The following is a 42,635-nucleotide window of genomic DNA, read 5'->3' on the forward strand; positions in this document are numbered from 1 at the left end:
AAATGAATTTATAATCACAATCAAACTAATATATTTTAATCCTTCGCCCAAAAATAACATATTTTGGGCTATTTTTATCAGACTTTTCTTAACATTCAACATTTCTGCCAAAAACAGTATGCAATTTATTCCAAGATGCATCTGAATTAGCAAATAAATTGAGATATTGATTAATACCAAGTTCAGAGTATAAATCTATCCACTGAAGCTGATTAAAATTATCAGTTGTATGAGATTGATTATTGAGATTATTGAACATTTTTTACTCCGTAATTATGACTTGATAACAATTCTTCAAAAGTTGACTCAAAACCTCTGTGCAAACTTCTCTGTTGCTTTTTCAGAGGCTTTGAAACCCTTATCCCAGCTAAAAAAAGTCACCCTCATCTACACAGCAGCCTCAAGAACGTAAGAACGGCTTCTACTTTGCAATATGCGGACTATGAAAAATTAGCCTTTTTAGCCGGGAGCATCCCAAATGTGCAAAAACGCCCTCACCCTATAAGGGTGGGGCTAGAAATACGAAGCCTGCCTTCGCAGGCTAAAAGTTTGATAGACTGCGAAGGCAGGCTTTGTTGGTATAGCAATACCCTTCTAGGGTATTGCGTCAAAATTGGGATGCTCCCTTTTAGCCTACCTTTTTGGACTGAAACCGGGGTTTTCTGTAGATGTCGAGTTATTGGCGGATGGAGACAACTACGCATAGATGGAGTGTAAATATGCTGAGGATTATTTATATATATCTTTTATAATTGGCAGGTTATGGTAAATTTATGTAAATTTAGTCATAAAACCCCTAATTTTAGTCTTTCCAGCGTTTTGTTCGCTGGTGCTGCTGCTTGCTAGCTAAATGTATGTTTTTAGTTGTGTAAAAGGCGATCGCAATCCTGTCTTCTTCCTCGTCAGTCTGAATTTAGCTTGAACAAAAAGAAGCTTCTCACCGTCCCCCTTCCCTTGTCCTTTTTGTTCGTATATCAAATAGGAATGCTATAGATGTAGGCTTTCACAAATGGCAGATTATTTAACTTGTAGGGGCACGGCACTAGTAAGATTACTCTATACAATAAAAAATTTGGATGCCGTACCCCTAATTTATTGCTCAATATTCAGAGCTAGATTTGCTTACCACAGTACAAATTAAGCAACTGGATAACCAGCAGCAGCCAACGCTTCCCTGATAGCAGTTTCCGAGACTTGAGTATCAACGCTTACCAGCTTAGTTTTAGGATCTGCTTGAATATTAGCATTGGCATCGATGGCTTTAAGTGCATTGGTAATATTGTTTGCACAAGTCGAACAAGCCATATTAGGAACAGTAAGTTTCAGTGTCATAAGTTTAAGATGATTGAAGGGAAATAAAACCAGACCAAGCTTGATACCATTGCTGCATTTGCTGAATTTCAGCAGTTTGCGATTCGATGATAGCTTGAGTCAGATGCATAATTTGTGAGTGAATAGCTGATTTTCAGCCATCCTCGACATCATTACAGCCATTTGGTGATGCTGCTAAGGCTGATCCGTCAAAAATTTTTGACTGATATTCACCTGAGATTCATCCTAAATTCTCCATTTGACTGGAGAGTCCAGTAGGTTTACAAGTTTTTTTGCCAAAATTAATATTTGTTTACAAACTTATTGAGCTTGAGGAAGCACCAGCTGCTTATAAACCAATTCAAGCTGTCATTGATGTACAGGTTGAGGCGGAAATGGTGGGTGTAGTGGCGCGGTTGAGTGCGATCGCTTTTTTTGGTTCACTGGACAAGGAGCGCGATCGCAATCGATCGCTTCTGTAGTAATGTAGCGCTTTGCAACCTAAAAACAAAAAGCCCCCGGTTATTACCAGGGGCGTTCATCTTTATTCCCACTAATGAGGATCGCATCTATCTGGTTTTGATTCAAACCTAGATATGCGATTAATGCATTAAACTCATGCATTAATTGCAATAAGTTAACAAATTAGTTGAATGCAATACAGATTTTGCCAGCACAATTCCTACATATTTTTCTGCGATCGCCATTTTTGGGGAAATAAGCTGGTAAATCTACTCATTCTACGTCATAGATACAGCAGGTTGCACCTAGATGCTGTATGATTTCCCGCAAATGAGAATGAAGATCCCATGAGCGCGATTAGATGTTTGACTTTTTTACTGGTGCTGATGCTTTCGTTGACAGTAGCGCTGCCAGCTACTGCTGCTGTATGCCAAAACTATCATGGACATCGTGTTTGCATTCTCAGTATTGAACGTAGCGCTAAAAACTACTGGGAATACAAAGCCTCTGTGAGCGTAGATGATGTCAAAGAGCCGACGAAAGTTTATAACTGCCGCTCTCAAGTTAAAATTCTTAAAGATGGGACTTTTGTACCATTTGGCGACAAAGACCCAGGTGAACTGATATGTCGTTTCTTTAAGCGGTAATTTTCATCGCTTCTGGGCGTTAAATACACCCCAGATGACCAAAACTGTCAAACTTAAATATGCAGATACAGTTATCCATTCTTGCCAGTCAGTCAATAAACTCAGTTTTGGGTTATCAAAGAGAAATACATTCATGGTGAGCGATCGCAATTTGATGGTCGTTACTCATAATATTTGACATTTTTGATCCTACCTTCATCCTTTAAAGCAGTAATTCTGACTTTGACGAACATTCTCGACTTAATAACAACTTACCATTACCCAGGCGATAAAAACCTTCCGCTTCAATAATCGGATCGCCTTTTTTCCAAGCACGAGAACTAGTTTCTACACCCCTAACCTCACCAGTATTGTAGGTAGAAACTAAACCTTCACCAGGACGATGCGCGGGTAAAGCACCAGCACCTGTAATCATAAACGAATTTTCTTGTCGTTGATTCGCGCGAGAAATGCAACTATTGGCGATGAGTGCATTAGTATCAATTACAGGAAATAACGGAGTAAAGCTATTAGGAATAGAACTGGTATCGGGTGCGTTAATTTTAACTACACCAGAAACGCCTAATTCAGAACTGGCTGTAATATCACTTTGTTGGGTTGGTTTTGGGCGGGCTTCAATACCAAAGTTACCTTGGGAATTGATTTCTACATTTCCACCATTTCCTGTAAAAGAGTCGCTGCTAATATTGCTGTTTTCTTGAGCAGGAGCGACGATGAATTTAGCGTTAATATTAATGTTACCTCCATTGCCACCTAATTTGCTTAATCCCGCAGTTGTGCTGATATTGCTATTACGGCGCAAGAGTAATAAATCTGTAGCATTTAAGTTAATATTGCCACCATTACCAGAGTTTGTTTGCGCAGCAATAATTCCTTCATTGTCTAAATTTACGGTAGCAGTATTAATGTTAATATCTCCCGCATTTCCTTCTCCCGTACTACTAGCGCTCAACCCCCCAGAATTAGTAATCGATAAAGTCCGAGCATTAACATTAATATTACCCCCCTCGCCTTTGCCAGTAAATCCTTCTTCCGTGGTTACTTGTGTGGCAATTCCACTTCTACTACCCTGAGAATTCTTACCATCAAATAATATTGTATCGCCAGCATTTAATCTAATATTACCTGCATTTCCCTGTCCGAGAGTATCAGTCCGAATTTGCGCACCATTTGTCAAAGAAATATCGCCAGTAGAATTAATGGAAACATTCCCTGCATTGCCTTTACCAATAGTAGCGGAAACGAGAGCAGCACCATCAGCTAAATAAACATTATGTCCTTGAATTTCAATATCTCCACCTTCACCTACTGCATTTAGGTAAACAATGGAGTATAAAAAGCTTGTTCCCGAAATATAGATATCACCACCTGATTGAATTGTAATTTTACCAGCATTTCCTTGTTGACCAATAAATGTTGCTATATTACTACTATCTTGAATTTTTATATCACCCAATGTACTTATAAAAACGTTACCAGCATTGCCTTTACCATTAGATAATGTAATTAAATCAGCATCATCAGATAGCTTAAAACTACTGGCTACAATTTCAATATCTCCACTGTTACCTACACCATTTTCTATAACTCCGCTAGATATTGCGCTAACAAATCTTTCACTGCGTCCAGAAACTGTTACAGTACCACCTGCTTGAATTTTAATATTCCCGGCATTACCTATACCCGATGTACCATTACTCAGAAAAGAACCACCTGTCAAGGAAACATTTTCTTTTGTATTTATTGAAATATTACCAGCATTACCTTTACCACCAAGATTGCTGTTAACAAGTAAAGATTCTCCGCTTACAGAAAATGATTTTGCGAAGATTTGAATATTTCCAGCATTACCTTCAGCCGTGTCAGAAACAACACTGAAAATACTGCTTTTATTTGCAATAGAAATATTGTCTGCTGCTTTAACAATAATATTGCCACCATTCCCCTGCCCATTGGTGCTAGCAGCAAAATAGGAGTCATTATCTAAAAGTAATTTGCCAGTCTCTATCTGAATATTGCCACCATTACCTATCTTTCCTGCAGCCGTACTATTGGCAAATGCACTACCATTATTGAGAGATAAATTATCTTGAACTTTAATAGAAATAATTCCAGCATTTCCCTGCCCAAAAGTAAAACCATTAATTGATGCATTATCTAATAATAAGTTTCTAGCTTGAATGTTAATAGTTCCACCATTACCCCTAGCTTTATCAGAAACAGTTGTACTAATTTGAGTGAAATCAATATTATTCGTATTGCTAAGAGAAATTGTTTCAGTTGCTTGAATGAAGATATTACCTCCATTACCTTGCCCAAAGGTATCAGCACTTATTATCCCTTTGTTATCTAAGAATAATTCTCTGGTATTAATGCGGATATCTCCACCTTTACCTACACCATCAAAACTTACATCACTACCAATATTACTAGGTAATTTTACATCTCCCAATTGTTCGGTAAAAATATTACCAAAACCTTCTATATTAATAGTTTCACTGGCGTTAATGGTAATATTACCTGCATTACCTATGCCATCTGTCCCATTATCAATACTTGCACCATTGGTTAAAGATAGTGAGCCAGTTGTGATTTCTATATTCCCGGCATTACCCACACCACCCTTTAATAGATCGCTTTGAATACCAGCAATAGAAGAGCCTACTATCCCATCTAGTTTAATTGAGTCGCGAGCATTAACAGATATATTACCTGCATTACCTTTACCAGAAACTCTAGTAGATATTTGTGAACCACCGAGTAATGAAAGGTTGTTAGTATTTATCCAAATATTTCCACCTTCACCTACACCCTGATTAAATACCCTGCTATCAATCGAACTTTCACTAGCAAAAGTAATATTATTAGCATCAATAATAATATTACCTGCACTACCTTGACCAAGAGTGCTACTGCTAATAAATGCCCCATTACTTGATTGTAAAGAATCTGTTTGTATTTGAATATCTCCGGCTTTACCTGTGCCTTCTGGATTGACAACAGTAGTAATTCGGCTATAAATTCGCCCTGGTTGATCGTTGTTTAAGGTAGTTTCTGTAAAACCATCTAAACTGATAGTATCGCTAGCTTTGATATTAATAGTACCAGCATGGCCTTGCCCTAAGGTTTTGGTGTTGAGTTCGGAACCTTGGGTGAGAACAAGAGAGCCTGTTTGAATGTTAATACTACCACCATTGCCCACACTTCCCTCTTCGGCGGAACTATAAATTTCGCTACTACTTGTAAGGGAAATATTATCTCTGGCTATTATAGAAACTTTACCTGAATTACCTTGCCCAAAGGTACTAGCATCGATAAAAGAATCTTGACTTAAATTTAAGGAACCTGTAGCGATATTAATATCACCTGCTGTTCCCACAGAGCCTTGTCGCACTACATTAGAAATAAAGCTACCATCAGTTAAATTTATGGTGCCTGTGGCGTTAATTTCTATATTGCCACTTTGACTATCTACTGTTCCTAAAGTTTTTTCTATCCCTGCTCTGATTTTACTATCTCCAGCTAAATTTAAATCACGGGTATGAATTTTGATATTCCCACCATTAACGCCGAGAACATGAACTTCTGCGGCTTGATTTAAGGAAACATTTGCCCGTTCTATAGCATCAGCTACAGTCAAACTGATATTATTATCGCCAGTAATATTTAAGCCGATATTTCCCGGTGCGGCTAAACTTGCTAACTCAATATTTCCGCCATAAGCACGAAGATTTCCCCCATCAAGATTGATATTACCACCAACTAACAGCAAACTTTTACTATCCGCTACTCTTAAACCAGTAACATCTTCTGCAATGAGGTTTTTACCAGCCGCAGCTTGGGATCGATTGGTAATTCCTGCATTGGCTTGGATTTGATTAAAGAACAAAGCCGTAGGATTTACCGTCAACAATGGTACAGCTTGGGGATTTGTAGCACTAAAAATTCCCTGATTAGCAAACTGTATTCCGTTTGCAGTTGTTCCCACAAATGAACCTTGCAGATCTAAACTGGCATTATTTCCAAACACAATCCCATTGGGATTAATCAAATATAAATTTGGCTGAGAATTACCAAATATACCCAGCCTTCCCATGATTTCTGAAGGGTTATTACCTGTCACTCGTGCAAATATATTCTGGATATCTGCATTAGGACTAAAGAAATACGCCGCCCTTCCTTCCCTAATATTAAATTCGCTAAAGCTGTGAAACTGATGAATTTGGCGAATAGCACCACCTGTAATCACTTCCTTGGCTTCTCCCTCAAAGTTGGTAATTACTTGCGATGACTCAGCACCAAGGGTGTTATCTGGGATGATATTGCTAGGCTGGGCTAAGGTTTTCCCGGTGAAGATACTGATAGTTAGCCAGCCCAGAAATCCTACCAATCCGAACTGCAAACAATTGTGTAAACCGTATTTTTTCGTCATCGGTGGTGCTTTCATTGATTGTATATGAGTATCTAATGAAACCGCGTAATTAAGCAATATTTACAGTAAATATGCAATAATCTGGTTAGGGCAATACAGTTTTCTGCAATTAATTTTGAATTTCGTTTTGCGGTAGGCAATTTTGCACAAGCACAATACAATAAACAATCATTTGGTCTGGTGTAATGTGGACAAAGCTTAGACAGCAGCTTTGGCAATGGCGTAGCTTGTTGATTATCACTCCTAGCGTTGCGGGATTGGTGATTTTACTACGCTTTACTGGTATAATTCAGTTTTTAGAATGGGCGGCTTTCGATCAATATGTGCGTTTACGCCCCCAGGAACCACCGGAAGATAGAATTGCGATCGTGGGGATTAATGAAGCAGATTTACACGAACTGATTGGACAGGATTATATTCCAGATAAATTTTTAGCTCAGTTATTGTTAAAATTACAAGCGAAAAAGCCTAGAGCTATTGGTCTTGATATTTATCGCGATTTACCTGTAGAACCAGGACATGCAGATTTAGTTAAAGTTTATCAAAATACTACCAATCTGATAGGCATTCACCAAATCATTGGCGCAGGAATTCCACCTTCCCCCATACTCCAAGCTAAGGGACAAATAGGTGCGAATGGTCTACTGATTGATCCAGATGCTAAAGTTAGGCGAGGATTTTTATCAATTCGCGATCGCGAAGGTAAACAAATGTGGAGTTTTGCCATGCTTTTGGCTTTACATTATTTACAGCCAGAAGGAATCAAACCTCCTGATATTAACGCGCCAATTTACCGCATCGGAAAAAGCACATTCCCGGCTTTTACAGGAAATGATGGGGGTTATGTGCGGGCGAATGACAGCAAATATCAAATTTTATTAAATTACCGGGGGCCGCAAAAGTACTTTCACTCGGTTTCCATGAAAGATGTTTTGCAAGATAATTTACCACCAGATTGGGGACGCGATCGCATTATTTTAGTTGGTAACGTCGGTGAAATTTTTGAAGATTTCGTCTTTTCTCCTTTTAATAGCGGTTTTCCCTTGGGTATCGAACGCACAGCCAGAGTCGAAATCCATGCGAATCAAATTAGCCAAATTCTTAGCACTATCCTTAACCAGCGTCCCTTAATTAAAACTTGGTCAGATCCATTAGAATGTTTGTGGATTTTGTTATGGTCAGGAGTTGGTGCTTGCTTAATTTGGCAATTACGCACCGACAGCATGAGCAAAATTTCCTTGCATCAAATTATAGAGCCGTTTTTAGCAGCGATCGCTTTATTTGGCATCACGTTTCTGGCTTTTTTAACTGGTTGGTGGATACCAGTTATCCCCCCATTGTTAGCTTTAAGCGGAAGTGCGATCGCTATTACAGCTTACCTCGCCCACAGCGCTGGTATGATTCGCAAAACTTTTGGGCGTTACTTAACTGATGAAGTCGTCGCGAATTTATTAGAACAGCCCGATGGGTTGAAGCTGGGAGGCGAACGGCGGAATATTACAATTTTAACATCCGACCTCCGAGGATTTACTGCCATATCCGAACGCTTACCCGCCGAAGAAGTAATCAAAATTATCAATCTTTACCTGGGATACATGGCTGATGTCATTACCCAGTACCAAGGAACCATTGATGAATTCATGGGGGATGGTATCTTAGTGTTATTTGGCGCTCCCACCAGTAGAGAAGATGATGCCATAAGAGCGATCGCTTGTGCTGTATCTATGCAATTAGCAATGGAACCAGTGAATCAAACCATGCAAGAACTAGGATTACCACATTTAGAAATGGGAATTGGGATTAATACTGGTGAAGTTGTTGTAGGTAACATTGGCTCAGAAAAACGCAGTAAATACGGCATAGTTGGCGACCAAGTAAACCTAACTTATCGCATTGAATCTTATAGTATTGGTGGGCAAATTTTAATTTCTGAATCTACCTTAAAACAGGTAGAGTCATTAGTCAGAATTGCTGGACAAAAATCAGTCCAACCCAAAGGTGTGAAACAACCCATAACTATTTATGAAATAGGCGGAATTGCGGGGAAATATAATCTTTATTTACATAAAGCAACAGAAATATATTTAACTTTATCTGCACCTTTATTTTTGCAATATACAGTTTTAGACGGCAAACATATTGATAGTAATATTAGTACAGGTAAGTTAATAAAACTTTCTGATAAAGGAGCCGAAATTTACCTTGAGGAAAATTCTGTAATATTAGCACCATTGACTAATATTAAACTTAACTTACTCCTGCCTAATAGCGAACTATTCAGCGCTGATATGTATGCTAAAGTCTTAGCGCAAACCACAGCGAATAATTATTACATTCACTTTACAAATCAGCCGCCAGAGGTTGAGCAACAATTGCAGAGAATTTACCAATCCCTGAAATCGCAATAAATATTCCTGTAGGGGTTTAGCACTGCTAAACCCGCCATAGTGCGGATCTATTGACACAACAAAATCAAACCTAATTGAGAAAACAATGGTAACTCTTGAAACAGAACGATTGCTGCTGCGCATGTTCCGCGAAGAAGACTTTGAAGATTATGCAGCGATATTTAGCGATCGCCAAGTAACCCGTTATCTTGGTGATGGTGAACCATTATCACGGGCTACAGCTTGGCGTAGCATGGCATTTATCGTCGGACATTGGCAACTGCGCGGCTATGGAATGTGGGCAGTTGAAGAACGTCACAGTGGGGTTTTAATTGGTAGAATCGGCTTTTTCAACCCTGAAGGCTGGCCGGGATTTGAAATTGGCTGGACGCTAAAGCCTGCTTATTGGGGAAAAGGTTACGCCACTGAAGGAGCAAAAGCCGCACTGAATTATGGTTTTAGCAACTTAGATAAAGACCATATTATCAGCCTGATTTACCCTGAGAACATCCGATCGATTAAAGTTGCGCAACGCTTAGGTGAAAAACTGGAAGACAAAACCACACTTTTCGATAAAGAAGTTTTAATTTATGGCATCAGCAGAGAAACATGGCAAGCCAAAATAATTTCTAATTGATTAAATTCTGAATCAACACAGGTGTAATACCATTTCGATATGAAGATGCATATTATTAGCCTGCGGAGGCAGGCTTTGTTTATTTAGCCCCACCCTTGAAGGGTGAGGGCGTTAATGTGCAACCTCACATAGAATTTGTATGACGGAATACTATATGTATGAATATATCCGTCACCTAGTGTAATTATTGTTTTTTTAATTCATCTCATTTGGGCAAAAATGAGATTGTTCAAACTTCACTCCAGGATTAAGTTTTGCATGAAAATTAATTCCAGATTTACCTTTATTATTTACTGAATAAGCTGCAACTAAATTTGCCATTTTCCCATCTGTGAAATGCACTGTACTATTTGAGGAATCAAATACATAATTTCCACTGCCAAAATTATTAGAAGAATACCTACCTCTACCATCAAGCTGGATTTTACCCAAGGGGCTAGGGTTAGGCTGAGGAAGAACTATACCTCCCGGGCCAGTGAAAACAGTTAAATAATAGCAGCTGTAAGTTCCTGCTAGTGCTGGTTGAGTAATTTCTGAATTGGCTGTAACAGAACCATTATTTGTTAATTGTTGAATTATTCTCGTGACTTTTTGAAAATTTTTTTCATCACCTTGACTTTTAAACAATCGAGATGCTGCTTTTAAATCTGCAATACCCCTTTGTTTATCTCCTTGTTTAATATAAGTGAGACCTCGACCAAAGTAAGCAGTAGATACATATTTACTAGATAAATTTTTATCTATTACCTGGTTAAAATAACATAGCGCTCTAGCATAATCTTTATTTTCTAATCTTTGCCAACCATTTTTTATAAGAAATTCTTGTAATTCGTGAACATTAGAAGGACTAGGTTCTGCAATGTCTCTGCTTACTGCATATACATCTTCTAATGTTGAAGATTCTGATGCTTGTAGCGAACATTTCATTGATTCACCAAGATTATGAAAGACATCTTTAAAGGTACGTTGTCCGTAAGCCGGAATAGACGCAAAAGTTAAAGCAGTTAAGGTTATACAGCTTCCGAAAGTTTTCCAGATTAAACGCTTCATATTGTTAACTCTTTCTTATTTATCGATAAAGTCCATAGGTAGTATCAACTTCACACAAAACCTTTGTCCCGCAAGGAACTGAAGTTCCTTGCTCATAGCAAAAGTCATCTTTAGATGACTAGATATGTAGCAAAATCTTGAGTCTACTTTAGTAGGGGCGGGTTCACAGATCATTGGTGTCAACTTAACGTGAAACCCTCATCCTAACTGGCTCCCATGCTCTGCGTGGGAGCGATGATCCTGAGGCTCCGCCTCAATTCATCAGCTTTCGAGGCGGAGCCTCGCAATACGCATTTCCAGCCGGAGGCTAGAAACGAGATAGAGAAAGGTTTTGAGCTTAAGTTGACACCAATGGTTCACAGATATGCTCCAATAATTCACGACTATCTCGCTTAACCCGCCCCTGCTTTGGCTATTAGCCTGAGAATTCATTCTCAGGCGGGTGACAAAGCTAAGAGAGAGGCTATTTTTAGATTAAGTTGACACAGATGAACAATGTTGTGCCCTTACGATAATCTGTACTTTTTTAAGTATTAACTTTTGGGCAATAATGGGACTGGTCAAAATTAATTCCCGGATTAAGTTTTGGCTCAAACCTAATTTTCGGATTACCATTCTCATCTATAGAATAAGCCGCAACTGCATCTGCCATTTTTCCATCTGTGAAACGCACTATTCCCTTGGAGGAATCAAAGATATAATTGCCAGTGCCAAAATTTTTAGAAGAATACCTACCTCTACCATCAAGCTGGATTTTTCCCAGTGGGCTAGGTGTAGAAAGAGGTAAGGTTCCAGGTCCCATTAATCGCATTAAGTAATGGCAACTGTAAGTTCCTGCTATTGATGATTGAGTACTTTGGGTATCGGCTGTAACAGAAGTATTATTTGTTAATTGTTGAATTATACCAGTAACTTTTTGGAAATTTTTGGCATCACCTTGACTTTGAAAAAGTTCTGCTGATTTTCTTAAATCAGTAAGAGCTTCTTGTTTCTTTCCTTGGTTTTTGAGAGCTATTCCACTACCAAAATAAGCATAGGGAAGCAAGCGAAATTTATTTGGAGATTTATCCACCATTAGTAGCATTTTTGCCATAAAAAATGTGATTCTGCTTCTTTATGTTTTTGATCTTTCAATGCTTGAGAACCCATTTTTAAAAGTTGTTCTGGAGTATATAATCCTTGTTTTGGAGGTGGTAGCTTTTCTGCTACTTCTTGAATAGTTTCACTATTTTTTTCAATTACATTGCGGACAAATTCTTCTATTGAAGAACCATCAGCATAAAGTTTTCCATCATTAGTTTGTGCATTCACAGGAATAGAAACAGTAGTCAGTGCAGTTAATGCTATACAAACACCGAAATATTTCTTGCTTGAACGTTTCATATTTTTAACTCCTTGTGGTTTCTTGCTAGTTGCATGTATCTCCCTGTATGGGGAGAATATATAAAAAATTAAGGAAAAATTGACTGTGAATTTAATGTGAGTTCGATTTACCTCTCACCAAACCATCTTTGACAGAGAAATTGGCTTCAATTTCCTGACTTTTATAGGTGGCTTTATCACCTTCTCCCGAAGTGGGGAGAGGTGATTTAGAAGCTAGTGAAGAAATGATTGTTTGAGATTTACGTCGATTCTCCAATCAAAGTAAACGCCGCCCAATCTTTAGGGTCAGAATATTTTTTCATCGTAATTAACATAGCTTGACGTAGTGCTTGAGCTTTATCAGGTGTCTGCTGCATTTGTCGATAAAACTCCGTCATTAATAACTTGGTAGATTCATCAGGTACACTCCATAAAGACACAATTACACTAGGAACACCTGCTGCAATTAAAGAGCGAGAAAGCCCAATTACTCCATCACCTTTAATATCACCTTGTCCTGTTTGACAAGCACTCAATACTACTAGTTCGGCTTTTAATTTCATGTCAAAAATTTCACTAGCAGTCAACAGACCATTTATCTTTTCGTTTTTAGAGGCGGAAGACTTATCAGGAGCAAGAACTATAGCGCCCGGTATACCAAAGCCAAAATCATTAAGCAATCCATGAGTTGCCAAATGAATAAATCTGGCATTTTCCATCTGTTGCTTGACTACAATTTTGGTAGCGTCTTTACCAGTTAAAGCTTTAGTTTTGAGCATCTGAGCTATTTCACTAGCTTCTTTTTCTGCATTCGGTAAATTTCCTAATTGTTGTTGAAATACATCAGGTATTGTGGGATTACCAACAACTAACGCCCCAGTTCCTGTGACTTGTTGGCGTTGTTTATGCGTAAGTTCTAATACCTGAATTGCTGGCGCAGTCAGAATAGTATGTTTTTCAATTAGGTATTTATTTTGCTCGTCTTTAAGTGCAGGGAAGGGAACTAAAAACAATTCGTTTTGGGGAATGAAAATTACCTTTTCATTGGGATTTGTAGGTAAATATTGAGCAATGGGTTGAATTAACAGTTGATATAGCTTTTCGTTAACGTTATATTCTGATTTAAAAAGGCCACGAGAATCATCTACTACTCCAATAGATAGACGACTGGTTGCAACTAAATTTTTTAAAGGAATATTGATTTCTTGAGATGTAAATTCTATCTCACCAGTTGGTTTAACTACCCAAATATAAATTTTCTGCCCATCCCATGTTCGTTTTTGATCATCATTTTTGGGAAGTTTAGGAACTGTATATTCAACAATAGTTGCATTTTGTTTCTTGGCAATTCTTTGAATGTTTTGAAGTTTTATGGTGGGTGGGATTTCAGTTATTACAGGACTTAATTTGTCATCCCCTTTACCTGATTGCCGACTGTATAGCAATTGAATAAAAGCTCTAGCTCTACCACCTTCAGCTACTTCTAATGCTTCTTCAGGTTTATTAGTGGCAATTAAAACCTTCTGTAACAAATCATAAGCGTGAGTCTGATTATCAAAAATAGTGATTTGAGAATCGTCTGGTAAAACTTCTCGTATTGAATTAAAAACACTGATTGCTCTATATAAAGCAGTAGTAGCTTCAGGTAGCTTTTTCGCAACAATGGCAGTGATACCACTTGCATAAAATACTAGTGATTCTAGCAATTGATCGTCACTTTGCTTGGCAAATTCTCCAGATTGGTTGTAATAATCAATTGCTTTATCATATTTTTCTTGTTGCTCATAAAATTGACCGACATAAAAATACACATGAGGCTTAAATTGTAACCCTTCAAAAGTATCAGTAAGTTTTAGGGCTTTTTGAAAACTTTCCCAAGCACGCTCATTGTCTCCTAATTGCGCGTAAGCTGTACCAATTCTAGAAAGAGTGATTGCTTCTAAATTTGGGTTACCTTTTGTAGGGAATGTTTCTAATTCCTCCTGTGCTTCTTTTAACTCTTTTCTTACGTTCTCTAATTCTGCGGCAGATTTAGCAGATTTGTTATAGATAGTGGGTTGATATTTGAGAGATAAGTTTTTGACTGCGGGAGATGTTTTCGGACAATCCTCTTTTGCCTTATCAGGTTGATTAAGGTGTATATAAGTCAACTGAATCAGTCCACAAATGCCCGTAATTCCTGACTTGACAATTTTTTTGTCCGCCTCAAATATCTGTTGTTCATAACTGTTTACTTTGATTTTATTAGCCAAATTATCAGCTTCTATTAATGTTGCTAATCCTTGTTTATAAAATGTTAATGCTTGCTGAAAATTTTTAGCTTTCAGCATATATATATTGCCCATATTCATTAACATAAATCCTTTGGTTTTTCCTTGATTAAATCTTTTTAAAAGGGAATTATGAACTTCGGAATTCATAATTTTTAGGGCTTTTTCATAATTTGATATTGCCTGTTTTGTGTTATTCAAATTTCCATAGATACTGGCTAAATCTGAATAGGTTTCTCGAAGTTTTGACCGATAATGATTCCCTGTTTGGAAAATGAGCAAAGCTTGTTGAACGGTTTTTAAAGCAGTGGAATATTGACCCTGAGAATTGTATATTGATCCCAATGATAAGAATATGCTTCCTTGTTGAGTGCGATCGCCTATTTCTTTCGCAATAGTTAAAGCTTCTTGATAAACTTCCAGGGAATGATTTATCAATTCATTACCATTTGGATCTTTCTTAAGAAGAAGAAATGTACCCAGTGTATTGTAAAGTCCAGCAAGAGCAGATAGAAGACTGCTTTCTTGTTTGCGAAGACGTAATTTATCTTCAGAAGAACCGTTAGCTTTTCGTAAAGCAACCAAAGCTTTCTCTAAAAAATCAATTGCTTTTACTAAGCCATCCGTGTTTGCAGAAATTGCACCTAAACTTCTCAATGCAAGTGCTTCTGTTTCATAGTTTTTGCTTTGTTGAGCCACTGCTAAAGCTTTTTTACTGTACTGCTTTGCCAGATCAGGATTTCCCAACTTTAAGTAAGCAAGTCCCCAATTGCTCAACACTCTTGATGTTAAATCAGTATCATTAATAGCTTCAGCAATGTCTAAAGCTTTTTGATAGTAAGTAATCGCTTTTTTGTGATCCTCAAAATCACTGTAAACATCACCAATTCTTCTGAGTGCTTTACCTTCTCCCTGACGGTTTTTAATTTGACGATAAATTCCCAAAGCTTTTTCAAAAAGCTTTAACGCCGCTTGATTTTGATAGCTATCGAATAGTTCATAGCCTTCTTTGAGTAGTCTATCCGCTTCGGTTTTGCGATTATTGGTGCTTTGTGCTGATGCTGGCGCAGTTCTCAAGGGTACTAGTTCTAAAGCGCCCAAGGGAAATGTGAGGTATAGCACCAAAGATGCAAGGGTGAGGCTTTGAAAGGGTTGAACTATAGAAAGATAAGGACTACGACGCATAGATGAATTGTCAAGACACTGAAATTACCTACATATATCTTTGGCGGTTGGGGGGTTATGTAAAAGTTTTGTAAATCATCAAATCCATTTTTCGCCAATGAACTCTTAATATCAATCAAAGTGCTGTATCTGAAGCGGAAATGGTTCATCCAAAAAATACATAACTTCAAATTCTCCAAAGATATAGCTAAGTAGAGAATACGGGAGTCCATTAACAGGTAATGTATATTCAGAAATTTGGCAAAATACTGCCGTTTAGACGAGCTAGGTGCGATTTTATCAAACCTAACTCAATCTCACTAGTGAAAACACGAATAAACTATCATTTATGGTAGCCAAAAAGCATCTGAATCGAGCAGGGATAGATAGAGCATCTAAATATTGGCTCTTAATTAGTATCAATAGTTTTGCTCGTAGTTGTTGTCATGAACTGATGCAGAATAAAGCGTTTTTCTTGCAACAGTTTTCCGGGGTACTTGAGCAAGAAAATATACCAGACAGGGATATTCAGCGCCAACTGATACAGTTATATCGTCATGATGGAAATCTTCAGGAATTGGCGCTGGGTTGTCTGCGCTGCTTTATTTCTCACGAATTTAAGGCGATTTGTGAGGGTTTAACTAGTCAATTTGGCAAAACTCATGATTTTACTCTTGAGGAGATGTTACCACTGGTGCTGGATGGCGATCGCAGAAACGCTAATCATGCTCAATCCCTGACTATGAAGATTTTAGAGACTTTTGACCCAGAAAAAAGTAATTTATCAACTTGGACAAACAGGATACTCAAGAGCGATCGCACTGTCAAACAGTTTTTACTAGAACATGGTATCGAACAAGTCACAGATTGGATGATTCTCAACTACACCACACCAGGAAACCTCGCTCGGATTTTATCAAATTACCAGCGCACACAAATTGAAATTGACCGAGCCATCCAACTTCTCAATAGTTATCACCAAATTTATCGCACCCATCTATTACAAATTAGAAAAAATGGTGCTAAAACTAGATATCCAGAGCCGACTTGGAAACAATTGCAACAAATTGCAAATTTATATCAAGAAATCACTGCTCCTGAAGAAATCCGCGAATGTCTGCAAAATCTTGCTCAGTTAATTCGCGCAGAACGCATCCGTGCTAAACAAGGGTTACCTCGTTTAACTCCTTTAGTAGATGATAACCAAATTTTCATTCCCGAAATCTCTGAGGAACCATTAGCATTTTTAGCCAAATATCACCAAAATTTCGAGCAATGTCTGATTAGTGCTGCTTTTTTAGTCATTCGAGCTAGATTTGATTATTTACAAGGTAAAAAGACCCCTAAATCTTTACAAAAGGCAGAAAAATATATTCAAGCTCTGCATTTATTTCATTGTTGCGGAGTTTCAATGACAGAAATTGCTCAACAATTAGATTTAACGGATCAACCAGAAGTGAGTCGATTATTAGCATTGAAAAATTTACGCATTGATATTGGTCGCAATACTTTATCCTGTTTACTTGAATGTGTTAATGATATAGCACAAACTTATGTTCATCCCAGCCAAATACTAGAACTAGACTCAAAAATAAAAGCTATCCTGGATGAAGAAATTCAAGCTGTAATGGAAAAAGCGAGAATAGATGCAAGTACGGGAGCAAAGCAACTCATCCACAACCAGTTGGCTAAAGCTATTTGCGAATATCTCTGCACGCGCATAGAAATTAGAAAAAGGACTTAGTATTATGTATGTACATCATGATGAAACGGATTATTTTTTAGAATTCAGTCAAATTTCTGAATCTATTACTTTAACAGCAGAATATTTTACTGAAGCTAGTAAGCGTAGTTTAAACTATCATAATCAATCGAAACAATGGCAGATTTATTTACAGTTTTTAACTTATTTCGCTTGTAGGGAATGGTTAGCAGAACGGGAACCAACACTGAAAATTAATCAAGATGAATTGATAACTTGGCAAGCTCAATATGCAGATGTAATTAATACTGCATTTAATCTATCTATTGGTAAATTTAAAGTTTGTTTAATTCCCAATCTTGATTTTAGCGATTTAGAGGTTACTATACCCAGAGCATTATTAGATTTACCAGAATTTAATGCTCATTTTTATATAGTTATTAATATTGAGGAAGAAATAGAGTTAGCTATTATCAGGGGATTTTTACGCTATGACGAAATCAGCCAATATCAACCACAACTAAAACCAGATTTAGATTGGAATTATCGCTTACCGCTAGATTGGTTTAACAGCGATGCTAACGACTTATTGCTGTATTTGCAATGTCTATCACCTTCGGCAATTACTTTACCAGAAATTCCGCGCGATCGCCAAAATTTTCTCGCCACAATTTCATCAGAATTATTAACACTATTACTGCAATTACGTAACTCTCCTCTGTGCAAAGTTTTGACTTGGAAACAGGGAATAGAAGTACTAACAACGCCAGATTTATTACAAATTGTCACCCAGCCAGCCGTTAATGTTAGGTCATGGTTAAATCATCAATTACATCAAGCAATCCCAGAATTATCTTGGCAAGTATTAGCACCATTTACACCATTCCTCAGCGCCAATCAAACCCCTGAACAAGAATTAGACAATATTCTCACTCACATTCAAACTACACATAATATAGATATTCCCCCAACAGCAGGGCGAGCTTATCAAGAAATAGAATTAGAATGTTTACTACGCTTATATGCTGTCACTTGGTTATTACCAGATGATAACTCTGGCTGGAATTTACTATTAATTTTGAAGACTATTACAGATAATAACTCTTCTACCTCTGGATTTACATTGCGAGTCATTGATAAAACCGAGATTTTGGTAGAAGAAGAATTACAACCTCAGCAGCAGGATTATATCTTTACTCTCGTTGAGGGAAGTTACGACGATCAATTTTTAGTGAATATTACATCTGCTAACGGACAAACGCAAACATTACCGCCATTAGAGTTTAATGGTCAATAGTCAGTGGTCAATGGTCAATGGTCAATAGTCAATGGTCATTTGTCATTGGTTGGTAGCTTGATAGTTGCTGCTTAATAGTTGGTATCGCTGGCATGTTTGTTAAGTAATATTAAGATATTGCATCTCAAATGATTATTTCTCCGTAAATTTCTACATATCCTCCCCCTCATGAGAGATATGTGAGTTTGAGTAGATAATCTATCTACCAACTTTGTTTAACCTAACGGTAACACGTAGTGTAGGGTGTGTTGTCGCGCAGCGCAACGCACCAAAGTCGAGAATACTACACATACTGACTTTGATGGATTGTATTTATCAAATGACAAATGACAAATGACAAATGACAACTAAAAAATCATGACGACAACGCGAACATTTTTTAACCTAACAGTGACTCGCATTCAATCAGTATGTCAATTTGAATTACAAGGAGAAGGACAAAAAATTACCGAACAAGTTGATTATCCTTTATCATTAACTCAACGTTATGAAGATTGGCAAAGAGCTTATTTAGATTATTATCGACATTTACGGGGACGTAAAACTATCCAAGATTTGCAAAAAAAAGAATTACCTAATATTCATCTGCGTGGCTGGAATGTAATTAATAAAAATTTTCGCGGCAGAAAAGTAATTAGCGGTGTTGGTAAAATTACAGTAGACCGTAGCAAACAACTGAAAGATGCAGAAGCTCAATTTTTAGATGAATTTTATCGCTGGCTGTTGAGTCCTGATTTAATTAATATTCGCCGTGAGATTGCGAATGCGGCGCGAAAATTAGCAGATAAATATCAATCTGTTGAAGTATTCTTAACTTGTAACCCCATAGAAATAGCTAGATTACCTTGGGAAACTTGGGAAATTGGCACAGATTTAGGTATTCCTGAAAAAATTAAAATTTACCGGACTCCGGCGACTATTCGCAATCAACCTATCCGTCCGTTAAAACGTAAAGCGAGAATTTTAGCTATTATTGGCTATGATACGCATTTAAATTTCCAAGCCGATAAACAAGAATTAGAATCGCTGGATTCAATTGCATACATTGAATTTGTTGGTTGGAATACGAAAAAATCTAAAGTACTTAATGCCGATAATGAAACAGAATTAAAAACAGAAATATTTAATGCAATTAATGATAATAAAGGCTGGGATATTTTATTTTTTGCTGGACATAGTAACGAAAATATTTTAACTGGGGGAGAGTTATATGTAGCGCCCAATGTTTCTCTAGGAATTCAAGATATTGCAGAAGTATTGAAAAAGGCGCAAGCTAGAGGACTACAGTTTGCAATTTTTAACTCTTGTAGTGGATTAAATATTGCTGAATCATTAATTAACTTGGGTTTAAGCCAAGTAATTGTGATGCGAGAACCAATACACAATCACGTAGCACGTAAATTTTTAGTGCAATTTGTCAAGAGTTTAGCAGAATTTAAAGATGTTCATCAGGCTTTGTTAGATGCTTGTCAATATCTCAAACAACAAGTTACGCGATTTTCTTACCCTTCTGCTTATCTTGTTCCTTCACTCTATCGTCATCCAGATGCAGAACTATTTCGCCTGAAATCCTTTGGTTTTTGGAATGCGGTTAAAAAATGGTTACCAAAACCAAAATATGAAAGTTGGCTATTATTGCTTTTATTAATTAGTTTACTGCCTAATGTCCAAGATTTTTTCTTAGATAAGCGGATCTGGCTGCAAGCATTTTATCGCCAGTTTACCCATCAATTCTATAAACAAGAGTCTCCTTTAGTTTTAGTAAAAATTGATAATAAATCACTAAATGAAGATAAAATTAAACAAGTTTATCCTTTAGATTATAGTTATTTAGCAAAGATAATTCAAAAACTATCTCAATCGAATTCGCAATTAATCGGTATCGATTATATTTTAGACCAAGGTGGACAGCAACCACAGCAAACTAAACTACTCAATCAAGCAATTCGTGGTGCTGTATCTCAAGAAAATTGGTTTGTATTTGGGGCGTTGTCTACTGAAGATGAAAATATAAAAGAAACTGTCACTGCTGATATCGCCAGTTTGAATTGGAGTATGGCGGGTGATGTTTATATTGCTAGATGGTATGTTGAGTTACCAACAAAGATAAATAATGATAAAAATTACCCTTTTAGCTATCTTTTAGCCTTAGCTTATGCTGTACAACATCAAAAGTCACAAAATTCATTATTTGCTGATTTACCTAAACCTCAATTATCTAGCCAACATGATTTTCGCAATACTATTACTCAACCAATAAAATCGTCAGATGCAAGATATAATTTTTTGCAAAACTTGCGCTTACATCCCTTATCTAATTTGCAACAATCTTTTCAACCAATTCTTGACTTTTCTATTCCTCCTAGCCAAGTTTACAAAAGTATCTCGGCTTGTGAGTTACTTGGTTCTTGCGAATCAACAACCCAAATACATCATGACTTAAAGAATAAGGTAGTAATTATTGTTCCATCTGGATATAAACAAGCGGGAATTAGAGGTAAGGGTGAAGACAATGAAACTGTACCTCCAGCAATTTCTTTTTGGAATGGGTGGGGAGATGGTATATTTTCTCGAAGCGCAGCCCATGCTTACATGGTTCACCATTTACTCACCCAAAGATTAGTTGTACCTGTACCGGATTTTTTGATGATTTTAGTAGGTGCTTTGTTAGGTAAAGCAGTTACTTTAATTATCATTGAAAAACCTCGCAATCAGGTAAAAATATTTAAGATATTCTGGGGTGGATTAGTCATTTATCTTTTGAGTTCATTACAAATTTATACCTCAGCAGCGATTTTACTCCCCTGGTTTTTTCCTTCATTGACTTTCGGTATTTACATCCTAATTGCTACAAGGAGAAACATTCGTGAATAAATTGAAATTATTACAGGCTATTTTGTTAACTAATGTATTGATTGCTAATTTTGGCTTGACAATATCTAGCGCAGCTACTATTAAAAAACAACTACCGCAAAATTCAATTAGTAATCCAAATAATAATTTTATATCCTTGGGACTGAGGGATTTATGGACATTGTTAAGGCGTCCAAAAGTTCCTGCTGGCGGAAGAGAGCCAAAACTTTGCGTCATTTCACCGCAAACTTTAGTAGATTCTACTGTACCAACAAATATAAATGCAAATACGCCTATAGAGATTTGGAGTTTAAAACCCTTATTTCTTTGGAATATAAAACAAGGAGATGTCAAGCTCATTGAGTTATTTAAAGCAGGTGTTAAAGAACGTATTTGGCATAAAGAAATTTCTCCAGGTCAAACCAGCATTATATATGATGGTGAACCACTACAACCAGGTCAGGTATATAATTGGCGGTTACATATTCCTTTCCCTGTAAAACAGCCATCTTTTCAAATTATGGGAGAAGAAAAGCGGAATCAAATTGCTAGTGAATTGCAACAAATCGAAGCTAAATCTAAACAGCAAGGAACTATGACAGAGACGATAGCTTTAGAAAAAGTAGATTTGTTTGTGAATAAGCAAATGTGGGCGGATGCATTAAGGGAAATTTATGCTGTACCAAATCCATCGCCAGAACTAAAGGAGATTCAGCAACAAATTCCCTCTTTTGATTATTGTTCATCAAATAAATAAGTAGGGCGGTGCAATTAAACATAACTGGTGTTCGCGTAGCGTCTCCGACAGGAGAGGGCTGTCATTTGTCATTTGTCATTTGTCATTGGTAAGGGTTTTAAGCCAGTTTACGTAAAATACATAGTTTGGTTTTCTTCCACCGACTTACTTACACCTACTGCTATGAGAGATGATTTAGCAAGTAAGCCTTAAGTTCTAGTCAGTTTAGCACCGAGAAAGATGGTGCGTTACGGCTAATTCTCACTCTCTTAAGTTCCGAAATTTTTTCACAGCCTTAACACACCCTACTTATACCAATTGTCTGTAAAACAAATTGCATTGCAAGAAAGAACATAGTTATTATGAAACGTCGTCATTTTTTACAATTCTCTACCTCAACTTTAGCTACTTTAGGTTTGAGCCAGTTTGATATTTGGCAAAAAGGAAATCGCTATGGACAAGTTTTAGCCCAGGATACAGGACGGAAGCTGGCGTTATTAGTGGGGGTTAATAATTATCCTAAGCTGGAAAGGAGTAATCTTTATGGCTGTATTACCGATGTAGATTTACAGCAAGAATTATTAATTCATCGCTTTGGTTTTAATCCTAATGATATTATGAGATTAACCAGCGATCCAGAAGATGAACCACCTACTCGTAAGAATATTTTAGAAAAATTTGAAAACCATTTAATTAAACAAGCTAAACCAGGGGATGTGGTAGTTTTCCACTTTTCTGGACATGGTTCTCGTCTGGCTGAATTTGACGGGAGTACGGTAAATGATGATGATTATAATAGTACTTTAGTGACAGCAGATGTTGGCAATGAGCCTCTAGCTAGAGATATTACGGGGCGGACTTTATTTTTGCTAGTTTCGGCTTTAAATACAGAGAATGTAACGGTAGTATTAGATAGTTGTTATTCTGGTGGTGGAACAAGGGGAAATTTAGTTATCCGTTCGACTCTGAATAATGATAGAAAAGTATCGGAGGAAGAAATTGCTTATCAAAAAGATTTGATGAAACGGCTGAATATTAATGCCGAAGAATTAGCGAGAAGGCGTAGAGATAATCAGCGTAAGGGTGTAGTTTTAGCCTCAGCGCAAGGAGATCAAGTGGCGGCTGATGCTAGTTTTGGTGATTTTCATGCTGGTGCATTTACTTACTTATTAACGCAATATTTATGGCAACAACCTGGTAATGTAGGTAGTGCGATCGCGCAAGTTACTCCGGTGCTAAACTCAGTCTACAGGCAGACTCCGCGAGTTGATGGGCAAGCAAATCAGCCAGTATATTTTATTAATAACAGAATTCCCCCAACTGATGCCGTAATTATTCAAGGTAATGGCGATAAAGCGACTTTGTGGTTAGGGGGAGTAGATCAGGAAAGTTTAGACACCTTTAGAGAAAAGGCTACTTTTGCAATTGTGAATCAACAGGGTGAAGTCTCTGGAGAAGTAGAGTTAGTTTCTCCGCGTCGCGGTTTAAAAGCGGAAGCAAAACTGATCAAAAAAGATAATGTTACTGCTTTAAAATCGGGAATGTTGCTACAAGAATTAACACGCATAGTCCCCAAAAATTTAAAGTTAAATATTGGTTTAGATCTATCTTTGGGTAAAGATATTAATAAAGCGAAGCAAGCACTAGAATCTATCAATCGAATTCAAGCGATCGCACCCCAAAAGCAAAACCCACCTTATCCCAATGGCGTGCAATATATTTTCAGTCGCATCACACCTGCTTATCGCCAAAAATTGCAGGAGCAATCCCTCACTAAGTTACCAGATGTAAATAGTTTGTGTTTATTTACTGAAGGTGGGGAACTAGTATTAGAATCTTTTGGGAATGCTAGCGAAACAGTAGAAGATGCGGTAAAAAGATTAAATCCAAAATTGAAGTCAATGCTAGCAGCGAGTATTATCAAAAAAACCCTCAATAGCAACTCTTCAGCCTTGGATGTAGAAGCGGGAATATATTTACTTGATGAACCTGGGAAAATGGTAGCCAGAACTGCAACGAAACGCCACCTTAATAATCGGGGAAATGCAGAGGAAATCTATTCTCGCAAGGTGATTTTAAAAAAACAGTTTCAGTTCAGCGTCACAAATAACGAATCAACTCCCGTTCATTTTGCGATTTTGCTATTTGATTCTACTGGTGATTTATTAGTTGTATTTCCTTATGAATGGGCTGTAGCTGAGGAGTCAATGGTATTACCCGCAAATAAAACTGTCAATGTTGGTAATCCCATCCAAGCGATTGATAAAGGTACAGGAGAAGCGTTAATTATCATCAGTAAAAAACCCTTAAAGAATGCAGTCAAGACATTATCAGCTTTAGCCAGAGAACAAAAGCGCGATCGCGGCACATTAATATTAAGAGGTGAAACCAGAGGTGCAGATGAGATAATGGGCGATTTATTGAGCGATTTAACAGATGTGCGCGGTGGGATTGTTGTTCAGCAAGCTACGCCGATAAGTAATTCTGATACCGCTACCTTGTCAATTAGCTTCGATGTTGGTTGATTATAGGTCATTTGTCATTTGTCATTTGTCATTTGTCATTTGTCATTTGTCATTTGTCATTTGTCATTTGTCATTTGTCATTTGTCATTTGTCATTTGTCATTTGTCATTGGTAGGGGGTTCAAATTTATAGGCGTTTTGTAATATATATCAAATCGCAACTCATTCTCCGCGTACCTTTGTGCTTACCTTAGCGATACTTTGCGTTTAAATTTCCATCTCAATCAGCCACGCTTTTAAGAATTTTCGGGGCCGTTGGCTTTGACTTTGCTCAACCAACGCCCCTGAGCATATTAAACTAAAGACATCAATTCAGCTTTAACTGTGCTGTAAGCCCAGTCTAACCAAGGAAGCAATGCTTCGATGTCTGCGGTTTCAACTGTTGCGCCTCCCCAAATGCGCAAACCTGGAGGTGCGGCGCGATAGGGGGCGATATCGTAAGCCACTTTTTCCTTCTCCAGCAACTTAGCTAATTCAGATGCACATTTAGCTTGTGCTTCTGGTGTTTGGCTGGTAAACCAAGAATCGACAATTTTCAAGCAAATTGAGGTACAAGAGCGAGTTTCTGGAGTTTCTGCTAAAAAATCTGCCCAATCGCTACTTTCTACCCATTGCGCGATCGCTTTTAAATTAGCTTCGCTACGATTAATTAAACCGGGAAGTCCGCCAATACTTTCCGCCCAAATTAAACTATCTAAAGCATCTTCCACACACAACATCGATGGGGTGTTGATGGTATCTCCTTTGAAAATACCTTCAATCAGCTTACCTTTTTGGGTCATTCTAAATAACTTAGGTAAAGGCCAAGCTGGTTTATAACTTTCCAAACGTTCCACAGCGCGGGGAGAAAGGACAATTACGCCATGCTGTGCTTCGCCACCTAATACTTTTTGCCAAGAGTAAGTGACAACATCTAATTTACTCCAGGGTATATCCATCGCAAATACTGCGGATGTCGCATCGCAAATAGTTAAGCCTTCGCGATCGTCTTTAATCCAGTCGCCGTTGGGGACGCGCACGCCGGATGTGGTACCATTCCACAAAAAGACAACATCATGACTAAAATCAACAGAGCTTAAATCTGGCAAACTGCCGTAGGGTGCTTTAATCAAGCGAGTATCAGGTAACTTTAACTCATCTGTGACATCTTTCACCCATTCCTGACCGAAACTTTCCCAAGCCAAGATATCTAGGGGTCTGCTTCCCAAAAGCGACCACAAAGCCATTTCTACTGCGCCTGTATCGGAAGCAGGAACGATACCCAAGCGGTAATCAGCCGGAACGCCGAGAATTTTTTTAGAACGTTCAATGACATCGCTGATTTTGGCTTTACCATCTTTGGAACGGTGGGAACGTCCGACACAGGCGTTTTCTAGCTGCGACACAGACCAGCCAGGACGCTTGGAACAAGGGCCAGAGGAGAAGAAAGGACTTGCAGGTTTGCTGGAGGGAGGAGACAAGGGTTTAGACATAGAGAGATACACTCAACGATTATTCTCGTATGAGAAATCTTACTTGATATTACGTGCAGCTAATTAGTTGTCATTAAAATGCATAGATTTTTATATTGAACAATTGACAAATGACCAATGACTAATGACGCGCAAAGCGCAAAAAATTCCCCCAGCTTTGCTGAGGGAGGTTCGAGAAGGAGTATTTGAGGTTGACAGGTTATGCAGGATTTAATTCAGACCTGCGTTGTAGTAGTTGAATAATCGCTGCTTTTTCTAAAATTCCGACGAGTACGCCGTTTTCACGAATTACAGTTAGTGCAGATAATTTTTGCTGTTCCAGTAGCTGAACTACTTCTGTTAACGGTTTGTCAGATTGGACTGTGGTAGATTCAGCAATCGGTCGCATTACTTGTTTAATTTGCGTTTGTGACCATTCTGTTGTGGGGATGGTGCGTAAATCATTGGCAGCGATCGCGCCTACTAATTGTCCGTTATCATCGGTAACTAGGAAGCGATGCCAGCTTTCACCAGTCATAATTCTTTCATCAGCAAATTCTCTCAAGGTGAGATTCGCAGAAACTATCGGGCTATTAGGAGTAACTGCATCTTCGGCTGTTAAACCTGTGAGTTTTTCCTGAACTCTGGCGTATTGTGCTGCATTTCCAGCATTTTGCAACAAGAAGAAACCAATTAACAAGTTCCAAACGTTAGCAAAGCTGCCAACTAATAGTAAGGGAATTAAACCAGAGGCGATCGCAATCCAACCAAATATCTGTCCAACTCGGCTGGCAAATGTGACACCTTTATAAGGATTGCCTGTGATTTTCCAAACTAAAGCTTTCAGTATATTCCCGCCATCTAAAGGTAAGCCAGGAATTAAGTTAAATAGCGCTAAAGCTAAGTTAACCGCAGCTATCACACCAAGAATCGCGGCGGCTGGCCCTGTGGCGGCGGTCGCATAACCAACTACTGTAGTTACAGCAAATATCAGTATACTAACCAACGGCCCCGCGATCGCTACCCAAAAAGCCTCACCAGGAGTTTCTGATTCCTTTTCTAAGCTAGCTAAACCACCAAAGATAAATAAGGTGATGGATTTGACATCAATTCCTTGACGCAGGGCGACGAAGCTATGTCCTAATTCGTGGGCGACGACAGAGGCGAATAACAACAGCGCTGTCATCAATCCTAAGATTAAAGCTAGCCCCCCAGATAATTGGGGAAATTGTCCCATCAGTCCGCTACTATAAGTCCAAGTTACTAAACCCAGAACTAAAAACCATGATGGATGGATATAAAAGGGAATCCCGAAGAGATTACCAACGCGAATTGTTCCATTCATGTCGTTCACCTTTGATTTGAGCCAATCTCGAGAAAATCTCTCTTAACAGTCAACCGTCAACCGTCAACAGTCAACGTTATTTTTCTCGATGTCTTTAGTGTAACGAAATGTAAATTTATTTTAATCTTTCTCGCAGTAGAGGTGTCCGTCCTTTAAAGTGCGGTTATTTCGATGTAGAGGTTTTAACATCTACTGGCAAAGCATAAAAACCCAAGTGATTGCTAACCGGACGTTCCCGCATCGGTATTCTGGTATGAATGGGAGCATTTAATACCTGAGATTTATTCATTTTATCCATAACTAAAGTTACAGAACCGCCACCATCTAAATTAACTGCATTATCTGCACCTAAAGCGATCGCAGTTTGCGCCAACTCAGTCAAAGTTAAACCTTCACTATAAAAAGGCTGTTTACCATCGACAGCAATTAACCAAAGTTTATTACCCTCTCGGTTGATTGCAGCTGCTAACCGGGGATAAGGTTTATTTTCCGAAATTTGCGCAGTCACAGTCTTACCACCAGCAACGAACATTTCTTGCCCAGCAATTCCCTGAATAGTATCTTGAGGACATTTACCATTAGCGATAATTTGCGCCAGATTATTTTTACCAAAGCAAATCACCGCCTTATCCGATTGTGATTGAGAATAGCGCAGTCCATTAGAAATAGATTCCCCTAAAGGACGAGTAGGATCGCCGCTATGGGGATAGTAATCCCAAGGAGTTTTTTCATAAAACTGGTGAAAGTAACTACCATTTACCGCCAATTGCAGCTGAAATTCTTGGAGAAATGCCGAAGTAGTGCGGGCGAAGGTTTTTCTTCTCCCTTTATGGGGATTTCCCGGCGTGACGAAAGGTTTAATCCCCGGTGCTGTTAAATCAACCGTGACAATATGCATTGTCACAGGGCGCGGTTGGGAAATAGCCCGACGCTGATAAACAATACCTTGAAACAATACCTGCTGTTCATCAGTGCGGGATGGGCGAAACAGACACAAAAATCCGTAGAAAAGTGCGGGTGATAATAATAAAGTGGCAACAGCCGCAATTAACAAGCGACGGATGTAAACTCGGTAGCGATTTTGCATAGATTTATTGTTTACGTCAACTTACTTATTTGCGCACCCTTACTAAGTAATTATGACGAAAATAGCGATCGCTAACCCAAATATATCGCCCAACCCGGTTACCGCAAGGAACTGAAGTTCCTTGCTAATAACCAAAGTCATCTAAAGATGACTAAATATCTTTAAAATCTTGAGTCTACTGAAGTAAACTTTGATTATTAGCCCTTCGACTCCGCTCAGGGTGGGTGACAAAGCCGTTACAGGCGAAAAGATAAATTCCTACCACCGACAATAGCTAGATTTGTTAATCTAGAAATAATGAAAATAGTAGTAATGATGCTGGCATAGCTGGATAACTCCTACTAAGCAGTATAGGCTAGAAACCCTAACAAATGACCAATGACCAATGACCAATGACCAATGACTAATGACAGCCCTTGCTAACTATATTTAATTGCACCACCCTACTTAAATAATTATTAAAACTGATACTCAGAGTAAGAACTATGACAGCATTTGAACCAAACAGTATCCGTTCTTATAGCCAAGAAGATGTACAGCAAATTTTGCAATTAGCGATCGCTAGTCATGCGGAAAATATAAATAGAGAATTTTCTTACAATGAGTTGCTAGAAATCGCTGGAGAGTTAGAAATATCACCAGATATTCTCAAATTAGCAGAACGAGATTGGCGATCGCAACAAAGCGAAGTCCAACGTCGGCAAGTCTTTAATCTCTACCGTCAAGGCAGATTAAAAAAGCGGTTGGGAAATTACGCCATTGTCAACGTTTTCTTTATCTTAGTAGATTTACTGAGCGGTGGCGGTCTTACTTGGTCGCGATATATTCTATTATTTTGCGGCTTCCTCGTAGGCTTAGATATCTGGAATACCTTACTTATTAAAGGCGAAGAATACGAAAAAGCCTTCCAACGCTGGAACCGCAACCATCAAATTAAACAAACAATCAGTTCAGTGGTGAATAAATGCGTTAAAGCATTACAGGCTTAAATAATATTTTTTAATTTAATCATCAAACTTTGTTAAAATTTTCCTGACCTAGAGGGTTGCGAGAGTTATCCTAAGTAGTTACATATAAAATTTTACTCATGTTACTACGTTTAATTACTATTAGCGCCCTCCTAACATTATTTGCACCATCCTTACTCTTTCATAATTCAGCATCAGTTATTGCCCAAGCACCAACGCCAACGGCTGAGGAAAAAATTACCGAAGCGATTACCTTAAATAGTAATGGCGAAGGAATGGTATATAAAGATTTAGTTGGTTTAGGGGATTTGCAAGCTGGGTTAGAAATGTTCCAGCAAGCGTTGGCGATTTTCAAAAAATACAATGCAAAAGCAGGGGAAGCTAACGCCCTTACCAATATCGGCTATGTTTATCTGCGTCAGGGTAAATATTCTCAAGCGCTGGAGTTTTTGCAACAATCTTTAGCTATCCGTAAACAAGCACGAGATACCCAGAATGAATGGATACCTTTGTCCTATATAGGAGAAGTATATACCAATTTAGGTCAATATCCCCAGGCAGTTGAAGCTTATCAATCAACTTTAACTATTCTCAAACAACTGCAAGCTGCTAACCCTAAAGATTCCAGTTATCCTACAAGTCAACGCATTCTGCTGGCGGATACTGGGGCTGTATATTTTAGGATGGGTCAATATCAAAAGGCTTTAGAACTTTATCAACAAAGTTTAGCAATTTACAACGCTAATAGCGATCGCGCTGGTAGTGCGGAGACTTTAAATAATATTGGTGTTGTTTACATTAATTTGGGTAACTATACTCAAGCGCTAGATGCTTACCAACAAGCTTTAACTCCGATTCAAGACTTTTGTTATCAACAAAAATCGACTTGCTTTTATGGTACAGAAGCAGCAATTTTAAATAATCTTGCAGGCGCTTATTTTAGCTTGGGACAATATCAAAAATCTTTAGAATTAGCGGAGAAATCTGCCAATATTTACAAAAAATTCCGCACTGGGGAATATAAAGGTACAAATAAACAAGATATAAAATTACTCTACGATGCTCTCGGACAAAATCCCCAAGCTTTACAACAAGTTAGCAGTCGCGCGAATGTTGGCGATGCTTTTGGTAAAGATTCGTTTCAATTTCAAGGGGAAGCATTGAACCTGAATAATATCGGGCAAATTTATTTTAGCCAAGGTAAGAATGAACAAGCACTGAGGCTATATCAACAGGCTTTAGCTATTTATCAAGAAAATAAATATCCCCAAGGAATTGCTGTCACCTTAAATAATATTGGGCGAGTTTACGCTAGTACCGGGAAATATAACCAAGCTATCGAGTCAAATCAGCAAGCTTTGACTAATTATAAAACAGTAGGCGATCGCACTGGCGAAGGTGTCACCCTTAGCAATATCGGACAAATTTACCAGCAGCAACAGCAGTATGAAAAAGCTACCAGCTTATATCAGCAAGCTTTAGCTATACACCGGGAAGTGAGCGATAAAGTCAGCGAAGCTGCTACACTGAAGTATTTAGGGGATGTGTTAGCCCAACAAAATCAACCACAATTAGCGATCGCATTCTACAAACAATCAGTTAATCTTACCGAAACTATCCGCCAAAATTTGCGCGTTGTTCCTACAGATATTCAAAAATCCTATACAGAAACAGTCTCGGAAAGGTACCGCCGATTAGCTGATTTATTACTCAAGCAAAACCGTTCAGCTGAAGCGCAACAAGTTTTAGATTTACTGAAAATTCAGGAAGTGCAAGATTTTCTGGGTAATAATCGTGGGAGTAATCAAACAATAACAGCTAATCGTGCTTCTCAGCCAGTACAAAACTTACCCTTAAAACCGCAAGAACAAGAAATATCGCAAAAATATAGCGCCATTCAAGATAAAGTAATTCTCTTAGGTAAAGAACTTACTACTCTCCGCAAAATTAATCCTAAAGAACGCACCTCAACACAAGAAAAGCGCATCGCCGAACTAGTACAACTTGAGCAACAAGCTACCGCCGAATTTAACAAATTTATCAAAAGTCCAGCTGTAGTTGCTTTAACTCAGCAATTATCTACAACATCAAGTCAAGAAAACCTCAGTTTACGCCAACTAAATTCACTGCGGGATAATTTACGCCAGTTAAATAACAAAGCTATTCTCCTTTATCCCTTAGTTTTAGAAGATAGGTTAGAATTAGTCATTGTTACAGCAGACACACCACCGATTCATCGTACAGTAGCCGTAAAAAAACAAGAGTTAGAGCAAACAATTGAAGAATATCGGCAAAAAATCCAAGTACCTCGTAATAATATCAAACAGCCAGCACTTAAATTATATAGCTGGCTAATTCAACCTATAGAAAATGAACTTAAACAAGCCGATGCAAAAACAATTATTTATGCTCCCGATGGACAATTAAGATACGTTCCCTTAGCTGGATTATTTGATGGAAAAGAATGGCTAGCACAAAGATTTGTAGTCAATAACATTACATCTGCAAGTCTCACCAAATTTGACAACAAACCCCCGAAAAATATTAACGTTTTAGCAGCAGCTTTTACCCAAGGCGATTATACAGTCAAACTAGCCAATCGCGCCGAAGTTTTTCAAGGATTACAATTTGCTAAAACTGAAGTAGAAACCTTAGCTAAAACAATTCCTGGAACTAAAATAATCTTAGATAAACTATTTAGTCCAACAGCAACAATTCCCCAAATGAACGATTATAAAATTGTCCATTTGGCAACTCATGGATATTTAGTTAAAGGGAGTCCTGAAGATTCTTTTATTTTATTTGGTGATGGCGAACATGTTACTTTACGGGATATCGAAAATTGGTCTTTACCCAATGTTGATTTAGTCGTTTTAAGTGCTTGTCAAACAGCATTAGGAGAAAAATTAGGCAATGGACAAGAAATTCTTGGTTTAGGATATCAAATTCAACTAACAGGAGCCAAGGCATCTATTGCTTCATTATGGCCTGTATCTGATGGCGGTACACAGGCTTTGATGAATGTATTTTATCAAGAATTAAAATTGGGTAAATTAACAAAAGCCGAAGCCTTACAAAAAGCCCAAATAGCTTTAATATCCGGTAATTATTCAGCAAATAAGCAAAATAAAAGTAATAGTCAGTTAATTGCTAATGCTACCAATGAATTTAGTCATCCCTTCTATTGGGCACCTTTTATTTTAATTGGTAATGGGCTGTGAAATTTTCATCATGAGTTGAAAAAATTTTTTGAACCTAATACAAGAAGGTATTTGATGTTGGGTTGCGTTTTTCAACCTAGAGTAAATCATCCCAATTTAAATAGTTTTTGCGGTATATCAATATATTTTATACCAATTCACTATGATGATGCACTTAATATTTATTTAATGAACCGCCAAGACGAGGCAGTGCGTTGGGCGGCTTTGCCGACTTGAAGCAACTGCCGTGCCAAGTACGCCAAGAGAAAAGAAGCAAGTATTAAGTGCAAGTTTACAGAGAATTGGTATTAGAGGGCATGGCAGTGCCCATTGGTGTAAACTTAAATTCAAACGCTTACCCCACAAGCTTTTTACCCCTCCCCTAACCCCTCCCCGTAAACGGGGAGGGGAAGTTTTGGCTTTAGACAAAACTGGGGTGGGGTAACGCGGATCTGGATGGTAGAAGATTTGAGGTAAAATCAAGTCCTGATGAGGGTTTCACGTTACAGCTATTTTCAGGTAAATAGACCACACTGTAGGGGCACGGCATAGACAATCTTTTGGCACATACAATAATTTTACTGGTGCCGTGCCCCTACTACGACAGATGTGGTTCAAATAGGTGAAAACTGCTGTAAGTTGACACCAATGTGCCATGCCCTTACCATCTGTCGCATTCTTTTTTTAAATTGGTATAGCTGTAGCCAGATAGATTAAGACATCAAGCTAAAATAAAACCCTGGCAATAAAAGGTTTTTAAGTCTGTCAACAGTCAACAGTCAACAGTCAACCGTCAACAGTCAACCGTCAACCGTCAACCGTCAACAATCGCTTCAGGAATATTTTTTACTTGTAAGTCCCCAAAACAACCTACTATTGATGACGAATGCGGAAATAATTACCTATATTAATTAATAATTTATACCTTGTCATTTAGTAGAAAAACTGAGGTTGACTTGCTGTATTTCTTTCGGAAAACAAACAATAAGAACTTGCCAGAGAAAAACATTAGAGTCATTATATATACATGAAATTATGCACTTACCTAATTTAGGTAGGAAAAATCAATGTGATAAAAATGTCTTTCAATTTAATAATGAACAAGATAAACTAAAAAATCTCCCCTTAGTAGGATTTCATGAAGATGTGATGCTGATAATGCATATGAGAAGCGATCGCTCTAGCTGCATTGAAATCACAGATAAGACAAGTAAAGCAATTTACCTGTAATTTAGATAGACACTATCATGTATGGCAACGTCCCATTACTCAATCTTGATTCTGGAGGATTCACCAGAGAATCGCTCAATATACCGCAAGTACTTAAATCAGGATTTACTTGCTACATATAATGTAATCGAGGCTGAGTCAGGAATAGCAGCATGGGCACAGCTGAGACAAAACCAGCCAGACTTAATTTTGCTTAACGAACAACTACCGGATATAGGTGGTTTAGAATTTTTGCAGCAGTTACGGGAGCAATTTGATGACTCTCAAATTCCCGCGATTATTTTAGCAGATTTGGCAAATGAGGCGATCGCATCTGGCGCAACACAATATCTAGCTTCAGAATTTTTAGAAAAAAGTCAACTCACCAGTGCAAAGCTGTGTCAAACGCTGCATTTCACATTGGAAAAAACCCATCTTAAACAGCAACTAAAAGTTCAAGCCCAACAACAACAGTTTTTAGCCAGAACCTTACAGCGCATCCATCAATGTTTACAGTTAGAGGAACTTCTCACAACAACCGTTAACGAGTTACGAGAATTTCTCCAAGTCGATCGGGTGTTATTGTGTCAATTAAACGCTTCAATCAAAGACACCGTCATATCCGACTCTATATTACCACAGTCGCAAAGCGGCCTCAACAATCAAATTCAAGATATTTGCTGGCAAGAACATCAGCGAATAGCTAATACTAACAGTGACATTTGGGCAATTCCTGATATTCAGGCTGCTGAACTAACAGCTTGTCATCTGGAATTGTTAGAGAAATTTCATGTTAAAGCTCATTTGGTGGTGCCGATTTTACTGAAGTATGAAAGCAATGGCGATTTCTCTCCAGTCTTGTGGGGATTATTGATTGTTCACCATTGCCGCGCAACTCGTCAATGGCAGACACATGAACTCGATTTACTCACACAATTATCTGTGCATTTAGCTGTAGCTATTCAACAGGCACAGATGTATGAAAATGTGCAAAATTTGAACTCTGTGGGGCTAATTCCTGAAGAGCGAGAGATGAATGAGAAAAAGCGCCTAGAAAAGGAACGTCAAGAAGCATTAGCCGCCCTCAAAGCCTCGGAAGCTGAACTGCGAGGGTTGTTTAATGCAATGGTTGATGTAATTTTGGTAGTAGATAAACAAGGGCGTTATCTGAAAATAGCGCCTACTGGTGCGGATAAGCTTTACCTCCCCCCTGAAGAATTAATTGGGAAAACAGCCCATGAAATTTTACCCCATCACCTTGCAGAGCAGTTTGTCAGTTTGATTGGAGAAACTCTAGCTACACAAGCAACAAAAGAATGCGAATACAGCTTACATATTGGTAATCAAGATCTGTGGTTTCATGCTAAAGTTTCACCAATTTCCGCAGAAACAGTAATTTGGGCTGCAAGAGATATCACCGCAGCCAAACGCCACGAAATTATTCAGAAAAATGCCGAACAAGCACTGCAAGAAAATCAAATTCTCTTGCGCGTGATTATGGATAGCTTACCCATGTCTATCTTTTGGAAAGATCAGAACTATCGTTACTTGGGTTGCAATCGTCAGTTTTTGATAGATGCGGGACTAACTTCAACAGCAGAAATTTTTGGTAAAACAGATTTTGAGATGGTTTGGCAAGAACAAGCCCCAATTTATCAAGCCGACGATCGCCTTGTCATGGAATCTCGTCAGCCAAAGTTTAATATTGAAGAACCAATTACCAAAAGCGGTAATCTTCACAGGTGGTTACGCACCAATAAAGTCCCACTACACAGGCCTGATGGAGAAATTATCGGCATTTTAGGTAGCTATGAAGATATTACAGAACGCAAGGCAATTGAGCAAGCTTTACAAGAAAGCGAACGCCGTTACGCCACCCTAGCCGCATCCGCACCTGTAGGTATTTTCCGCACCGATGCTCAAGGAAATTGTCTGTATGTTAACCATGTCTGGTGTGAAAATACGGGTTTGACTCCTCAACAAGCAGCAGGCCAAGGATGGGCTGTAGCTTTACACCCAGAAGACCGAGATATAGTTGCAGCCCAATGGCATCATCTCATCCAAACAGAGGAAACTTTTAGCCTAGAATATCGGTTTTTGCGCCCGGATGGCTTGGAAAATTGGGTATTTGGGCAAGCTGTTCCCGAAAAAAACCCCGACGGCACTGTCATCGGTTATATCGGTACAATTACTAATATAAATCGTAGCAAAAAAGCCGAAGCGGCTTTACGGCACAGTCAAAACCTTTACCGCACTCTGGTAGATAACTTTCCCAATGGCGCATTTGTGCTGTACGATCGCGACTTGCGATACGTGCTAGTAGGAGGCTTAGAACTAGCGCGAGCAGGTTTTAACAAGTCAGACATGGAAGGAAAAACGGTGTGGGAAATCTTTCCACCAGAAACATGCGAAATTATCGCACCCATGTTATACAAAGCACTGGCTGGTGAAACAGTAATTGCCGAAGTTCCTTATCAAGAGTCTCTGTATTTAACCCATTATATACCCGTGCGCGACGAACAGGGTAATGTGATTGCAGGTATCCTGATGACGCAAAACATCACCGAACGCAAACAAGCCGAGAATGCTCTGCGAGATAGTGAAGAGAAATTTCGCCAATTTGCAGAAAATAGTCACCAAGTCATGTTATTGCGGCAGATTGACTCTGGCGAGTTACTGTATGTCAACCCCATCTATGAGGAAGTCTGGGGACGAAGTTGTGACAGTTTGTTAGCTAGTCCTAACTCTTGGCAGGATGCGCTGCACCCAGATGATGTTCCCCGGATTGAAGCAACCTATCAAGCCACGGCGGGACAGGGATTTTTCAGTGAAGAGTACCGGATTATTCGTCCTGATGGCTCAATTCGCTGGATTTGGGGTCGATGTTTCCCAATTCAAGATAGAACAGGGAAAATTTACCGCATTGGTGCTATAGCCGAAGATATTACCAAGCGCAAACAAACAGAACAAGAACGCGATCGCCTACTACAAATTTTAGCATTACAAAATCAAACTTTAGAGCAAGAAGTTGCCCGACGCACCGCCGAATTACAACAAAGTGAAAACCGCTTCCGCAATCTGGTAGAAACATCTAGTGATTGGGTATGGGAAGTGAATGAATCGGGCGTTTATACCTATGTGAGTCCGCAAATTATTAATATTTTGGGATATTATCCAGAGGAAGTTTTAGGTAAAACTCCCTTTGATTTAATGCCACCTCAAGAAGCCGAAAGAGTCTTGAACGAGTTTATGAAATTTGTCTCAGTGCAAGCTCCCTTTCAATGCTTAGAAAATACTAATTGTCATAAAGATGGCAGATTAATTATTTTAGAAACCAGCGCTGTACCCATTTTTGATGCCGATGGACAATTTCGCGGTTATCGCGGTATGGATCGGGATATCACAGCCCGCAAACGCTCGCAAGCTCAGTTACAGGAAGCAGAAATTCAATTACGTAACTTATCAGATCGCCTAAAATTAGCAGTTACATCTGCCAAAATTGGGATATGGGATTGGGATTTGCTCAACGATTCCATACTTTGGGATGAGCGAATGTATGAACTTTTTGGTGTTTCCCCTGAGAATTTTGATATCAGTCAGGGAGCTGAGGCAAAACTGGAACAGCTGTTTCATCCTGATGATACAGTTGCCCTCAAAACTACTATTCAACAGGTAATTGCTGGAGATGGAGAACTAGAGACGGAGGTTAGAATTATCTTAGCCGATGGTAAAATTCGCACTCTCAAAGCCTATGGGCTGGTGCAACGCGATTCTCAAGGGCAAATCCAAAGGCTAATCGGTATTGCCTATGATATTAGCGAGCGCAAATTAGCAGAAATCCAACTACAACAAACCAATCAACAACTAGCAACTTCTAATGCAGAACTTGCTCGCGCTACTCGGCTCAAAGATGAATTTCTCGCTACCATGAGTCACGAACTCCGCACCCCTCTGAATGCAATTCTTGGCTTATCGGAAGCATTACAGGAAGAAGTATTTGGCGTGATCAACGATAAACAAAGACGGAGTTTGCAAACCATTGAACGCAGTGGTAAGCATTTATTAGAATTAATCAACGATATCCTCGATTTATCGAAAATTGAAGCCGGTCAACTAGAGTTACACTATACCCAAATAGCTATCAGTCCCCTATGCCAAGCAAGTTTGACATTTATTAAACAGCAAGCCTTACAAAAACGCATTCAACTGGAAGTAAATATTCAACCCCATTTACCAAAGTTAATGGTAGATGAACGCCGAATTCGCCAAGTTTTGATTAATTTACTCAATAATGCCGTAAAATTTACCCCAGAAGGCGGGCGCATTACCTTAGAAGTTACCCATCAAAAATTGGCGCAAGCAGCAGAGATGACATCAGCGCAAAATTTTATTCGCATTGCTGTCATTGATACAGGTATTGGCATCGCGCCCAAAAACCTCAATAAATTATTTCAACCTTTTATCCAAATTGATAGTGCGTTAAATCGTCAATATAACGGTACTGGTTTAGGGTTAGTTCTCGTTAAGCGACTGGTGGAAATACATGGCGGTAAAGTAGGAGTTAGCAGCGAACCTGGTATAGGTAGTTGCTTTAGCGTTGATTTACCCTGTGGCAATATCTCTGAGGTAGCTGATTCAGTGCAATCGCTATCATCCGAGCTAAATTCTACCCTCATCGCTACAGCAAAAGATTCACCCCTAATATTGCTAGCAGAAGATAACGAAGCTAATATTTTGACCTTCTCTGGTTATTTAGAAGCGGTAGGTTACCGCCTGATTTTAGCAAAAACCGGTCAAGAAGCGATCGCCCTAAGCAAAAGCCAATCCCCCAATTTAATTTTAATGGATATACAAATGCCAGGAGTTGATGGCTTAGAAGCAATTAAACAAATTCGTGCAGATTCTCACTGTGTAAATATTCCTATCATTGCCTTGACAGCCTTAGCTATGCCTGGCGATCGAGAACAATGTTTAGCTGGTGGTGCTAACGAATATCTCTGCAAACCAGTCAAACTCCAGCAACTTGCAGCCCTGATTCAACAGCTTTTAGATGCAAGTAATTAAGAAGTCAACCGTCAACCGTCAACCGTCAACCGTCAACCGTCAACCGTCAACCGTCAACCGTCAACAGTCAACAGTCAACCGTCAACAGTCAACAGTCAACCGTCAACCGTCAACAGCTATATCAGGGACAAAATCGGACAGGTAAGTATAATTAAGTATCACTAGCTGTCAATCTCATCTATGGCAATTTCTCATTACACAATTTTGCTTTTGGAGAATTCACCAGAAGATAGATCCCTTTACTGCCGTTACTTAAATCAGGATCTACTTGCCACTTATAATATAGTTGAGATTGATACGGTAATAGCAGCGAGAAAATACTTAGCCCAAAACCAACCAGACTTAATAATTTTAGACTATCAACTGCCAGATATGGATGGTTTGGCATTTCTTGAGCAGTTGCAGTGGCAATATGAGAGTTTGCCAGTGCCAGTAATTATGTTAACAGGGCAGGGAGATGAAGCGATCGCGGCTCAAGCTATCAAGTTGGGTGCGGCAGAATATTTAGCTAAAGATAAACTCACATGTACGGAATTTTGCCAAACGGTGCATTCCACATTAGAGAAAACCCTTCTGCAGCAGCAAATCAAAATACAAGAGCAACAACAACTATTATTAGCCAGAATTTTGCTGCGAATTCGCCAGTTTCTCGGTTTACAAGCAATTCTCTCCATAGCCGTGCAAGAGGTAAGAGAACTTCTCAAAGCAGATAGAGCGATCGTCTACCAATTTGACTCGCAAATGAATGGTACAATTGTTGCCGAGTCAGTACTACCACTATGGAAAGCTGCCCTTAACTCTCAAATTCAAGACATTTGCTTTAGCGAAAATCAGGGCGTAGCTTATTTAGGTGGCAAAATTCGGGCAATTGCAGATATTTACAATGCGGGATTAACAGACTGTCATATTCACTTACTAGAACAATTTGGGGTGAAGGCGAATCTAGTTGTACCCATTTTGATGCACCGTCAAAATCTAGGAGAAGTCAGAGAATCAAATACTCAGGTACTGTGGGGATTGCTGATAGCTCATCAGTGCAGCACAACTCGCGAATGGCAGAAACATGAACTCAGTATCCTCGAACAACTATCTATACATTTAGCTGTAGCGATTCAACAAGCAGAACTATATGAAAATTTGCAAATTCTCAATAAATCTTTAGAAGAGAAAGTACAAGTACGAAGCCAGGAATTGCAAGCTAGCGATCGCCGATTCCAGGCAATTTTTAATAATAGTTTTCAGTTTACCGGACTGCTGACAACTGAGGGAATTTTACTCGAAGCCAACCAAACAGCTTTAAACTTTGGCGGTATTAAACGAGAAGAGATTATTAATCAACCTTTTTGGGAAGCTTACTGGTGGAAAATTTCCCCAGCAACTCAGCAAAGATTAAAACAAGCGATCGCACTGGCTGCCCAAGGTGAATTTATCCGCTATGAAGTAGATATATTAGGTGCTGGGGAGCAAATAACCACCATAGACTTTTCTCTACGTCCCCTCAAGGATGAATCGGGAAAAGTAGTGATGCTAATTCCTGAAGGACGGGATATTTCCGCACGCAAACAAGCAGAAGCCACCTTGCAACTCCAAGCCCAAATTCTCAATGAAATTCATGATGCGGTAGTTTCTACAGATATCAATGGCATCATTCAAACTTGGAATCAAGGTGCAGCGAAACTTTTTGGTTATACAACAACTGAAGTTATAGGGCAGCCAGTTAGTTTACTTTACTTTCCTGAAGATTTAGAGCAACTGTCAACACAGGTAATGGAGCCGCTATTCCAAAATGGCACTCATGCAACTGAGGTGCGAAATCGCACTAAAACAGGAGAAGAGATATATATTAACTTGCGGCTTTCAGTCATGCGAGACAACCAAGGTAACATCATTCGCCTACTCGGTTGTTCTCATAATATTAGCGAACGCAAAAAGGTAGAAAAAGCCCTGCAGGAAAGTCAAATTCTTTTACAAGTTGTCATGGATAGCTTACCAATAGCTATCTTTTGGAAAGATAAAAACTGCCGTTACTTAGGCTGCAATCGCCAGTTACTTTTAGATGCGGGGCTAACTTCCACAGCAGAAATTATTGGCAAAACAGATTTTGATATGGTTTGGCGAGAGCAAGCTGCACTGTATCAAGCAGACGATCGCCTAGTCATGGCATCTGGTCAACCTAAGTTTAATATTGAAGAACCATTTACCAAATCTGGCAACCTTCACAGGTGGTTGCGCACTAACAAAATACCATTACATAACTCTGATGATGAGATTATCGCCATCGTCGCTAGCTATGAAGATATTACAGAACGCAAGGAAATTGAGCAGGCTTTACAACAAAGCGAACGCCGCTATGCAACCCTAGCAGCATCAGCCCCCGTGGGCATTTATCGCACCGACATTGCGGGAAATTGCTTGTATGTCAACGAACACTGGTGTGAAATCACCGGTTTGACGCTTGCAGAAGCTGTAGCGGATGGCTGGAAACAAGCTCTGCACTCAGAAGATTGCGAGCTCGTCATAGCCCAATGGCAGCACCTAGTCCAAACAGGCGAAACTTTTGGTTTAGAATATCGGTTTGTTCGCCCGGATGGCGTGGAAACCTGGGTATTTGGGCAAGCTGTTCCCGAAAAGCATCCAGATGGAACATTCATCGGTTATGTGGGCACAATTACGAATATTAATCGCAGAAAACAAGCAGAACAAGAACGCGATCGCTTATTACAAGTTTTAGCATTACAAAATCAGACTTTAGAAGCCCAAGTTGCCCAACGCACAGCTGACTTAAAACAAAGCAAAGAACGCTTCCAAAATTTAGTAGAAACATCTAGTGATTGGGTGTGGGAAGTGAATGAAGCGAGCGTTTATACTTATGTGAGTCCGCAAATTATTCAGATATTAGGATATGCCCCAGAGGAAGTTTTAGGCAAAACTCCCTTTGATTTAATGCCACCTCAAGAAGCAGAAAGAGTCTTGAACGAGTTAAGGAAATTCGTCTCACAGAAAGCTCCCTTTCAATGCTTAGAAAATATTAACCGCCATAAAGATGGAAGATTAATTACTTTAGAAACAAATGCTGTGCCAATTTTTGATGTAAATAAACAATTTCGCGGCTATCGCGGTATGGCTCGTGATATTACTGTCCGCAAACAAGCACAAGAACAACTGCGCAGCCTGTCAGATCGCTTAAATTTGGCAGTGAAATCGGCACAAATTGGCATTTGGGACTTAGATTTGCTCAACGACTCCCTAGTTTGGGATGAGCGGATGTATGAACTGTTTGGTGTCTCCCCCACGAACTTTGATTTGAGTCAGGGCGCTTGGGAAAAATTTTCCCAGCTGCTCCATCCTGAAGATAGAGTTAGCATCCGTGCAGAAATGTTGAATCTCGATACAAAACTTTACATATTTGGTTAGAGTAATTCTAAAAAGCCTAAAATAGTCAACATAACATCATCTCCTCAAGCCAATGAACATAAC

At 38.8% G+C, this 42,635-nt stretch carries 25 protein-coding genes and 1 pseudogene; 15 read left to right on the forward strand and 11 right to left on the reverse strand.

Features of this window, described 5'->3' with window-relative positions:
• Positions 1-1,137 precede the first annotated feature (1,137 nt).
• Together H6G08_RS31710 and H6G08_RS38855 are read right to left on the reverse strand one after the other, a co-directional pair.
• Positions 1,138-1,332 (reverse strand): heavy-metal-associated domain-containing protein, encoded by a 195-nt coding sequence (locus H6G08_RS31710; protein WP_190550443.1) that lies wholly within the window; start codon positions 1,330-1,332, stop codon positions 1,138-1,140.
• 4 nt (positions 1,333-1,336) lie between these two features.
• Positions 1,337-1,503 (reverse strand): annotated as a pseudogene (locus H6G08_RS38855) (DUF305 domain-containing protein); the annotation flags it as partial.
• 101 nt (positions 1,504-1,604) lie between these two features.
• Here H6G08_RS38855 and H6G08_RS31720 point away from each other — a divergent pair.
• Both H6G08_RS31720 and H6G08_RS31725 read left to right on the forward strand, forming a co-directional pair.
• Complete coding sequence (locus H6G08_RS31720; protein WP_242046356.1) at positions 1,605-1,793, forward strand: RtcB family protein; 189 nt, start codon at positions 1,605-1,607, stop codon at positions 1,791-1,793.
• 327 nt (positions 1,794-2,120) lie between these two features.
• On the forward strand, positions 2,121-2,420 hold the full coding sequence (locus H6G08_RS31725; protein ID WP_190550445.1) for a hypothetical protein: 300 nt from the start codon (positions 2,121-2,123) through the stop codon (positions 2,418-2,420).
• Between the two features lie 3 nt (positions 2,421-2,423).
• Here H6G08_RS31725 and H6G08_RS38400 read toward each other — a convergent pair whose 3' ends face one another.
• Positions 2,424-2,555 carry a hypothetical protein gene (locus tag H6G08_RS38400; protein WP_277878939.1) on the reverse strand — a complete coding sequence of 44 codons (132 nt, stop codon included), beginning with the start codon at positions 2,553-2,555 and terminating at the stop codon, positions 2,424-2,426.
• A 67-nt stretch (positions 2,556-2,622) separates the two neighbouring features.
• On the reverse strand, positions 2,623-6,867 hold the full coding sequence (locus H6G08_RS31730) for a beta strand repeat-containing protein (protein WP_190550447.1): 4,245 nt from the start codon (positions 6,865-6,867) through the stop codon (positions 2,623-2,625).
• Between the two features lie 170 nt (positions 6,868-7,037).
• Here H6G08_RS31730 and H6G08_RS31735 point away from each other — a divergent pair, with 170 nt between their 5' ends.
• Together H6G08_RS31735 and H6G08_RS31740 are read left to right on the forward strand one after the other, a co-directional pair.
• On the forward strand, positions 7,038-9,260 hold the full coding sequence (locus tag H6G08_RS31735; RefSeq protein WP_190550449.1) for a CHASE2 domain-containing protein: 2,223 nt from the start codon (positions 7,038-7,040) through the stop codon (positions 9,258-9,260).
• Between the two features lie 85 nt (positions 9,261-9,345).
• Positions 9,346-9,876: a GNAT family N-acetyltransferase gene (locus H6G08_RS31740; RefSeq protein WP_190550451.1), complete on the forward strand. Its 531-nt coding sequence runs from the start codon at positions 9,346-9,348 to the stop codon at positions 9,874-9,876.
• A 195-nt stretch (positions 9,877-10,071) separates the two neighbouring features.
• Here H6G08_RS31740 and H6G08_RS31745 read toward each other — a convergent pair whose 3' ends face one another.
• The 4 genes from H6G08_RS31745 to H6G08_RS31760 form a co-directional block, all read right to left on the reverse strand.
• Complete coding sequence (locus tag H6G08_RS31745) at positions 10,072-10,926, reverse strand: tetratricopeptide repeat protein (protein WP_190550453.1); 855 nt, start codon at positions 10,924-10,926, stop codon at positions 10,072-10,074.
• Positions 10,927-11,452: 526 nt separating this feature from the next.
• A complete protein-coding gene (locus H6G08_RS31750) occupies positions 11,453-12,019 on the reverse strand; it encodes a hypothetical protein (protein ID WP_190550455.1) in 567 nt (188 codons plus the stop codon).
• Positions 12,001-12,309: a hypothetical protein gene (locus tag H6G08_RS31755; protein ID WP_190550457.1), complete on the reverse strand. Its 309-nt coding sequence runs from the start codon at positions 12,307-12,309 to the stop codon at positions 12,001-12,003. Before H6G08_RS31755 ends, H6G08_RS31750 begins: the two co-directional genes overlap by 19 nt.
• A gap of 239 nt (positions 12,310-12,548) precedes the next feature.
• The gene (locus tag H6G08_RS31760; RefSeq protein WP_190550459.1) at positions 12,549-15,743 is read right to left on the reverse strand and encodes a CHAT domain-containing protein; all 3,195 of its coding nucleotides are present in this window, start codon (positions 15,741-15,743) and stop codon (positions 12,549-12,551) included.
• 328 nt (positions 15,744-16,071) lie between these two features.
• Here H6G08_RS31760 and H6G08_RS31765 point away from each other — a divergent pair, with 328 nt between their 5' ends.
• The 5 genes from H6G08_RS31765 to H6G08_RS31785 all read left to right on the forward strand — a co-directional run bounded on the left by H6G08_RS31765 (position 16,072) and on the right by H6G08_RS31785 (position 24,835).
• The gene (locus tag H6G08_RS31765) at positions 16,072-17,466 is read left to right on the forward strand and encodes a hypothetical protein (protein WP_190550461.1); all 1,395 of its coding nucleotides are present in this window, start codon (positions 16,072-16,074) and stop codon (positions 17,464-17,466) included.
• 4 nt (positions 17,467-17,470) lie between these two features.
• Positions 17,471-18,721 carry a DUF1822 family protein gene (locus H6G08_RS31770; protein ID WP_190550468.1) on the forward strand — a complete coding sequence of 417 codons (1,251 nt, stop codon included), beginning with the start codon at positions 17,471-17,473 and terminating at the stop codon, positions 18,719-18,721.
• Between the two features lie 357 nt (positions 18,722-19,078).
• Entirely contained in the window at positions 19,079-21,595 is a 2,517-nt protein-coding gene (locus tag H6G08_RS31775) for a CHASE2 domain-containing protein (RefSeq protein WP_190550469.1), read from the forward strand.
• The gene (locus H6G08_RS31780; protein WP_190550470.1) at positions 21,588-22,331 is read left to right on the forward strand and encodes a DUF928 domain-containing protein; all 744 of its coding nucleotides are present in this window, start codon (positions 21,588-21,590) and stop codon (positions 22,329-22,331) included. The genes H6G08_RS31775 and H6G08_RS31780 overlap by 8 nt, the downstream gene beginning before the upstream one ends.
• Before the next feature lie 341 nt (positions 22,332-22,672).
• Positions 22,673-24,835: a caspase family protein gene (locus tag H6G08_RS31785; protein WP_199322818.1), complete on the forward strand. Its 2,163-nt coding sequence runs from the start codon at positions 22,673-22,675 to the stop codon at positions 24,833-24,835.
• A 292-nt stretch (positions 24,836-25,127) separates the two neighbouring features.
• Here H6G08_RS31785 and H6G08_RS31790 read toward each other — a convergent pair whose 3' ends face one another.
• From H6G08_RS31790 to H6G08_RS31800, 3 genes are all read right to left on the reverse strand, one after another.
• A complete protein-coding gene (locus H6G08_RS31790) occupies positions 25,128-26,306 on the reverse strand; it encodes a phosphoserine transaminase (RefSeq protein ID WP_190550475.1) in 1,179 nt (392 codons plus the stop codon).
• 199 nt (positions 26,307-26,505) lie between these two features.
• The gene (locus H6G08_RS31795; RefSeq protein WP_190550478.1) at positions 26,506-27,630 is read right to left on the reverse strand and encodes a site-2 protease family protein; all 1,125 of its coding nucleotides are present in this window, start codon (positions 27,628-27,630) and stop codon (positions 26,506-26,508) included.
• 163 nt (positions 27,631-27,793) lie between these two features.
• Positions 27,794-28,717: a phosphodiester glycosidase family protein gene (locus H6G08_RS31800; protein ID WP_190550483.1), complete on the reverse strand. Its 924-nt coding sequence runs from the start codon at positions 28,715-28,717 to the stop codon at positions 27,794-27,796.
• Positions 28,718-29,202: 485 nt separating this feature from the next.
• Between H6G08_RS31800 and H6G08_RS31805 the strand changes: the two genes are divergently transcribed.
• The 6 genes from H6G08_RS31805 to H6G08_RS31830 all read left to right on the forward strand — a co-directional run bounded on the left by H6G08_RS31805 (position 29,203) and on the right by H6G08_RS31830 (position 42,572).
• Positions 29,203-29,706 (forward strand): 2TM domain-containing protein, encoded by a 504-nt coding sequence (locus H6G08_RS31805; RefSeq protein WP_190550484.1) that lies wholly within the window; start codon positions 29,203-29,205, stop codon positions 29,704-29,706.
• 98 nt (positions 29,707-29,804) lie between these two features.
• The gene (locus H6G08_RS31810; RefSeq protein WP_190550485.1) at positions 29,805-32,906 is read left to right on the forward strand and encodes a CHAT domain-containing protein; all 3,102 of its coding nucleotides are present in this window, start codon (positions 29,805-29,807) and stop codon (positions 32,904-32,906) included.
• A gap of 1,014 nt (positions 32,907-33,920) precedes the next feature.
• The gene (locus tag H6G08_RS31815; RefSeq protein ID WP_190550486.1) at positions 33,921-34,115 is read left to right on the forward strand and encodes a hypothetical protein; all 195 of its coding nucleotides are present in this window, start codon (positions 33,921-33,923) and stop codon (positions 34,113-34,115) included.
• Positions 34,116-34,136: 21 nt separating this feature from the next.
• On the forward strand, positions 34,137-39,158 hold the full coding sequence (locus H6G08_RS31820) for a PAS domain S-box protein (protein WP_190550487.1): 5,022 nt from the start codon (positions 34,137-34,139) through the stop codon (positions 39,156-39,158).
• Positions 39,145-39,303 carry a hypothetical protein gene (locus H6G08_RS31825; protein WP_190550488.1) on the forward strand — a complete coding sequence of 53 codons (159 nt, stop codon included), beginning with the start codon at positions 39,145-39,147 and terminating at the stop codon, positions 39,301-39,303. Before H6G08_RS31820 ends, H6G08_RS31825 begins: the two co-directional genes overlap by 14 nt.
• Positions 39,304-39,338: 35 nt before the next feature.
• Complete coding sequence (locus H6G08_RS31830) at positions 39,339-42,572, forward strand: PAS domain S-box protein (RefSeq protein ID WP_190550489.1); 3,234 nt, start codon at positions 39,339-39,341, stop codon at positions 42,570-42,572.
• The last annotated feature ends 63 nt before the right edge of the window (positions 42,573-42,635 follow it).

It is taken from the genome of Calothrix anomala FACHB-343 (assembly GCF_014696435.1).
In the GTDB taxonomy this organism is placed as follows: Bacteria; Cyanobacteriota; Cyanobacteriia; order Cyanobacteriales; family Nostocaceae; genus Aulosira; species Aulosira anomala_A.

Bases quoted from the DNA above. Each gene is read 5' to 3' on its own strand.
- H6G08_RS31710 (WP_190550443.1), bottom strand. From the start codon at position 1,332: ATGACACTGAAACTTACTGTTCCTAATATGGCTTGTTCGACTTGTGCA.
- H6G08_RS31725 (WP_190550445.1), top strand. From the start codon at position 2,121: ATGAGCGCGATTAGATGTTTGACTTTTTTACTGGTGCTGATGCTTTCG.
- H6G08_RS38400 (WP_277878939.1), bottom strand. From the start codon at position 2,555: ATGAATGTATTTCTCTTTGATAACCCAAAACTGAGTTTATTGACTGAC.
- H6G08_RS31730 (WP_190550447.1), bottom strand. From the start codon at position 6,867: ATGAAAGCACCACCGATGACGAAAAAATACGGTTTACACAATTGTTTG.
- H6G08_RS31735 (WP_190550449.1), top strand. From the start codon at position 7,038: ATGTGGACAAAGCTTAGACAGCAGCTTTGGCAATGGCGTAGCTTGTTG.
- H6G08_RS31740 (WP_190550451.1), top strand. From the start codon at position 9,346: ATGGTAACTCTTGAAACAGAACGATTGCTGCTGCGCATGTTCCGCGAA.
- H6G08_RS31745 (WP_190550453.1), bottom strand. From the start codon at position 10,926: ATGAAGCGTTTAATCTGGAAAACTTTCGGAAGCTGTATAACCTTAACT.
- H6G08_RS31750 (WP_190550455.1), bottom strand. From the start codon at position 12,019: ATGGCAAAAATGCTACTAATGGTGGATAAATCTCCAAATAAATTTCGC.
- H6G08_RS31755 (WP_190550457.1), bottom strand. From the start codon at position 12,309: ATGAAACGTTCAAGCAAGAAATATTTCGGTGTTTGTATAGCATTAACT.
- H6G08_RS31760 (WP_190550459.1), bottom strand. From the start codon at position 15,743: ATGCGTCGTAGTCCTTATCTTTCTATAGTTCAACCCTTTCAAAGCCTC.
- H6G08_RS31765 (WP_190550461.1), top strand. From the start codon at position 16,072: ATGGTAGCCAAAAAGCATCTGAATCGAGCAGGGATAGATAGAGCATCT.
- H6G08_RS31770 (WP_190550468.1), top strand. From the start codon at position 17,471: ATGTATGTACATCATGATGAAACGGATTATTTTTTAGAATTCAGTCAA.
- H6G08_RS31775 (WP_190550469.1), top strand. From the start codon at position 19,079: ATGACGACAACGCGAACATTTTTTAACCTAACAGTGACTCGCATTCAA.
- H6G08_RS31785 (WP_199322818.1), top strand. From the start codon at position 22,673: ATGAAACGTCGTCATTTTTTACAATTCTCTACCTCAACTTTAGCTACT.
- H6G08_RS31790 (WP_190550475.1), bottom strand. From the start codon at position 26,306: ATGTCTAAACCCTTGTCTCCTCCCTCCAGCAAACCTGCAAGTCCTTTC.
- H6G08_RS31795 (WP_190550478.1), bottom strand. From the start codon at position 27,630: ATGAATGGAACAATTCGCGTTGGTAATCTCTTCGGGATTCCCTTTTAT.
- H6G08_RS31800 (WP_190550483.1), bottom strand. From the start codon at position 28,717: ATGCAAAATCGCTACCGAGTTTACATCCGTCGCTTGTTAATTGCGGCT.
- H6G08_RS31805 (WP_190550484.1), top strand. From the start codon at position 29,203: ATGACAGCATTTGAACCAAACAGTATCCGTTCTTATAGCCAAGAAGAT.
- H6G08_RS31810 (WP_190550485.1), top strand. From the start codon at position 29,805: ATGTTACTACGTTTAATTACTATTAGCGCCCTCCTAACATTATTTGCA.
- H6G08_RS31815 (WP_190550486.1), top strand. From the start codon at position 33,921: ATGCACTTACCTAATTTAGGTAGGAAAAATCAATGTGATAAAAATGTC.
- H6G08_RS31820 (WP_190550487.1), top strand. From the start codon at position 34,137: ATGGCAACGTCCCATTACTCAATCTTGATTCTGGAGGATTCACCAGAG.
- H6G08_RS31825 (WP_190550488.1), top strand. From the start codon at position 39,145: ATGCAAGTAATTAAGAAGTCAACCGTCAACCGTCAACCGTCAACCGTC.
- H6G08_RS31830 (WP_190550489.1), top strand. From the start codon at position 39,339: ATGGCAATTTCTCATTACACAATTTTGCTTTTGGAGAATTCACCAGAA.